Source organism: Curtobacterium sp. L3-7, from assembly GCF_048756585.1.
In the GTDB taxonomy this organism is placed as follows: domain Bacteria; phylum Actinomycetota; class Actinomycetes; order Actinomycetales; family Microbacteriaceae; genus Curtobacterium.
This window is the reverse complement of sequence record NZ_CP151474.1, coordinates 343,960-399,330: the sequence shown is the minus strand read 5'-3', so window position 1 is coordinate 399,330 and position 55,371 is coordinate 343,960. Positions and strand designations below refer to the sequence as shown.

The window sequence follows — 55,371 nt, the reverse complement described above, 5'->3', positions numbered from 1 at the left end:
GGCCGACGCACCTTCGACTTCGACCGCCGCATCGCGGTGATGGCGATCGTCAACCGCACGCCGGACTCCTTCCACGACCGCGGCGCCACGTTCGAGCTCGACCGCGCCGTGGCCGCAGCGGTCCGCGCCGCCGAACAGGGCGCCGACTGGGTCGACATCGGCGGCGTGAAGTTCGCTCCGGGCCCCGAGCTCCCCGCCGCCGACGAGATCGACCGCGTGGTCCCCGTCGTCGCGCAGCTCGTCCAGCAGTCGGACGTCACGATCAGCGTGGACACCTTCCGCCCGGAGGTCGCGCAGGCCGCGATCGCCGCCGGCGCGAGCGTCGTCAACGACACGACGGGGCTGTCGGACCCGCGGATGGCGTCCGTCGTCGCCGACTCCGAGGCCACGATCGTCATCACGCACTCGCTCGCGGCACCACGGACCGCGCTGGCGTCCCCGCCCCGGTACGCCGACGTCGCCGGGGAGGTGGTCGCGTTCCTCCGGGAACGGGTCGACCGGGCGCTCGCCGCCGGCATCCCGGAGTCGCGGATCATCGTCGACCCAGGGCACGACCTCAACAAGAACACCGTCCAAACGCTCGAGCTCACCCGTCGGCTGCCCGAGGTGGTCGCGCTCGGCTACCCGGTGCTCGCCGCGGTCTCGAACAAGGACTTCGTCGGCGAGTCCCTCGGCCGTCCCCGGGGCGAGCGGCTGTCCGGATCGCTCGCGGTCGCGACGGTGAGCGCGATGCTCGGCGCCCGGATCGTCCGGATGCACGACGTCCAGGAGTCCGTCGACGCGATGCGCATGGTGGAGGCGACGCTCGGCTGGCGCGAGCCGGTGGAAGCGCGGCACAACACGTGAGCGGGCTGCCGCCGGCGGTGCTCCCGCCGTCGATCGCGGACCTGTCGGACGAGCAGGTGGTCGCCCTGTACGGACTGGAGGCTCGGCCTGCGTCCGGTACGTCGGCCGTCGGGTGGCTTCGGGTCAACTTCGTGACCACCCTGGACGGGTCGGCATCGGCCGGCGGTGTGACGGCGGGCATCGGCGGCCCGGACGACCTGCGGGTGTTCGACCTGTTGCGCCGGGTCACCGACGTGGTGCTCGTCGCCGCAGGGACCGTCCGCGACGAGGGCTACGGCTCGATGCGGGTGCGGGACGCCGACGTCGCCTGGCGTCGTGCGCACGGGATGCCCGACCACCCGGTGTTCGCGATCGTGTCCGGGTCGCTGTCGCTGGATCCGTCGTCGCCGGTGTTCACGGAAGCGCCGGTGCGTCCGATCGTGCTGACCTCGTCGTCGGCGCCCGCCGACCGCCGCGAGGCGCTGGCAGCCGTGGCGGACGTCGTGTCCTGCGGGGAGGACTCCGTCGACGTCGGGCTCGTGCGGGAAGCCCTGGTGTCGCGCGGCCTCGGACGGATCCACTGCGAGGGCGGACCGTCGTTCCTCGGCTCCTTGATCGCGGCGGGCCTCGTCGACGAGCTCTGCCTGACGATCGACCCGTCCCTCGAGGGCGGCGCCGGGCCCAGGATCGCCCGGGGGTCTTCGCCCGACCTGCGTCGGATGCGGCTCGCGCACGTGCTCCGCGGCGAGGGCGGCGTGCTGCTGACGCGGTACGTCCGGCAGGTAGGGTCGGGCTCGTGATCGACATCGTGGCGTCCGGGGTCCTCTTCGACATGGACGGGACCCTGGTGGACTCGACCGCGATCGTCGAAGGGGCGTGGGGACGGTTCGGCGCGCAGCACGACATCGCGCCGTCGACCATCCTGGCGTTCTCGCACGGGCGGCAGACGATCGACACCGTCCGGCACTTCCTGCCGGACCTCGACCCCACCGAGCAGCGCCGGCTGGCCGACGAGCTCGTCGCGGACGAGGTCGAGAACACCCACGGCATCATCGAGATCCCCGGGGCGGCGGCGTTCGTCCGGCGGCTCGTCGAGGCTGGTGTGCCCGTCGCGCTCGTCACGAGTGCTCCGCGTGACCTCGCCCTGAACCGGATGCGGGCCGCCGGGGTGGACGTGCCCGAGGCGGTCGTCACCTCGGAGGACGTCGAGCACGGCAAGCCCCACCCGGACGGCTACGTCCGCGGGGCGGCGCTGCTCGGGCTGCGCGCAGAGGAGTGCGTCGCGTTCGAGGACGCCCCAGCCGGTCTCCAGGCGGCCGTGGATTCGGGAGCGACGACGGTGGTCGTCGGCGAGCTCGAGGACGACGTCACGATCGGCCTCGCCCGCGTGCACGGCTTCGACGGCATCGAGGTCTCGGCCGAGGACGGGACGTTCCGCCTGCGCGGCTGAGTCGGCTTCCAGCGCGACCGAGCACGGTGGGTGGCGCGGTCGGAGACCCCGACCCGCGGAAGGAGCGACCCATGGCAGCCCTCGACGGAACCACCGTCCTCGTCATCACCACGAACTACGGCGTGGAGCAGGACGAGATCATCGTCCCCACCGAGGAACTCCGGAAGCGCGGCGCCTCGGTGACGATCGCCGCGAAGTCGACGGACACCGTGCAGACCCTCGTCGGCGACAAGGACCCGGGCAAGTCCCTGGACCCCGACACCACGTTCGACTCGGTCTCTGCCGGCGACTTCGACGCCCTCGTCGTCCCGGGCGGCACGATCAACGCGGACACCATCCGCGGCGAGACGACGGCGGTCGACCTGGTCAAGGCCTTCGTCGAGCAGGGCAAGCCCGTCGCGGCGATCTGCCACGGGCCGTGGACCCTCGTCGAAGCAGGCGTCCTGCCGGGGCGCACGATCACCTCGTACCCGTCGCTGCAGACCGACGTGCGGAACGCCGGCGCCGAGTGGGTCGACCGCGAGGTCCAGGTCGACGAGACGAACGGCACCGTGATCACGTCCCGGAACCCGGACGACCTGCCCGCGTTCGTCGACGCGATCCAGGCGGCGCTGGTCCCCGCCTCCGCCTAGCGGTCTCCGGGGCGGGCGCTACGTGAGCGGGACGGGGACGGCCGTGCGGAGCACCGCCGCGCCGAGGGTCAGCACGCCGTCGGACTCCGGGTCGCACCGCACCCCGCCCCGCCCGCGCATCGCCCGGAACGCCCCAGGAGCGAGCTCGTGGTCCATCCAGGCGCACGGGTTCGCCGGGCGGTACCCGCGGAACAGCACGGGGCCGTCGCCGGTGTCGAGCGAGAACGGCTCCCCGCGCAACGCCTCGACGTCGACCCCGCGCAGGTACACGTTCCGCCGGGTCTTCGCGGGGTCGAGGGTGGTGCCGAGGGAGCGACCGACGTCTTCGAGCGCCTCGAGTCCGATCACGGTGACCGACGCGTGCACGTGCGCCCGCGACGCGAAGTACCGGTCGCCGACGATGCCGAGCCCCGCGCGAAGCGAGATCCGGTCGCGGAGTTCCTCCTCGTCCGCGGGCAGCGCGCCGTCGGCGGGACGCCCTTCGTAGCGGTGCCGTCCGGACACGAGGAGCATGGCGACCTCGACCTGCGCGACGTGACCCAGGGCACTGGACGCGCGCGCGTCGACACCGGAAGCCATGCGGACGACGCTAGCCGTGCCTCCAGTCCGACGGTGACCGCCCGGCCGCTGCCGCGTCCGATTTCCGCCAGTCGATGACGGTGGTGCGTGTCAGGCTGGGCACATGACCGCCACAGGACCCGACCCGCTGCACGACGAGCGGTACCGCATCGCGGCGTCGCGCGACGCCCGGTTCGACGGGCAGTTCGTGACGGCCGTGCACTCCACGGGCATCTACTGCCGGCCGAGCTGCCCCGCTCGGACACCGCGCTCGACGGGCGTCACGTTCTACCGGACCAGTGCCGCCGCCCACCTCGCCGGCTTCCGGGCGTGCAAGCGGTGCCTGCCGGAGGCCACACCTGGGAGCCCGGAGTGGGACCTGCGCGAGGACGTCGCCGGCCGCGCGATGCGGCTGGTCCTCGACGGCGTCGTCGAGCGGGAGGGCGTCCCCGGTCTCGCTGCCCGCGTGGGGTACTCGGAGCGGCACCTCGGCCGGATCATGACCGAGGAGCTCGGTGCCGGACCGAAGGCCCTGAGCCGTGCCCACCGTGCGCAGACCGCGCGGACGCTGCTCACCTCGTCGGACCTGCCGATCGCTGACGTGGCGTTCGCGGCCGGGTTCGCGAGCGTCCGCCAGTTCAACGACACCGTGCGCGAGGTCTTCGCCGTCACCCCGTCGGAGCTCCGTGCCCGACGCCGGGTCCGTCCGGTCGCCGACGGCGGCCTGCACGTGCACCTGCCGGCACGGGCGCCCTTCGACGGGCAGGGACTCCTCGACTGGCACGCCCTGCACGCGCTCCCCGGGTTGGAGCACGTGGTCCGGTCCGCCGACGGCACCGTCACCTCCTACGGCCGCCTGGTCGCCCTGCCTGGAGGCCCAGGCTGGTTCAGCGCGTCGGCCGCGGTCCCTGATGCGGCCGGCCGGGGCACCGGTGTCGACCTGGTCGTCCGGGTCACGGACCTCAGCGACCTGCCCACGCTGGTCGCGCGGGTGCGGGCGCTGTTCGACCTCGATGCCGACCCGGTCGCGGTCGACTCGGTCCTCGCGTCGGTGCCGACGCTCGTGCCGGCGATCGAACGGGTCCCGGGGATCCGGCTGCCCGGCGCGGTCGACGCGCACGAGGTCGTGTTCCGCACCCTCATCGGCCAGCAGGTCTCGGTGGCGGCGGCCCGCACCGCGCAGGGCCGACTCGTGGCCGCGCTCGGGACGCCGGTGCCGACGGCGATCGCATCGGACGGCCTGCTCTTCCCCTCCGCAGCGGACATCGCGTCGCGTGGCGGCGCGGTCCTGCGGGGGCCGGGTGCCCGGATCCAGACGATCCTGCGGGTCGCCGAGGCGCTGGCGGACGGCTCGCTCGTCGTCGACGGCGGGCAGTCGCTCGACGACCTCCGGAACGGGCTCCTCGCGGTGCGTGGCATCGGGCCGTGGACGGCGGACTACGTCGCGCTGCGGGTCCGGCACCATCCGGACTTGTTCCTCCACACCGACCTCGCCGTGCGCAACGGTGCACAGGAACTCGGGTTGCCCGGTTCGGCGCGCGAGCTGTCCCTATGGTCGGAGCAGGTCGCCCCCTGGCGGAGCTACCTCACGATGCACTGCTGGCGGCCGATCGTCGACCGCGCGGCCCTCGCCGCCCGTGCAGCTCACCAGAACCCTCGGAAGGACACCCCATGACCGACGCAGTGATCGCCACGCTCGACACCCCCGACGGCCCGTTCACGGTGCTCGAAGACGATGACGGCCGGGTGCTCGCATCCGGCTGGACGGACTCCGCGGAGCGCATCGTCGCCCGCGTCGTCGCCCGACACCGACCGGCACTCGTGCGCGCCGGCAGCGTCTCCTCGGCCGATGCCGTCGACGCGTTCTACGCCGGCGAGATCGAGCACGCCATGCAGGTCCCCGTCCGGCAGTTCGGCACCGAGCTCTTCGCAGAGGGCTGGCGGCAGCTCCGGCAGATCCCCGCTGGATCGACCTTCACGTACACCGAGCTCGCCGCGGCGATGGGGCGTCCCGAGGCCGTCCGGGCGGCTGCGAGCGTGTGTGCACGGAACGCTCCGGCGCTGTTCGTGCCGTGCCATCGGGTGCTCCGCTCGGACGGCTCGCTCGGCGGGTTCGCGTGGGGCGTCGACGTCAAGCGGTCGTTGCTCGAGCGGGAGTCCGTGGGCACCACGGCGCTCGTCTGACCTGTTTGACTTGTACAAAACGCTCTAGAATGTACGAGTGAGCGAAGTGTCGATCTCCGAAGCACGCACCCGCCTGGCGTCGATCATCGATGACGCCCGACATGAACCCGTGTACCTGACGCGGCGCAACAAGCGGGTCGCCGCTGTCGTCGACGCGAACATCCTCGACCGGTTGCTCGAAGCCGCCGAAGACCTCGACGACATCGTGGCCTACGACGCCGCGATGGCCGAGAACGCGCGCATCGGCGGCGAGAACGTGAAGTGGGACGACCTCAAGCGAGAACTCGGACTCGGGTGACGTACACGGTCGAGGTGATGCCGGCCGCGCGACGTGTCATCAGGAAACTCCCGCCCGATGGACGTCGTCGGATCGAGGCGCTCCTCGCGATCCTGGCTGAGCACCCGCGCCCGCCTGCCGCACGCAAGTCGACCAACCGGCTGGGGTGGCGGGTACGTGCCGGCGACTACCGGTTGATCTACCAGATCGACGACGGTCGACTGGTCGTCGTCGTGGTGGACGCCGGGCACCGACGCGAGGTCTACCGGGACCGCTGAGACGCCCCGGTTCCGTTCCGGGTCGGAACTGTCTGCCCCCGGAAGGTGGGATGTTGCAACGGTCACCATTGCTGCGACACTGCAGACAACCGACTCGCACGGTCCACCCGAGGACCCGACGCAGCGCCGTCGACACACCTCCGAGGACTCCATGCACGCATCAGTCGACCGCACGGTCGTCTCCACCGACGGCACCCGCATCGCGGTGTCCGACGCCGGCTCCGGTCCGGCGGTGGTGGTCGTGGGGGGAGCCTTCGGCCACCGCGGTACCCCCTTCGTGGAAGAGGTCGTGCAGGGACTCGCGGTCGACCGCCGTGTGGTCACCTACGACCGGCGCGGTCGAGGCGACAGCGGCGACACCGACCCGTGGTCGATCGAGCGCGAGGTCGACGACCTCCGTGCCGTCGTCGACTCGGTGGAGGGGCCTGTCACCGTCGTCGCCGTGTGCGTCGGCGCCGGTGTCGTCCTGCACGCCCTCGCCACCGGGGTGCCGGTGGAGGCCGCCGTGCTCTGGGAGCCGCCGTACCGCGCGACCGTCGACCCGCACGCGGACGACGTCGTCTTCGCCGACAGCCTGGACGAGCACGTCGCGGCCGGCCGTCGAGCAGCTGCTGTCCGGGCGTTCCTCGCGCAGGTGCTCGGGCTCCCGATGGGGCAGGTCAGCGCCTACCGCCTGCGACCGGCGCTCTGGCGCACCTTCCTCGCCGACGCGCACGTGCTCGCCCGCGACGTCCGGATGCTGAACGGCCTCGCGATCCCGGAACGGACGCTGTCCGCCGTCGGGGTCCCGGTCGTCGTCGGATCCGGTACCGACAGCGCCGGCTGGCTCGGCCTCGCCGCCAGGGCCACCGCCGACGCCATCCCGGGATCGGAACTCGTCGTGGTTCCCGGGCAGGACCACTCGCCGGACGCCGCCACGCTCCAGGGGCTCCTCACCCGGGTCGGGGCACTGCAGCGCTGAACGTGGGGGAGGATGGTCGGGTGAGCGCACCACGACTCGGACTCCTGCTGGACGTCGACGGCCCCATCGCCAGTCCCGTCTCCCGCACCATCGCGATCCCCAGCATCGTCGACGACCTGATCGCGCTCGCCGCAGCGGGCATCCCCGTGGTGTTCAACACCGGCCGCAGCGATGCCTTCATCCGTGAGCAGGTCGTGAAGCCCCTGCTCGCCGGCGGCCTCGCACCGGGCGGTCGGGTGCACGCGGTGTGCGAGAAGGGTGCCGTGTGGTGCTCGATCGGCCCGCAGTTCGAGCACGGCATGGGTGACATCACGGTCGCCGAGGACCTCGCGCTGCCCCGCGACTACGCGGACGAGATGCGCGAGCTCGTCAGGAGCGACTACGCCGACCTGGTCTTCTTCGACGAGACGAAGCGGGCGATGGTGTCCATCGAGCAGCGCGTCGAGGTCCCGAACGCCACGTACCTCGCCCGACAGCCGGAGTTCGACGAGCGGGCGATGGCCGCACTCCAGCGCCGTGGACTCGGGGTCCGCCGACTCGACGACGTCCGTCCGGCGGCCGACGGCTCCGTGCAGTGGCGCATCGACCCGACGATCATCTCCACCGACGTCGAGGCCGACCGCAGCGGCAAGGACATGGGAGCCGAGCGTTCCCTCGAGCTCCTGGCCGAGGACGGCGACCTGCCGCTCGCGTGGCGCACGATGGGCGACTCGCGCAGCGACTACGCGATGGCGGACTGGCTGCACGCGAACGGCCACGCGGTGGCGCACGTCGACGTCCGTCCGTCCGACGGTGTCCCCGCGACGCCGTACCCCGTGCTCACCGCACCCGACGGCGTGATCCACGACGAGGCGGGAGCCCGCTACCTGTCGGACTGGCGTCGCGCGGCGGACTGACACCGAGCCTCCAGGCCGGACAGGCCGACGCACGCTTTGCGTGCCGGGGTGGTACACCAGTACCCTTCCGGGGTCCACCGCCAGCCGATGACGGGATCCACCCATGGCAACGAAGCTCCGCACGAAGTCGATCGAGGCCTCCCTCGCCGACTCCGAAGAACAGGGGCGGTCGCTCAAGCGATCGTTGAAGACCTTCGACATCGCGGCCATGGGCATCGCGGTCGCGGTCGGTGCCGGGATCTTCTCCGTCGGCGCGAACGCCGCGGCGAACTTCGCCGGACCCGGCGTCATCATCTCGTTCCTCCTCGCCGCCGTCACGTGTGGCCTGGCGATCATGTGCTACGCCGAGTTCGCCTCGACGATCCCCGTCGCCGGTTCCGCGTACACGTTCACCTACGCCACGATGGGCGAGCTCCTGGCGTGGATCGTCGGCTGGGACCTGATCCTCGAGACGCTGACCGCCAGCGCCGTGATCGCGAAGTACTGGGGCATCTACCTGAGCCAGGCGTTCGAGGTGTTCGGCGTCAACCTGCCGAGCACGATCGCCCTCGGGCCGATCGGCTTCACGTGGGGGCCGGTCCTGATCGTCGGCATCTTCACCGTGCTGCTCGCGTTCGGCACCCGGCTGTCCTCGCGCGTCTCGGCCGTCATCACGATCATCAAGGTCGCGATCGTCGTGTTCGTCATCGTCGTCGGTGCGTTCTTCGTCAAGGCGGCCAACTTCACCCCGTTCATCCCACCGGCCCAGCCGACGAAGGGCCAGGAGGGCAGCGTCTGGACCCAGTCGCTCGTCTCGTGGTTCACCGGCTCCGAGCCCGCGCAGTACGGCGTCTTCGGGCTGCTCGCCGCGGCGTCGCTGGTGTTCTTCGCGTTCATCGGCTTCGACGTCGTCGCCACCAGCGCCGAGGAGACCGAGAACCCGCAGAAGACCCTGCCGCGCGGCATCTTCATCGGGCTCGGCATCGTGACGCTGCTGTACGTCGGCGTCAGCGTCGTGATCACGGGCATGGTGTCGTACAAGCAGCTCGCATCGGCCGACTCGCCGTCGCTCGTCACCGCGTTCGACCTCGTCGGGCTCCCGTGGGCCGCCGGCATCATCGCGATCGGGTCGCTCATCGGCCTCACCACGGTGGTCATGGTGCTGCTCCTCGGCCTGTCGCGCATCGTGTTCTCGATGAGCCGCGACGGGCTCCTGCCCCGCTGGTTCTCGGTCACGAACCCGAAGACGCAGACCCCGGTCCGGGTGCAGGTCGTCGCGGGCGTCGTCGTCGCGGTGCTCGCCGGGTTCACGGCGGTGGACAAGCTCGAGGGCATGATCAACATCGGCACGCTGTCCGCGTTCGTGCTCGTGTCGATCGGTATCGTCGTGCTGCGTCGCTCGCGGCCGGATGCACCGCGATCCTTCCGCGTGCCGTGGTCGCCCGTGCTGCCGATCCTGTCCGCGGTGCTGTGCTTCTGGCTGATGCTCAACCTCGAGGTCGAGACCTGGCTGCGCTTCGTGATCTGGCTCGCGATCGGGTTCATCGTCTACTTCGGGTACAGCCGTCGGCACAGCCGGGTGGGCCGCGGGCTGCAGTAGTCGCGAACGGCCAGCGGGCCCGGCGTGCGTCAGGCGCCGACGAGCAGCGCGACCCCGAAGGTCAGCATCACGAGGGCGACCACCGCGTCGAACACGCGCCAGGTGATCGGCTTCGCGAAGAGCGGGCGCAGCAGCCGCCCGCCGAACCCGAGCGCCCCGAACCACAGGCAGCTCGCGGCGACCGCGCCGATCGTCCACCACCAGCGGTCGTCCACACCCTGCTGGTTCGCGACGGACCCGAGGAACACGAGCGTGTCGAGGTAGACGTGCGGGTTCGCCCACGTGAAGACGAGCATGGTCAGGACCGCGGCACGCAGGGTGGGTGCTGTCCGTCCGGCTCGGCCGGCTTGGTCCGCTCCGTCCGTTCCGTCCGCGGCCGCATCGCGCCCCGCCACGACCGTCGCGCCCGCACGTGCCGGGGCGCGATGTCCATCAGCGGGCGCCATCACGGCGGACCCCGACCCCGACGCCACCGGGATCCCGTCGTCCGAGGCTCCGACCCGGATCGCATCTCCGGACGGCCGCACCGCCCGACGCGCGGCCAGCACGCCGTAGGTCAGCAGGAACGCCGCACCCACGAACCGGATCACGACGAGCGCCACCGGGAACCGCTCGACCACCGCGCCCACGCCGAGCACCCCCGCGAGGATGAGCACCGCGTCGGACACCGCACACACGACGACCGCTGCCGTCACCACCCGGAGTCGCGCACTCACGGCGAGCCGGAGCAGGTACGTGTTCTGCACGCCGATCGCCACGATGAGCGCGAGCCCGGTACCGAGGCCGGAGAGAGCGGGGAGGAGTGCGGTCACACGTCGACCGTACGGACGCGGAGTCGTGTAGTACAGCTCACGTTCCTGATGCACCGTAAGCTCTGCTCATGCTGCGCCTCCACCGCGACCACCTCGAGACGCTGCTCGCCGCGGTCGACCTCGGGACCTTCGACGCTGCCGCCCGGGCGCTGGCGATCACGCCCTCCGCGGTGTCGCAGCGGATCAAGGCGATGGAGCAGCTCGTCGGCCGGGTGCTGGTGCAGCGCACGACGCCGATCGTCCCGACCGCCGACGGCGCCGTGGTGCTCCGCCATGCGAGACAGGTGCGGCTCCTCGACGAGGAGACCGCCCGCTCCCTCGGCGCCGGCGGCGGTGCCGACGCGAGCGGGATCCCGTCGATCCCGCTCGCGGTCAACGCCGACTCCCTCGGCACGTGGTTCCTCGACGCTCTCGCCCTGGTCCGGGCGGACACCGAGGTCGTGTTCGACCTGCACCGCGAGGACCAGGACCGCACGGCCGAACTGCTGCGAGCCGGGACGGTGATGGCCGCGGTCACGGCAGAGGCCGAGCCCGTCCAGGGGTGCTCGTCGGTCCTGCTCGGGATCGATCGGTACCGCGCCGTGGCATCGCCGGACTTCGTCACGAGGTACCTCGACGGCGCGGACACCGAACGGCGGATGCTGCAGCGGCTCGATCGTGTCCCGCTCGTCGACTACGACCACGACGACGACCTGCAGCAGGGCTTCCTGCGCCGTGTCGTCGGCCACGCGCCCCGGGCGCCGCGACACTTCGTGCCGACCTCGGCGGACTTCGCACGGGCCGTGACGCTCGGCTTCGGGTGGGGGCTGTTGCCGGAGGCTCAGTGTCTCGAGGCCCTCGCGCAGGGGTCGCTCGTGGAACTCACCCCGGGGCGTCGGGCGGACGTCGCGCTGTGGTGGCAGCGCTGGAACCTGGCCTCGCCCCTGCTGGACCGGGTCACCGACGCCGTGCGCTCGACCGCCGCGTCACGCCTGCACCCGGGGCGCTGAGGCCTCAGACGGTCGCGCGGTAGCGCAGTCCGTCCACCAGGAGTCCGACCATCAGCTGGCTCTGCTCCGGTGTCGGTGCGCCGTGGCAGAGGTTCGCGACGGCGTGCAGGAGCTGGCGTGCGTCGACGTCGGCGCGGATCGTGCCGGCTGCCGCGGCGGCGTCGAGCAGCCCGGTGAGCGCGTCGCCGAGTCGCCCGAGGAAGTAGTCCGGCAGGGCCTCGAAGGCAGGATCCCCGGAGTGGAGCGCCGAGGCGAGCCCGCGCTTCGTCGCGACGAACTCGGTGAACCGCTGGAGCCACCGGGCGAGTGCCTCGTCCGGTGCGTACTCGGCCGCGAGCGTCGGGGCGGCGTCCGCGCAGGCGTCGACCGCGCGCTGGAACACGGCGACGACCAGGTCAGAACGCTGGGGGAAGTGCCGGTAGAGCGTGCCGACGCCGACTCCAGCGCGGTCCGCGATCACCTTCGCGGGTGCGTCGACCCCGTCCGTCGCGAAGACGGCCTTCGCGGCGTCGGTCAACGCGTCGAGGTTGCGTCGGGCATCGGCGCGCACAGAGTTCTCCTGACAGCTTGCATAAACGGAAAGCCATTCCGTATAGTTCCGGAAGAGCGTTCCAGTTCGGTCCACGATACGGCACGGACGCACGGGGCGCCATCGACAGGAGGAACCATGCAGTACCGCACCCTCGGCAAGACCGGGATCCAGGTCAGCCCCTTCGCACTCGGCGCGATGATGCTCGGCACCGACGGCCGGATCGGCAACGGCGACGAGCAGGACTCCATCCGCATCGTCCACCGTGCGCTCGACGCCGGTATCAACATCATCGACACGGCCGACCGCTACTCACAGGGCGGCTCCGAGGAACTCGTCGGCAAGGCGCTCAAGGGCCGTCGCGACGACGTCGTCCTCGCCACGAAGTTCCACGGTCCGATGGGCGACGACCCGAACCGCCGCGGCAACTCCCGCCGGTGGATCATGCGCGCCGTCGAGGACTCGCTCCGCCGTCTGCAGACCGACCACATCGACCTCTACCAGGCGCACCGCCCGGACGACACGGTCGACATCGAGGAGACGCTGTCCGCCCTGACCGACCTGGTCCGGAGCGGCAAGGTCCGCGCGATCGGCAGTTCCGACTTCCCCGCGTCGATGCAGGTCGAGGCGCAGTGGACGTCCGAGCGTCGCGGCCTCGAGCGCTTCCGTACGGAGCAGCCGACCTACTCGATCCTCAACCGCGGCATCGAGCGCGAAGTCCTCCCCACCGCCCAGCGCTACGGCATGGGCACCCTGGTGTGGAGTCCGCTCGCCGGGGGCATGCTCACCGGCCGTTTCCGGAAGGGCCAGGAGAGCGACCTCGCGCGCGTCGGGATGTTCCGGCACAACCAGGACGAACGACGCATCGACGCCGTCGAGCAGGTCGTCGCCCTGTCCGAGGAGACCGGCATCCCGATGACCCACCTCGCGATGGCGTTCGCGATCGCGCACCCTGGTGTGACGAGCGCGCTCATCGGACCGCGATCGATCGAACAGCTCGACGACCTGCTCGCCGGTGCCGACGTGGCGCTCTCGGACGAGGTCCTCGACCGCATCGACGCGATCGTCCCGCCGGGCACCGACGTCGGTCGCCTCGACCAGCAGTACAACCCGCCGGCCGTCCTGCAGCCGACGCTCCGTCGTCGCTCGCTCCGGGATCGCTCCGCGTCCGCTTGACGCGCGTCCGCAACGAGCGACGGCGTCGCTGTCGTACGACAGCGAGCCTGTCGCAAGGAGGCGCGTGCAACCGTTGCGTCCGCAAGCAACGACAGGACCGTCGTCGTACGACAGGGACTCTGTCGTTCTGGGTCGGGTCGGGCGGGCGGGCTCGCGTCTGCCGGACGGGAGGCTCGGCTCGTGTCCGGCACCGAGCCTCCCGTCCGGCGCGGGGCGCGACCAATGCCCGGTGCGCGTCGTTCGGACCGTTGCGTCCGCAACGAACGACAGCGTCGCTGTCGTGCGACAGCGATCCTGTCGCAAGGAGGCGCGTGCAACCGTTGCGTCCGCAAGCAACGACAGCGTCGCTGTCGTACGACAACGAGCCTGTCGTTCCGAGTCGGCCCCCGCGACTCAGTTTCGGCGGCCCCTGCTCAGGTCTGGCAGCGCGGGCACCAGTACGTGTCGCGCAGGGTGAGCTCGGAATCGCCGAGCTCCCCGGCGCGGATCGGCGTCCGGCACCGCAGACAGGGCTTGCCGCGGCGGTTGTACACCCAGAACCGCGACCCCGGCCGATCGACGCCGGTCGTCACCCGCGCGCTGCGATCACGGTTCATCACGATGAGCCGGCGTGCCAGGTCGATCATCCGCGCCGTGTCGTGCACCTCGCCGACGGGACGCGTCGGCAGCACCCCGCGGAGGAAGCAGAGCTCGTTCCGGTAGACGTTGCCGAGCCCCGCGAGCACGCGCTGGTCGAGCAGCGCGAGTCCGACCGGGCGTGCCGGATCGGCGGTGAGGTTCTCCTCCGCGAGCCCGGCGTCCCAGTCGGGCCCGAGCAGGTCGGGTCCGAGGTACCCGACGATCTCGGACTCCTGGTCGCGTGGGACGACCTCGAGGACACCGAGCGCGAAGCCGACCGTCGACACGTCGTCCGCGTCGAGGACCGCCCGGGCCTGGTGCGCCGGTCGACGCCAGCGGTCGCCGGGGGCGTAGACGTCCCACCGCCCCTCCATCTTGAGGTGCGAGTGCACGGTCAGGTCACCGATGCGGTGCAGGATGTGCTTCCCGCGCGGGACCACCTCGTCGACGGTGCGCCCGACGAGGTCGAGCGTGGCGAACGCCGGCACCCGGAAGTCACTGCGCGTCAGGACCTTGCCGGCGAGCGCGGCGTGCAGTCGACCGGCGGCACGGAAGACGGTGTCACCCTCAGGCACGGAGCCGGACCCCCTGCGGTGTCGCCGTGAACCCTGCGGCGCGGAGTGCCTCGCCGAGCGGGGCCTCGAGCACGAAGACGCCGTCGACCCGCTCGACGGAGAGCTTGCCGAGACCGCTCCGCACCGCGCCCGCGACGGCGGTGGCAGCTGCGGCGAGGTCGGCCGGGTCCTCGGTGAAGGTCAGCACGGACTTGCCGCCGCGCTCGACGTAGACCGCGAGTTCGCCGTCGATGAGCACCACGAGCGCACCCGCCTTGCGACCGGGGCGGTGCCCGCGGGACCTCGGCTCGGCCGTCGTCGCGACGGGTCCGTCGTCGGGATCCGCTTCGGTCGGCCACGGCAGCGCCGCCCCGTACGGGTTCGCGGGGTCGGTCGCTGCCAGCACCAGGGCCGTCCGTGCGCGGTCCGGGTTCGCGCGTTCGTCGTCGTCGAGGTCCCTGGCGAACGTGCGGAGCCGGTCGACCGTCGGGCTCGTCGCGAACTGCGCTGCCCCGAGCCCCTCGATGAAGTACCCGCGCCGTGCACGACCCGACTCCTCGAAGCGCGAGAGCACCCGGTACACGCCGGCGAACCCGCCGCGGACGCCCTCGACCTGCACGGCGCCGCGGGTCACGACGCCGTACCGTTCGAGCAGCTGCTCCGCGGTCGCCGCTGCCCGCACGGTCGCGTCCGCCTCGGCCAGGGGCAGGAGCGACCACCGGCCGCCGACACTGGGCGGCCCGGACTGCGACGGCATCGTCGGACGGCGACGCCCGCGGTACGCCCTGGTCCGCGGCGCAGCACTCGACCGCGCCTTGCCGCCGAGCATCGCGCGGAGCGGGGCGAACGTGTCGTTCGTGATCTGCCCGGCCCACACGAGGTCCCACAGCGCGGTCGTGAGCGCCTGGTCGTCGGTGCTGCCGACGGCCTGCCCGAGCTGCCGGAAGAAGTACGCGCCACCGCCGGCGAGGGCGCCGAGCACGTCGCGCTGCAGTTCGGTCGTCTCGTCGCCAGCCGGCTCGGCGAGGGTGGTCGGAGCCGTGTCGGCGAGGTGGAGGCGGATCCAGCCGTCGTTCCCGGGCAGGGTGCCGCCACCGGACCACAGGACCTCTCCCGTGGCGGTGAGCTCGTCGAGCATGCTCGGGGCGTAGTCGGAGACCCGAGCGGGCAGCACCAGGGCCTCCCAGGCACTGGCGGGCAGGGCGACCCCGGCGAGCTGGTCGACGACCTGCAGCACGCCGTCGATCCCGCGCAGGCCCCCGCGGACGCCTGGTGCCTGGACGTGCTGCCACGCGGGCAGGAACCGGCCGAGGGTGTCCGGGGAGACCGGTTCGACCTCGTGCCGGAGCGCTGCGAGCGACCGTGTGCGGATGCGCCGCAGGACCTCGGCATCGCACCACTCGGCGCCCCGACGGTCCGGGCGGAACTCGCCCTCTACCAGACGCCGGTCCGCGACGAGCCGACGCAGGGTGTCCTGGACGACGGCGACGCCGAGCCCGAGGCGCGTCGCGGCGTCCTGTGCGGCGAAGGGGCCGTGCGACCGGGCGTACCGGCCGACGAGGTCACCGAGGGGATCGGCCACCGGCTCGATGAAGGCGGTGGGGACGCCGATGGGCAGCGGGACGCCGAGGGCGTCGCGGAGCCGGGCGGCGTCCTCGATGACGGCCCAACGTGTGGACCCCGCGTGCGAGAACGACAGCACGCGGCGATCGCGTTCGAGCGATTCGAGGGTCGTCCGGACGGTCGCCCGAGCCGCGTCGCGGTCGTCCGAGGAAGCCACCCAGCTGCGGTCGACGGCCTCGTCGAGGTCGAGCGCGCCCACGAGTCGGAGCACGTCGACCAGCCCCTCGGCGTCGCGTGCTCGACGGTCGGGGGAGAGCCGCTGCAGGTCCTGCTCGGTGGAGGCGATGACGGCCGGGTCGAGGAGCTCGCGGAGCTCGGCCCGCCCGAGCAGCTCCCCGAGCAGTGTCGAGTCGAGCGACAGGGCCGCCGCGCGACGCTCGGCGAGCGGGGTGTCGCCCTCGTACATGAAGGCAGCGACGTACCCGAACAGCAGCGAGCGGGCGAAGGGCGACGGCTGCTCGGTCTCGCTCTCGACCAGGCGGATCTTCCGGCGGGCGATCTCGTCCGCGATGCCGAGCAGGGACGGCACGTCGTAGACGTCCTGCAGGACTTCGCGCACGGTCTCGAGCACGATCGGGAACGACGGGTACTTCTGTGCGACCTCGAGCAGCTGCGATGCCCGCTGCCGTTGCTGCCACAGCGGCGAACGCTGGCCCGGGTTGCGGCGCGGGAGCAGCAGCGCACGAGCGGCACACTCGCGGAATCGCGCGGCGAACAGTGCAGAGCCGCCGACCTCGTCGGTGACGAGCGCTTCGAGGTCGTCCCGCTCGAAGATGAACAGGTCCGCGCCCGGCGGCTCGGCGTCCGTCTCGGGGATCCGCACGACGATGCCGTCGTCCGCCGCCATCGCGTCGCCGTCGATGCCGTGGCGTTCGCGGAGGCGTGCTGCGACGGCGAGGGCCCACGGGGCGTGCACCTGCATGCCGTACGGCGAGTGCAGGATGAGCCGCCAGTCGCCGAGTTCGTCACGGAACCGCTCGACGACGAGCGTGGTGTCGTTCGGGACGTGGCCGGTGGTCTCGCGCTGTTCGCGGAGGAACGTCAGCAGGTTGGTGATCGCGCGCTCGTCGAGCCCACCGGCGGCGACGCGGGCGCGGGCGTCGGCGTCGGAGGCGCCCTCGACCTCTCGGATGAAGGCGCCGGTGGCACGTCCGAGCTCGGCTGGCCGGCCGATGCCGTCGCCCTTCCAGAACGGGACCCGCCCCGGCTGCCCGAACGCCGGACTGACGATCACCCGGTCGTGGGTGATCTCCTCGATGCGCCAGCTCGTGGCCCCGAGCGCGAAGACGTCCCCGACACGGGACTCGTAGACCATCTCCTCGTCGAGCTCGCCGACGCGGGACGCCCGCTCCCCGACCATGAACACGCCGAACATGCCGCGGTCCGGGATGGTGCCGCCGCTCGTCACCGCGAGTCGCTGGGCACCTGGCCGACCGGTCAGCGTGCCGTGCACCCGGTCCCAGACCAGGCGTGGGCGGAGCTCGGCGAACTCGTCACTCGGGTACCGGCCGGTGATGAGGTCGAGCGTGGCTTCGAACGCCGAGCGCGGCAGGCCGCTGAACGGCGCGCTCCGCCTGATGAGCTCGAACCAGTGCTCGACGTCGAGGGTGTCGACGGACCCGGCGGCGACGGTGTGCTGCGCGAGGACGTCGAGCGGGTTCGCGGGCACGGAGATCGACTCGATCTGCCCCGACACCATGCGCTCGACCGTGACCGCGCTGTGCACGAGGTCCGCCCGGTGCTTCGGGAACAGCACCCCTCGGGAGATCTCGCCCACCTGGTGGCCGGCTCGACCGACGCGCTGCAGTCCGCTGGCGACCGACGGCGGTGCCTCGACCTGGACGACGAGGTCGACCTCGCCCATGTCGATGCCGAGTTCGAGTGAGCTGGTGGCGACCACGCACCGGAGTCGTCCGGACTTCAGGTCGTCCTCGATGATGGCGCGCTGGTCCTTGGACACGGAGCCGTGGTGCGCGCGTGCCAGGACGGGCACCGACGGGTCGGATCCGCCGCCGTCGGTCTGCCCGGACTGACCGATCACCTGGGCGGGCGGACGCTTCGGCTGGGCGACCGGCGCGTGCGCCGAAGCTCGGGCCGGTGACTGCGGCCGGGAAGCCCCCGCAGCCACGAGCGCAGCGTCGTCGGCAGATGCACCGAGCACCCGTTCCTCGTGGATCTCGTTGAGCCGCGCGGTCAACCGCTCGGCGAGCCGCCGGGAGTTCGCGAACACGATCGTCGACCGGTGTTCCTCGATCAGGTCGACCACACGTTCTTCGACGTGCGGCCAGATCGACCCGTTCGTCGGGGCGTCCGACGCGTCGGCTCCGACCGGGGGCGCCCCGAGCTCGGACATGTCGTCGACGGGCACGACCACCCGCAGGTCGAACGTCTTCTGCGCGGGCGGCGCGATGATCTCCACCGGAGCGCGTCCGCCGAGGAACCGCGCGACCTCTTCGGCCGGGCGCACCGTGGCCGACAGGCCGATCCGCTGCACCGGCTTGTCGAGCAGGTCGTCGAGCCGTTCGAGGGACACCGCGAGGTGCGCCCCGCGCTTGGTGGAGGCGACGGCGTGGACCTCGTCGACGATGACGGTGTCGACGTTCACCAGGGTCTCGCGCGCCTGCGACGTCAGCATCAGGTACAGCGACTCCGGCGTCGTGATGAGGATGTCCGGCGGCTGCCGCAGGAGCTTCTGCCGGTCGGACGACGGCGTGTCCCCGCTCCGGACGCCCACCGTGACGTCCGGTGGTTCGAGCCCGAGGCGACGAGCGGTCTGCGTGATGCCGACGAGCGGACTGCGGAGGTTCCGCTCGACGTCGACACCCAGGGCCTTCAGCGGGGAGACGTAGAGCACTCGCGTGCGCTGCTTGGCCGGCGGGTGCTCCGTCGAGCTGATCAGTCGGTCGATCGACCAGAGGAACGACGCCAGCGTCTTGCCGGACCCGGTCGGCGCCACCACCAGCGCGTGCCGGCCGGTCGAGATCGCGTCCCACGCGCCGGACTGCGCCGCGGTGGGGGCGGAGAACGCGCCACGGAACCACTCCGCGGTCGCGGGGGAGAAGCGCTCGAGCACGTCCGTCATGGTCCGTCCCATCCTGCCCGCGACCCCCGACAACCGACCCAACGAGAAGAAGTGCTTGACAGGGCGAAAGTTACCGATCTATCGTTAACACATCGCGATACGAACGGAACAGTTCGGAAGCGCGAGCCAACTTCGAACACGAACGCAGGAAGGAGTCACTCATGCGCACCATGGATGACTACGACAACAACGACAACGGCCGCCAGCAGCGCGGCTTCGGACCGCGCGGCCCCCGCTTCGGCGGCGCGCGGCAGCACCACGGCGCCGGCTTCCCCGGCCGCGACCGCGGTGACCACGGTGGACGCGGCGGCTTCGGCCGTGGCGGGTTCGGTCCCGGCATGGGCTTCGGCCCGGGCATGGGTCCCGGGATGGGCTTCGGCGGCCCGGGCTTCGGCCGTGAGCGTCGCCGCCGCGGTGACGTCCGCCTCGCGATCCTCGGCCTGCTGGCCGAGGGCCCGCAGAACGGCTACGCGATCATCAAGACGATCGCCGAGCGCACCGGCGGCGCCTGGAAGCCGAGCCCTGGCTCGGTCTACCCGACGCTCCAGCAGCTCGTCGACGAGGACCTCGTCGTCTCGACGGGTGACGGCCGCAAGACGCTCTTCGAGCTCACGGACGCCGGCAAGGCCGAGGCAGAGGCGAAGGCCGACGAGATCGCCGCGGCGTGGGACTCCACGCCCGGTGTCCCGGACGCGCAGCGCGAGTTCTTCGAGTCGCTCCGCAAGACGATGGGCGTGCTGCACATGTACCGCACCAGCGCGACTGAGGAGCAGACCAAGGCGGCAGCCGCCAAGGTCGACCAGCTCCGCAAGGACCTCCTGCAGATCCTCGCCGACTAGCGACGCGACACCACAGGGACGGGAGGCCCGGTGCCAGCTGGCACCGGGCCTCCCGTCCGTGCGCGGGTCAGGAACCGATGAAGGCGGCCACGTCCGCCAGTTCCGCCGCCGACACCGCGTGTGGCAGGCCCTCGTAGGTTCGGTCGGTCACGTCGGTGTGCGCCGCTGCCCAGGCCGCCGTGCGCGCGGTGGCCTCGCCGGGGATGACCGGATCGAGGTCGCCGTGCCCGAGGAAGACCCGCGGGCGCACCGCCGCGACGGCCTCGTCACGGGAGTCGGTGCCACCGGGAACCACGAACCCGGACAACGACACGGCGAACGCGAAGCCCGCCGGCCGTGCGCGCAGGAGCTGCAGCGCCATCGACCCGCCCTGCGAGAACCCGAGCAGCCCGATCCGCGGGTGGTCGGCCGCGACGGCGTCGATCCAGTCGAGGACGCCGTCCACCGCGGCGTCGACGGGCTCGAGCGCGGGCGACCCAGGCGTGCCGAGCGGGTACCAGCTGTAGCCGGGCCCCCATGCCGTCGGCGCCCGCAGCGACGCGATCGTCCACGCCGGCGGCAGCGCGGGCGCGAGCCCGAGGAGGTCCCGCTCGTTCGACCCCACCCCGTGCAGCAGGACGAGCAGGGGTGTACCGGCGCGTTCGCCGGCCGGACGGGTCCACTGGACGGCGCTCTGGTCGATCATGCTGCCGACAATAGTTGACGCATCAACCATCCCCAACCCCGTGGTCTTGCACGTGCTTCGCCCCGGTCCCTGGTAGACACGGTGCATGGCCTCGTTGCGCACCCCCGACCCCGACTCCGGCTGGCTGTCCGACGAGGAGCTCGCGATGGTCCGCCGTCGCCTGCCGATCTGCTACGTCGAGGCGATCCCCGTCCGCACCGACGGCCTCGGCGTCGTGACCGAGGTCGGCGTGCTGCTCCGCGTCGCCCCGAGCGGCTCCATCGCCCGCACCCTGGTGTCCGGACGCGTGATGTTCGGCGAGTCGATCCGCACCGCGCTGTTCCGGCACCTCGAGAAGGACCTCGGGCCGATGGCCTTCCCGCAGCTGCCGTCGAACCCGGCGCCGTTCACGGTGGCGGAGTACTTCCCGCTGCCCGGCGCCTCGGTGTACACCGACGAGCGCCAGCACGCGATCTCCCTGGCGTACGTCGTCCCCGTCACCGGCACGTGCGAGCCGCGTCAGGACGCGCTCGAGCTGACGTGGATGAGCCCGATGGAAGCGGCGTCGGCCGCGGTCTCCGACGAGATGGAAGGCGGCCGTGGTGCACTCATGCGCGCCGGTCTCGCCTCCGTCGGTGCGCTGCTGTAACGACCCCCGGACACGACGAAGCCCCCGCGATCCGTATGGGATCGGGGGGCTTCGCAGTGCGGTCTGTGCGACCGACTTGGTCTTACTTGTTGTCCTTGAAGCTGTCGGCAACGCCGTGCGCGGCGTCCTTGACGTCGGTCGCGCCCTGCTTCGCCGAGGCCTTCGCCTGGTCGGTCTGGCCTTCGGCCTTGAGACGGTCGTTGTCCGTCACGTTCCCGACGGCTTCCTTGGCCTTGCCTGCTGCCTTCTCGGCAGCGTTCTTGATGTCATCGATGCCAGCCATAGGCGGCTCCTTCCGTCGGTGGACAGGTCAACCGGGTGACACTCGCGTGCCCTCCGGTGCCCCAGAAGCTACACCTGACGGGACATCCGCTCGCAGGGAGCGTTGAGGTTGTCCCCCTGGCGTCAGCGCGCGGAGCCGGCCGGACGCGAGGCCCGACGCGAACCGCCACGACGGTTGCCGCCGGACTCCGAACCCGAGCGACCGGCAGCGTAGCCACCGTCCGACGACCAGACCGGAGCCGAGCCACCGCGGACGGTGTCGCTCGACGCACGACGGCTCCCGCCGCCGCGGCGCTGCCCACCCGCCGACGCGGTGTCAGCGGAGCGACCGCCGCGACCAGCGGACGCGGCGTCCGCGGAACGGCCGCCACGACGTGCACCCGAGCTGCTGGAAGCCGAGCCGGACTGCGCGGCCGGGGCCGAGCCTCCCGTCCGCCCACCGCGACCACGGCCGCGACCGCGACCCTGACCTGCGGACTCGGACGAGGCGGACTGCTGGCGACGCGGCTGCTGCTGCTGGACCGGGGCCTCGGCCACGTGGCGGATCGGGGCGATCTCACCGACGAGCTCGGCAACCGGTGCGGAGTTCGCGCTGACCTGCTGCGGCTTGGCGGTGATCGCGGCCTTGCGCATCATCTGCGCGACGTCGCGACGCTCTGCCGGCATGACGACCGTGACGACGTCACCGGACGAACCGGCACGAGCGGTACGGCCCGAGCGGTGCAGGTACGCCTTGTGCTCGGTCGGCGGGTCGACGTGCACGACGAGCTCGACGTTGTCGACGTGCACACCGCGGGCGGCGACGTCGGTGGCGACGAGCACGAGGGCCTCGCCGGCGGAGAACTTCGCGAGGTTCCGCTCACGAGCACCCTGCGACAGGTTGCCCTGCAGGTCGACCGCGGGGATGCCCTGGGACGAGAGCTGCTTCGCGAGGCGCTTGGCGTGGTGCTTCGTGCGCATGAAGAGGATGCGGCGACCGGTGCCGGAGGCGAGGGTCCGGACGAGGTCCTTCTTCGCGTCGGCGTCGGCGACCTCGAACACGTGGTGGGTCATCGCCTCGACGGGGCTGGACTCGTCGTCGACGGAGTGCATGACCGGGTTGTGCAGGAACTTCTTGACGAGCTTGTCCACGCCGTTGTCGAGCGTGGCGGAGAACAGCAGGCGCTGTCCCTGCTCGGGCGTCGCCTGCATGATCTTCGTCACGCCGGGCAGGAAGCCCATGTCGGCCATGTGGTCGGCCTCGTCGAGGACGGTGACCTCGATCGCGTCGAGCGACACGTGGCCCTGCTGCATGAGGTCGGCGAGGCGACCGGGGCAGGCGACGACGACGTCGACGCCACCGCGGAGCGCGTCGACCTGACGGCCCTGCGAGACGCCGCCGAAGATCGTCGTCGTGTTCAGGCCCATCGCCTTGGCGAGCGGGGCGAGCGTCGCGTCGATCTGCGTCGCGAGCTCACGCGTCGGGGCGAGGACGAGGGCGCGGGGGCGGCCGGCGCGGCGCTTGCGCGGGTTGGCGGCGAGGCGTGCGGCGAGGGGGATCGCGAAGGCGATCGTCTTGCCGGAGCCGGTGCGGCCACGACCGAGCACGTCCTTGCCGTTGAGGGAGTCGGGGAGGGTGTCCACCTGGATCGGGAAGGCGGTCTCCTTGCCCTGGGCGACGAGCACGTCGACCATCGGGGTCGGGACGCCGAGATCGGCGAAGCGGACGTCAGCAGTGGGGTTGGTCATGGTGACCTTTCGGGCCGTTGCCGGCCGTGGTGCGCGCTCGGATCAGCGCGCGGGCGGGAGCATGTCCGCGTGCCGGCGCTCGCTCGGGAGCTGGTGCTCGGGAGTGGGCGCGGCGGTGCGGGCACTGTCGCCGCAGCAGAGAGCCTGGCACCGGTGTTCCGACCCGGACGGGTTCCGGGGGAGCGGTGGTGCGTGATACGCATCGGTCGAGTTCGACCGGGAGGTTTCGGGGGCGTCCGTACGACGCACGAGGCGATCGGCGCCTCGAGTACGACCCATCATAGCGGGTGGACCCGAAACCCGCTCGTGGGATGATCCGTGCATGCTGTCACGGACCCTGCTCATCGGTGCCGTCGTCGTGGGGACCCTGCTCGTGTCCGGTTGCGCGACCGTTTCGTCTCCGGCATCCGGGGGTCACGACTACACGAACCTGCCGACCTCGGGCGTCCCCGACTACCAGCTCGGTGGCGCGTACCGGCCGGCCGACGACGTGACGATCGTCGAGCGCGACAGCACCGCGCACCCCGCATCCGGCAAGTACAACGTCTGCTACGTCAACGGGTTCCAGACCCAGCCGGAGGACGCGTCGATGTGGAAGCGGTCGCACGCCGACGCCCTGCTGCGGGACGAGGACGGCGATCCGGTGTCCGACCCGGGGTGGCCGGACGAGATGCTCCTCGACACCAGGACGGCCGCCGCGCGCGACTCGATCGTGGCCGTGCTGACGAAGTCGATCGCCCGGTGCAGCGACCGCGGGTTCGACGCCGTCGAGTTCGACAACCTCGACTCGTGGACGCGGTCGCACGGTGCGCTCACCCGGTCGGGGAACCTCGCGCTGGCCTCGGCGCTCGTCGACGTCGCACATGCGCACGGGCTCGCCGCCGGGCAGAAGAACACCCCGCAGCTCGGGGCCTCCGGCAAGCGTGACACCGGGTTCGACTTCGTCGTCGCGGAGGAGTGCGTGAAGTACCGGGAGTGCGCCGCGTACACGAAGACCTACGGCGCGCGGGTCATCGACATCGAGTACTCGGACAACATCGGCCGGTCGTGGTCGTCGGTCTGCGACCTCGACGACCGCCCGGCGATGACGATCCTGCGTGACCGGGACCTGGTGCCCGTGTCGAAGCCGGCGTACGTGTTCGAGCGCTGCTGAGGGGCCGCCGCGCCTACGCGGGCCAGACGTCGCGGAGCGCCGCCGTCGCCTGGTCCGCCGACAACCCGGCCCCACGCGCGGCAGCCGCGAGCGCACGGGCCGCTGCGACGACGTCCTCCGGCACGGCCGCCGGTCGGATCACCCGGGTGCCTGCGCCCCGTGCGGTGTGCACGAGCCCGGTCTCCTCGAGCAGGGTGTAGGCCTTCGCGACCGTCCCCGGCGCCAGCCCGAGTTCGTCCGCGAGCGCCCGGACGCTCGGCAGCCGCTGCCCGTCCACCAGGTAGCCGGCCGTGATCTGGGCGGCGATCTGGGACCGCACCTGCTCGAACGGCGGGATCCGCCCTCCGGCGTCGATCGCCACGAGCCCGGTCGAAGACATCGCGCCCACCCTAGAAGTCGTACTGCTCGCCGACGGGGATCGCCACCGCGACCGTGTTGCCGGGAGGCGCGAGCGGGCACGCCCACGCCGGGTCGTACGCGCACGAGGGGTTGTACGCGAAGTTGAAGTCGAGCACGAGTTCGCCGTCGTCGCCGCCGAGGTCAGCGCCCTTGATCGTGTCGAGCAGGTAGCGTCCGCCGCCGTAGGTCCCGCGGGCCTTCCCGGCGCTGGCGTCCTTGACGGGGATGAACACCCCGCCCGCGTAGCCGCCGTGCGACCACACGTCGAGCGACCCGATGCCGGGCAGGGTCACGATGCCGAGCCGGTCGAAGTGCACGATGCCGTCCGTGCCGGTCTCGACGTCGAGCACCTGCGGCTCGGCCGACTCGACACGGGCCCGGAAGCGCCACTCCGGGTCGTACGGCGGGACCGGGAGCTCCTCGAAGTCGCGGGCGTCCTCGTCGAGCAGCGGGCTGGCCGGGTGCTCCGCGAACATCGCGTCGCGGGTCTCCCGCCACAGTGCGTGCGCCGTCTCGGGGTCGGGGGTGGCGCGCACGCGGCGGTACAGGTCGAACGTCATGCGCCGCCAGTCCACGGTCGCCAGCGTGCTGTGCACGCGGTCGTCGGTCGTCGGCTCCTGGGGGCGCGTCTGGCTCACGTGGTCGAGGCTACGCCCGCTCCGCGGCGGACGGGAGGCTCGGCTCGATTCCGTGCGGAGCGTTGCGTCAGGCAGGGGGCCAGGTCGGGGCCTGCTGCCGCATCCGCAGTGCACGCCACTGCCAGATCACCCACATGCCCGGCCACAGTGCGAGACCGAGCGCCCACGGGTGCATCCGGTAGTCGAGCCGGTCGACGAACAGCGTCGTCCCGTCCGGGAGCTCCGTCACGGCCATCCGGTGCCGCATGTCCATACGGGCGAACACGCCGCTCGTCCCGCCGCCGTTGTCGCGCTGCACGGGGACGCCGTCCACCGCGTACCGGTCGATGTCCACGTGGCTCGTCCCGCTCGGCAGCAGCCCGAAGGCGCTCGCGGCGATCGGGTGCGGTTGGCCCGGCGTCCACCGCGACGGGAACCCGTCGGGATCGAGCGAGCGGTAGACCAGGAACGGCTTGGTGACACCGACCATCACCTCCGGCGCCATGAGGGCATCACGGACGACGTCGACAGGGGCGTCGAGGACCAGGCGGAGACCCACGTGCATACGCGTGACCGTACCGAGGTGACCACTCAGCCGTTACAGATACTTGATATTCCAATATGTGAGTATGCACAGATTCCCTCGTTCCGCCCCGTCCCTCGTCGCCGTCCCCGCGGCGCTGCTCCTGCTCGCCGGGTGCTCGTCGTCCTCCCAACCCGATGTCGCCGATGCCCACGGCGGGGACCCCGGCTCGTCCTGGTCGTACACCGGTGACGAGGGGCCGTCGCACTGGGGTGCTCTGGCATCGGAGTACGGCACGTGCTCCTCCGGCGAGGGGCAGTCGCCGATCGACCTGCCCGCTCCGAAGCGCGGCGCGGCACTCGACCTCCAGGCGTCCGGCTCGGTCGAGGGCATCACGGCCGACAACGGGCACACCGTGCAGTTCACGGCCGCCGACGGCGCGCGCACCCGGATCGGCGGCGACGACCTGCACCTCGTGCAGCTGCACTTCCACGCCGGTTCCGAGCACACCGTCGAGGGTGAGGCCGCCGACGCCGAGTTCCACTTCGTCCACGCGGACGAGGGCGGGGCGCTCACGGTCGTCGGGGTCCTGGCCGATCGAGGTGCGCACAACCCCGCGTACGACAGCTTCGTCGCGGGGGCCACGGCGGGCGCTGGGCGGGAGAGCACGGTCGACCTCGACGCGATGCTGCCCGAGGCGCGGTCGCACTACCGGTACGACGGTTCCCTCACCACGCCGCCGTGCAGCGAGGGCGTCCGCTGGATCGTGCTCGAGGACCGGATCGAGCTCGGCGCCGACCAGCTCGCGGACCTCGAGGCCGCGCACGTCGAGAACGTCCGCCCCGTCCAGCCCCTCGGTGACCGGACGGTCGACCATTCGCTCGCCTGACGCCCGTGCCGAGCGATCCCGCGCCGCTGAGTCGAGACACAGGAAGGAGCTCAACGACCCGGCCGACCATCAGATATGCAACATGCAGAATGGCTCGATGACCCCAACACATCGGAGCCTCGCCGCGGCCGGGCTGACCCTCGCTGTCCTCGGCACGCTGACCGCGTGCAGTGCGGCGTCCACGACGACGGCGCACGGCACGCTCGGTCCCTCCGCCACCAGCAGCCCGGCGCACTGGGCCTACGACGGCACCGACGACCCGGCGCACTGGGCCTCCGTGTCCGACGACTACCGCACGTGCGCCGCCGGGAAGGCGCAGTCGCCCATCGACCTCCCGGCGCTCGGCCACGACGCCCCGCTCGACCTCGACGTGGAGAAGGGCGAGGTCACCGAGACCACCGCCGACAACGGCCACACCGTGCAGCTCACCGCCGGCTCAGGCGAGACGACCGTCATCGACGGCACCGCCTACCACCTGCAGCAGATGCACTTCCACGCTCCGTCCGAGCACACCGTCGAGGGCAAGCGGTACCCGGTCGAGTTGCACTTCGTCCACGCCGACGCGAAGGGCCACCTCGCGGTCGTCGCGGTCTTCGCCGAGGCGGGCGCGCACGACGCCGCGTTCGACCCCTACATCGCCGGAGCGGCCGATGGGGAGACCTCCGCCAGGGGCCACGTCGTCGACGTCGCGGCGATGCTGCCCACCAACCGCGCGTACTGGGCCTACGACGGGTCGCTCACGACGCCGCCCTGCACCGAAGGCGTGCACTGGGTGGTCCTCGCGACGCCGATCGAGCTCGGCCAGGACCAGATCGACGCACTCACGGCCGTCCACCACGACAACGACCGCCCCACGCAGCCGCTCGACGGCCGCACGGTACGCAGCAGCACTGAGTAGTTCAGGCGTGCCGGGCGGAACGGCGACGCGAGCCCTCTGCCCGGTCGTGGCGCCGGAGCCGCTCGGCCAGGGAGAGTCGTACCGTCGGCCATTCCGACGACGTGATGGAGAACACCACGGTGTCGCGGAGCGTGCCGTCCCGGCCGATCTGGTGGTTCCGGAGCACACCGTCCTGCTTGGCGCCGAGGCCCGCGATCGCCGCGCGGGACTGCATGTTGTGCCAGTGCGTCCGGAACTCCACCGCGATGCACTGCCACACGTCGAACGCGTGGGACAGCATCAGGAGCTTCGACTCGGTGTTGATCCCGGTGCGCTGCGAGGACTTCGCCAGGAACGTCGACCCGATCTCGACCCGGCGGTTCGCCGTGTCGACGTTCATGAACGTGGTCGACCCGACCACGCGTCCGGTCGGCCGGTCACGCACCGCGAACGGCACCATCCGGCCAGCAGCGTGTTCCGCGAGACGCCGGTCGATCTCGTCGTCGACCTGCGCCGGCGCCGGGATCGAGGAGTACCACGTGCGCCACAGATCGCCGTCGGCGACCGCCGCCCGGAGGTCGTCCGCGTGCTCGTGCGCGATGGGTTCGAGCGTGACGCGGTCGCCGGTCAGGGTGGGTGCGGGGGCGATCTCCATGGGACTCGATCGTACCGTCGGGCATCTTCGTGAACGGCTCCGAGTGGGCGCCCTGTGGAAAGGGACAGGCGCTCCACAGCCGTTATCGTGACGGGGTGCGTGAACGAGGCCAGCAGCAGTACCAGGTCCGATTCGGATGGGGCGTCTCGGGCGCCCACCGCGTCGCCGTGGGAGCGCACCTGATCGTCTGGGTGGACGTCCTCCCCGCCGGTCCGGGCACCGTCGGACCGGATCGTGCCGACCACCGGGCGGTGCGCCGCCTCCTGCCGGCGGGGCCCGAGGTGGTGGCCGGCCACCTCGGCAACGCGGCGGCGATCGCGGAACGGGTGACGAGCCTCCAGGCCGAGCGTGGTGACCGGTGCGTCGTCGCGGTGATCGCCGCCGGGCTGGACCACGCGCCGTCCGGTGGCGACGCCGCCGAAGCCGCAGGCGAGTCGGTCGACGTGCCCGATGCGCCGGACTTCGCCGTCGAGGACATGCTCGGCGCCGGCGCCGTGATCGACGCGCTGTCCGTCGTCGGGATCGACCACTCCTCGCCGGAGGCCGCTGCCGCGTGCGCCGCGTACACGGGGCTGCGGCGGGCCGTGAAGCACCTCGTCAGTGCCTCGGAAGCGGCTCGCGGCATCGGACCGGAGCAGGTGCACGCGGCGCTCGCCGCCGGGCCGGAGCTCGTGACGATCCGCCCGGGGGAACACAAGGCGCGCGCGTAGCGTTCCGGACGGGTGAGCACACCGCTCACCAACGAAGGAGCGCACCATGAAGGCAGTCGCCGGCGACACCGTCATCGCAGAGGCATCCGAGGACGACCTCATCAAGATCGAGGGCAACTGGTACTTCCCGCCGTCGAGCGTGAACACCGAGCTCTTCACCGAGAGCGACACGCAGTACCACTGCCCGTGGAAGGGCGACACGCAGTACTACACCGTGCACGCCGGGGACCAGACGCTGCCTGATGCCGCGTGGTCGTACCCGACGCCGATCCCCTCGTCGTTCGACCGGGTCGGCAAGGACTACAGCGGCTACGTGGCGTTCTGGAAGGGCGTCGAGGTCGTCGACTAGTCCGGCCGGCCGGCCCGGCCCGAGACTCGGGCTGGGCGACAGTTCTCGGGCGTGTGAGCGCGAGGACGGTCGCTCAGCCCGAGTCTCGCGCTCGCGCCGCACCGCGTGCGTCTCACCCGGCCAGCGTCAGTGCCACCAGCGCGACGTTGAGCGCGACGATCACCGCGGCGATCACCCACGCCACCACCCGCGTCCCGACGGCGTTGACGTCGGCGCCCATCACGCTCCGCCTGGACGTGTAGGCCACCAGCGGGACGATCGCGAACGCGATCCCGAAGCTCAGCACGACCTGGCTCACCACGAGCAGCATCGTCGCGTCGGCGTTCAACGCGAGCAGCACGATCGCCGGCACCAGCGTCACGATCCGCCGCACCAGGAGCGGCACCCGCACGTGCAGCAGTCCGTGCATGATCTCCGCGCCGGCCATGCAGCCAACCGACGTCGAGGCGAGCCCCGACGCCAGCAGCCCGACCGCGAACAGCACCCCCACGACCGGCCCCACGTGGGTCGCGATCGCCGCCTGCGCCCCCGGGATCGAGTCCGTCCCCGGCACGCCAGGCAACGTCGCCGCGGCCAGCACGAGCATGCAGATGTTCACCCCGCCGGCCACGACGAGCGCGAGCGCCACGTCCCACCGCGTCATCACGAGCACCCGTCGCCGTTCGGGCCCAGCCGGGGTGTCCCCGTGCCGGTCCCTTGCCAGCGCCGAGTGCAGGTACACCGCGTGCGGCATCACGGTCGCGCCGAGCATCGAGGCCGCGAGCATCACCGACTCCGAGCCCTCGAACCGCGGCACCAGCCCGGACACGAGCTCGCCGGGGGAGACCTGGGCGAACAGCAGCCCCGCGCAGAACCCGATCGTCAGGATCGCGAGCATCGCCGTGACGACGACCTCGAACGTGCGGGCGCCCCGCCGGTTCTGCAGCACGAGGATCGCCATCGACACCACGCCCGTGATCACCCCTCCCACGACGAGCGGCAGCCCGAACAGCAGGTGCAGGGCGAGCGCGCCGCCGATCACCTCGGCGACGTCGGTCGCCGCCGCGACGATCTCCGCCTGTGCCCAGAAGAGCAGCCGGGGTGTGCGCCGCATCCGCATCCCGAGGAGCTCCGGCAGCGACTTCCCCGTGACGACCCCGAGCTTCGCCGACAGGTACTGGACCACGACGGCGCTCGCGTTCGCCGCCACGAGGACCCAGAGCAGCAGGTAGCCGTACTTCGCCCCTGCCGTGAGGTTCGCGGCGACGTTGCCGGGGTCCACGTACGCGATGGCAGCGACGAAGGCGGGGCCGAGGAGCGTCAGGCTGGCAGCGCGCTTCCGTGGTGCGTCACCCGTGGCGGCTCGGCGTGCTGCGACGGTGTCGGTCATGGGGACCAGCATGCCAGAGAATTCGGGGCGCCGAATTAATGGATTCGGTACGTTGCGCGCGTGGCTGGACGAGCGTTGGACTGGAGGCTCGGTGCGCGTCAGGCGGGTCGGCCCGGGTGGTTGGATGGGGCGCGATGGACCCCTCGCTCGCGCACTTCGCACACGTGGCGGTACCCACGGCCTTCCGTCGCGATTACGTCGACCGGAGCCGGTCGCCCCTGTGCGACGAGTTGCTCCGGATCATGCCGCCGCTCGTTCCTGCCACGGAGTCCAGAGCTCGGCTTCGCGACGCAGGTGTGCTCCGTGCGCCGAACGCGAAGGACCGGTTCGGGATCGCCGCTGCACGGCGTGCGATGTCTGCCGACATCCCTGATCTCACGACGTTCGAGGTCGTCGATCGTCGTGCGCTCCGCAGAGCCCTCCCGGACGTGGTCGTTCCCGAACCCGCACGACTCGTGGACGCGTCGCCGCTCCGGGAATCCGATCTCCTCTCGTGGGGGTCCGAGCTGCTGAGCGCCGTGCTCGTCGCCGACGTTGAGCAGTTCCGGTCTGGCCGACCGGTGTTGTTCGACCACTACGGCTCGATCGACCACCTCACTCCCGTCGATTGGCGGGTGATGCCGGAGGACGCGGACTTCGGCGCGGCAGGTGTGTTCCACCGACTCCAGGACGGCGGTGCGCTGGTGCCGGTCGCGGACGAACGAGCAGCGGAGCGGGAGTGCGGGAAGCCCGGCGGCTCGTTCGACTTCTCGCGTGCGCGGTCGACCTCGCGAGGTCGGCGGCGGTACCAGCGTGTCGACCACGATCAGCTCGTCAGGATGGTGGGCGACCCGCGTCGGTTGCTCGGCGATCCCGACGACCCGCGGTGGACCCATCACTGGGGCGCATGGTCGCCGTGATCGTGATGCGAGCCCGGCGGGCCGGCCGACCACGGAAAGGGTGCCGCATACGGAGCGAACCCGATCGGCGTGGCCGTCGGTCCAACGGGGTCGGCGTCCACTCGGTCCAGATCCGTGAACCGGACGTTCACGGTGCCGTTTCGGCTGGCCCGCCACGGGTAGCCGTCCGGAGCAGACCCGGGGAGCGCCTCGGCCGGTAGCACGGTGACGAACGAACCCGTCCGCCACGGCGCCAGGGACGAGCGGAGCCGCACCGTTCGACCCGCCACCGAGCCGACGGCGGAAAACGTCCAGTGTCGCTCGACGTGCGTGAGCGGTATGACCGCGCCCTCGTCCGAGTGAACCGCTGAAGGGGGAGCCCACGGGAATTTGGGATCCAGCGCGATCGAATCGGTCCCGACGCTGTCGAAGGGAAACCAGAGTCCATCCACCATCGCCCAGGTGTCCGCTGCCACGAACGGCTGGCATGCCCCGAACCACGTTTCGGTGACCACGCTGCTCCCGTCACGCCGAGTCGAGTAGGCGGCGACCAAGGGGAGGCCTCCGAGTAAGGAAGCTCCGAGCTCTCCCAGCGCGGGGTCCTCCCCGTCGGCGTGTTCGACGGAGACGTGTGCGCAGAGGTTCTCGGCCCTGTCCGGTGTCTGAGACAGGTCGAGGACGAAGGCGCCTGACTGCAGGTCGATCGACGGCGCACCGAGTCGGGCGAGGTCTTGTGGGCGAGCAGAGCCGGTTGCGATGACGACACCGCTCTCGCGTTGGATCGTGACGTCAATGCCGAGGAATGTTCCCCAGACTGAGATCGTGGCGGTCGGTCCGGGATCCCCACCCGATGCTGTGGACCGATCCGTACGGGACCACGTCGGCGTGCGGGTTGCGTAGCCGGAATGCGGCGGGGCACCGTTCACCGCAGCAGCTCCCACCTGGCAACCGCGGCATCGTCCCGGCGGAACCGGCAACGGCTAAGTCGATTCCGTCGAACGCGCGCACCGTGCGTTCGACGCCGTCCGACAAACCGGGCGGGCGCGGAGTGCTTCGGCGCATCAGGCTCCCGGCCACCCGGGGCGCTGCGTCTGGCGGACCTCGGAGCCCGACAAGACGTCGAGCGGCAGCGTCGCCTCGTACCAATCGGCGTCGAGCTTGGTCAGCTCGAGCCCTTCGTTCAGGCGGTAGTCGTGCTGGAGCGACGTCGCAGCGAGTCCGATCTCACCCGGACCGGTCGGCACCTCGTCGGAGACACGGAGGTCGAGGCCGTTCCAGCGGATCCTGATGTCCAGTTCGCAGAACTCGGAGACGTCGTCGATGGGGACGACCTTGCCCCACGCGCCAGGGCTCGTCTGGACGAAGCCGTCCTGCTCGGCAGCCGGGTCGGGCCGGACGATCGCAACGTGGGTCTCTTCGAGGATGTCGCCGATGTAGCGCTCGCCGTCGACCGTCGCGATGCCCCCGCTGTACCGCGAGATCAGCCGGCCTCGGAGGGTGCGTCGGGCTTGCAGGTCGTCTCGGTAGACCCACCCGATGTGGACGCCGGCATACCGGGCGACGAACGTCGACGGGCCGCTGCCGTCGTAGCGCCAGATCTCGGCGCCGTACGGGATGCGGTGGGACGGCATCCACGAGAGCGGCACCGTCCGGTCGAGGTCGTTCGGGACGAACCCTGTACCGGTGAAGGGTTCGTGGTCGACCCACGTCGCGCCGAGCAAGGCTGCGGTGCGTTCGTCGGTTCCGCCCATCGCCGGTGTGATGAAGAGCTCGGGAGCCGCCTCGAAGCGCAGGACGTCGAGGTACGGCATGTCCGCGGAGAACGGCGTCGCCGGGAACTCGAGGCCGTGCACGGCGATGAGGTCAGGGATCCGCTGCAGCCCCGCCGCTGCGTCGAGCGGGATCACGTACCCGGCCACCCGTTCGATCCAGCCGTTGAAGTACCCGTCGCTCAGCTGCGGCGTGATGGCCTTCTGCATGATCGTGGCGCTCAAGTACTTCCCCCTGCGGTCGTCAGTGTTGTTGCTGCACCCATCCTAGGAACTCACTCGGACGATGCGATGACCTCGCTCGTCAGGTTGTGGAGATCGGACGGGCGGACGAAAGCGGTCACGCCCTGCTCGCGCTTCCGGAAACGGATCGGATGACCGTCGTGCGCGAACACGGTGCCCGGCTCCGGGTCCTCGGCGCGGACCTCGACGGCCTGTTGCAGGAGACCACTCCAGGGCGCGTCGATCACGACTCGTCGTCCTTCCACTTCAGCTGTCGTCCGGATCTGCGTCGACTCCTGGACCTCGTCCCGCCGAATCCGTCGTCGTGCGGTTCCGTTCGCGAGCACGAACGACGGCGCTGGCGACGAGAGCGGTGTGCTGAGCAAGTACGTGTCATCCGCGTCGGACTCGCCGCGGTACCAGCCGTCTTCGGTCCTGAGGTAGGTCCCGGCCAGGATCGTTGACGGCGCCGGGAGGGCTTCCCATCGTCGCGTGACATCAGCAGTCGGCAAGAATTCACCTGTCCTGTACCAGCCGAGCTGCACCTCATCACCGATCCAGACCCCGGTGTCGGCAACCGCTGCGCCGTCGAGGTGGTCGTCTTCGAGCACCGTCGTGAGCGCCAGTTCTTCGCTGATGTTGAGCTGCTCGGCGGTGGCTTCCCGGAACTCGCCGAGCCTGAACTGCCATCGCAGGTCCGATCCGGGGTCGACGCGGTTCCCAGCCGCATCCACCATGCCCGCCACGAGTGGCTGCTCGAACGTGAGCGGTACCGGATCGAGCCCGCGCAGTCGCTTCGTCGCTGAGACGAGGCCGATCGCGAAGTCGGCGAAGCTCCGGTCGAACGAGAGTTCATCGGTGATGATCCGCAGTTCGGAGAGCGACTCGCCCTCGATGTGGTGTGCTTGGAAGCGGCCCCGCTCTCCCACCGCCTCGGCCGGGAGCGGCGGATCATCGTCGGATCTCGAGCCGAACACGGAGAGCGCGCCGTCCGTGGTCTCCACGACCTCGACGGAGAAGCCGTTCCACCAGGCAGTGGTCCGACGCCGAACGAGGCGCACGCCAGCGCGGGGCACGCGCACCTCCACGGCGTCGTGGATGATCACATGCTCGCCGTTCGGGCTGAGTCGGCCCATCCGACCGCTCGCGAGTACTTCGTCGCCGGAGTACGCGGTCGTCATGGAGCCGCGGAGTCTCATGTCGTGAGCCTCCTCGGGCGGGCGGTGCACACCGGGCGCCTGACTGGCGAGGTCAGGAGACGATCTCGGAGACGACGTCCACGAGGTCGATGGGGCGGACCGTCGTGACCCATGACTCGTCGCGGCGCTCGAATCGAATTCGACGACCGTCCCGAGCGATGACTTCCGGCTCTCGCTGGGCGTCGACGACGACGCCGATCGCAGCATCGGTGAAGGCATTCCAAGGTCGGGAGATGCGGACCGGGACCCCGTGGAGCACAGCGGTGGTGCGGAACGTCGTGGAGGTCCGCACCTCGTCGGAAGAGACGTGGGCAATCGATCGATCGCCTGGGATCAGGTCGAACGCTCCAGACGGAGCGGGAGTCGACCAGCCATGAAGCGCAACTGCACCGTCAGCGATCGACGCGGAGAACCAACCGCGCGCGGTCTCCGCATAGGTCCCGCTCAGGATCATCGCCGACCCGTCGAGATCGTCCCACTTGCGCGTGACGTTCGCGGTCCACGTGAAGTCAGCTGCGTCGAAACGGCCGAGGCGGGTACCCTCGCCGATCCAGTATTGCGCCTCCGAGCGAACGGACCCGGGAACGCGTCTCCGTCCAGCGATCGAGGTCAGCACCTGGTGGTCTGTGACCTGGAGCTGCTCGGCGGCCGCGTCGAACTGGCGACCGATGCGACGGTGCCATCGCACGTCGGCCGGGTCCGCCGGACGTCCGTCGAGATCGGCGAGCACAGCCTTCGGGGTTTGGGCCCGGACGTCGGGGATCCCGTCGAAACCACGCACCTGGGAACCGCCTGCTGCGACGACCGCGGGTGTTGACCGGACATCGTCCGGATCGAAGGAGAGCTCATCGACGTACGTCCGAACACCCGTGAGATCGCCGGGGTCGATGTCGAACGCCACGAACGATCCGCGGTCGTCTTCCGTTCCTGTGGGCAGGGGCGGCGCGTCTCGGTCGAGCGTCCCGGACACGGAGAGGCCACCGCCACCCTGGGTGCTGACCGTCACGGCGAATCCGTTCCACCAGCCGGATGTCCTCCGCTGGAGGACGGTCGTTCCGGCCCGCTCGACCCGGATGGGGACCTCGTCGGTGATGACGAGATCCGAAGCGCCCGGGTCGAGCGCACCGAGTTGCCCGCGGGCGACGACCTCGTCACCGCTGAGCACCGTGGCTCCGGTTCCCCGGATCAGCTTCACGTGAGCCACTTCTTCGCAAGGGCGTCCCACTTCGCGACGAGTTCCTGGCTGCCGTCTGGGTCATAGCGCCACAACTCCGCACCGTCGGTCAAGCCGATGTTGTCGCGCAGCTCCACCTCCGGGGTGTAGTGCTCGTAGTGGCCGGCCCAACCGTTCCCGCGGAACGGGTTGAAGTTGCCCAAGAACGACTTCGACGAGTTCGGCTGCAGCGCCGCCAACGTCTTCGTCTGGAGGTCGATCTGCTCCGGCGTGCCCGCGGGCATGCGGTTCGCGAGATCGATCAGACGGGAGTGGCGGTCAGCGTTCGAGAGCCCGCTCCACTCGCGCCGATCGATGACTCCGTCGTCGAACCACTCCTGGATGCGCCGCAGGGGGTCCATACGATCGTGGACGTTGGATCCAGTCGACCCGCTACCGTCGAAACCGGGGCCGACCCGCATGCGGATGCCGTGCAGGGGCTGGCTTCCGTCAGGTCGGAACGAGTGGTCGTCGTAGCCGAGGCCGAGCTTCTGGAAGATCCGCTGCGGGTTGATGTCGCCGTGGTTGGAGACACCGGTGAGATGCGCGAACTTCGCGATGAAACCACCGATCCCGTGGCCCCCGAACCAACCCGTCTCTCCGTCGGCGATGGCCTGGAGCAGCTGACCGGCTCGGTCCGGTGGGATGATCTTCTGGACGACGTCCCCGCTCTGCACCGAGTCGACAGAGTCACGGATGTCGATGAGCGTGTCGACCTCCTCGGGCGAGAGGCGGTGGATCGGTTTGCTCACGAGTCGACGGAACTCACGACGGCTGAGACCGTGGTCGTGCAGGGCCGCGTCGAGCGATCCACGGTAACTCCGCGACTCAGCCGCGACGGCCTGCTCCGGGAACTCCGGTCGGAGTGGTGGGCGTCCGCCTTCGTTCGGCTCACCAGACACGGGCTGGGAACTGCCCTCCCCGGAACCAGTCGGAACGGTCTCCGACCCGCTACCGCTCGCGCCGGACGCTCGAGCGGTGCCAGCGAGGTGCGCGGATCCGGGGTGGGTGGCAACCGCGGTGGCAGCCGCAGCGGTCCCGGCCGTCGCGGTGGGCGTGTCCATCCCCACGTGAACGGTCCCCTGCCCGTCGGCGGTCCCGGGCTCGTCTCCATGGTGCGGAGAAGCACCGTCACTGCCGTTGGAGGGCGCGGGAACGTGTCCGGGGTCGGCCGACGGATCGGTGCCGGAGGACGGGGCGTGCGTGACGTGCGACTCGGTCGCTGCGATGTCGACCTGCGACGGGGTCCCGGGATCGCTGAGGTCGGAGCGGATCGTCGACGCGTCGACGTGGTCGACGCTCCCGGTGTGCTGCGTCGAGTCGACCGTCGTGGCGTGGGCCTCGGCGCTTCCGTGCGGGGCGCCGTTCGTGGACGCAGCAGCATGGTCGACGGACGTGACGTGGCTCGGCACCGGGTCGGGCCCGGCCGCGGTGGCGGCGTCATGCTTGACCGCGGTTTCGGACGATGGCGCGACGTCGCTCGCTGGGTCAGCGTGGGAGGGCGTGGCGTCGTGCGAAGGCGTTCCTGTCTGGGTCGAGGTGACCTCGTGATGCCCCGATTCGGCAGCATGTGCAGGAGCGTCCGCGTGGTCGACGGGCGCGTCCACGTGGTCGATCGCCACGTGGCTCCCACCGCCGTCCGTGGTCGACCCGGCGTGCGCTGCCTCGTTGACCACGGGCGTCTGCGACCCGTCGATGTGCGGCCGCTCACCCGCGCCGTGCGCCGAGGTGCTCGCCTGCGCGGACTCGTTCACGACTGGCGTCTGCGACCCGTCGATGTGCGGGCGATCGCCGCCACCGGCATGACTGGGCGCTGCGGCGGCGTTCCCACCGGCGACGGGTGCACTCTGCTCGATGCTCGGAGCGTGCGACCCCGTGTCGGCTGCGGGAGCCGCGGGGGCGCTCGACGAGGAACTCGTGTCCACGTTCGTCGACGCGTCGACGCGCGTTACGTCGACGTCGACCGTCCCGCCGCCGCCCGCGGAGTGTCCGCCACCGGTGACGTGGTGCCACCCGGTGGAGACGGCGTGACTTCCGGCACCGATCGTGGCACCGCCGACGGTCCCGAGCACCGTGCCGCCGGCGAGCGACTGCAGGACGTTGAAGTGGTGGTTCTCCGGGTCCATGACCGCAGCGAGGCCGTCCTGGGTGACGCCGCCGGCAGCTCCGCCGACCGCACCGGTCGCGGCGCTCTTGGCACCTTCGACCGCGGTGGCCTTCCAGAACGTCGGCGCGACGGTGCCGGCTGCTTCGCTCGCAGCGCCCCGACCGACCCGACTGAGCGCGGCGCCGCCGAGACCACCGAACGCGCCGCCGACGACGGAGCCGGCTGCGGTCGCGATGATGTCGTTCATCGACGTGCCCTTGCCGTGCAGGGCGTTGACGATGATGGGGGCAGCGGTGCCGCTGATCGTGCCCTTGACGGTCTCGTAGGTGAACCGCGTCACGAAGGAGCCGTGCTCGAGCTTGCGCAGCATGTTCGCGGCCTTGAGGAACTGCTCCGCGTGGATCTTGTTGAGCAGTGCGAGCTTCCGGATGACGCCGGCGATGCGGTTCGCCCAGGTGATGACGAGTCGGGCGCCGTTCGCGGCGCCGGCGAGCGCGCCGAGGCCGAACGTCACGAAGGACAGCGCGATGCTGATGCCGACGTCGACGGCGAGTTCGGCGAGGAGCTGCTCGATCATCGAGCGGATCTCCTCGGCGGCCTGGTCGTAGTTGGCCTTGATCTGCTTCAGCGATGCGGCGGCACCCGTCGCGGCGTCGGCGGCGGTGCCGATGTGCCCGGACATCGTCTGTTTCGCAGCGAGGATCGTGGCCTTCTGCGGGATGTCTGCGGCGTTGACCTGCGCGAGCCCCCCGCTGAGGCGGTTCGAGGCGGTCCGCAGGGACGATTCGTACGAGTTCCACGACTCCGCGGCGGAGGAGAGCTTGTCGGGGTCGCCCTGGGGGAGCTGCACGCCGATCGCCCGGAGCGCGTCCTGCAGGACGTCTTCGACCTTGCCCCAGCCGCCCGGCCAGCCGGCCCCGAGCGAAGACGGGAGATCGGTGGCGACCGCGAAGTCGCTCGACGGGATGGCGATCCCGGAACCGCCCTGCTGCCCTGCGCTCGCGATCTCGGCGTCCTTGTACGCCGAGCCGGTGCCGGCGAGGAGTGTCTCGAACGCGGCGAGCATCCCGACGAGGTTCTTCGCAGACGTCGCAGCGCTCTTCGCCTGGCTGTCGTAGACGTGGGCGAACTCTTCGGCGCTCTCATCGTCGCCGGCCATGCCTGCGGTGCCGTGGAGCGCCGAGTGGAGCGTGCTCCACGCGGTCGAGATGTCGTGTGCGACGCCAGAGACGTCGTCGCCGTCGGCCGCGAGGCCGAAGGCGTTGAGCCGGACCATCGTCATCCGCTGATCTCCCCCTGGAACTTGGACCACGACTGGTCGAGTGCGTCGATGGTGGCCTGGTACGTGGCCTCGATCGCGTGGGCGCGCTCGTGCAGGTCACCAGCTGACGACGTCAGCGCCCCGGCGCCGGCGTTCCACTGCTCGAAGCTGGCGATGAACGCGCTCATCGCCGGGCCCTGCCACTCGTTCGGCAGGATGTACGCGAAGGTGGTCGCACCCTGCTGGAGCAGCGCGCAGTAGTCGTGCAGGCGCTGCATGCTGTCGACGAGGTGGCGGAGGCTCTCCATGTCCGCCTGCTGGTCGCTCACGTGCGGTCCTCCTCGAGGTCGGTCCAGACCGCTTCGGCACGCTGTTCGTCGGCCGTGACCCGGTCGGACAGGCCGGCCTTGTCGCGGGCCGTCTGCGGGGTGAGCTGGCTCCGGGTGTCGGCGAAGGCGCCACCGAGCGAGGTCTCGTTGCCGTGGTACGCCGTCTCCGCGCTCATGAGACGGACGGCGAGGCTCTCCAGGACACCCCGGAGCACTGCCGAACTCGCCTGGAACTCGCCCCAGGTGCTCTGGAAGGCGGTCGCGTCCTCGCCCTTCCAGGCGGTGTCGACCACGTTCCGCACCGCGGCGTCCGTCTCGGAGATGTGTCCGTCGAACGTCGCGACCACGGAGCGGAGCATCTGGGCGACTTCGCCGAGGCTCTCCGGTCGGACCCGGTACTGCACCATTTCGTTCCCCCTGCTGGAGCGGCGAGCCGTTCCCGGGGGAACGGCTCGCCGTCAGTGGTCGTCGATCAGCGGAAGGTGCCCGAGATCGAGTTCTCCGACTCCTCGTACGACAGCGCCGCGCGGGAGAGCAGCTGGCTGATGCCGGCGAGGGACTCCTTCAGCTGGACTGCCGACTGGTCCCACTGCTGGTAGAGGTCCTGGAACGAGCCGGACGCGGCACCCGACCAGTCGCCACCGACGAGGCCGTCGACGAGCGACTTGAGGTTCTGCAGCTGCGACTCGATCGACTGCGAGCCCGACTGGAGCTGGTTCGAGACGCCTGAGAGCGACTCCGAAGTGACGCGGATGTCCGCCATGGTTCCTCCAAGAAACACACGTGTGTCCTGGGGCGATCGAACGACCTACCCCCCGATTGGTCCTGACCCTCTTCCGAGGGGCAGACGGCAGCAGCCTAGCGGATGCTGCGCTCTGCAACGGAGCGTACGCCGTGCGGTGAGGATCCGTCGACCATCAATGCGGATGCATCGACGACTACCGGGTGACGAAGGGGTTCCCCGTGACGCCTTCCGGCTTGGGCGGGACGACCCCGTCCACGGTGACACCGCTCAGCATGCTCGCGTACTCAGCGAAGTCCGACGCGCCGAGCGACTCCACGGCGTGGATGCCACGTGCCTGTGCCTGGACGAGCACCGCAGCCATGATCTTCCTGGTGTCGTCGTGCGACAGCACGGTGTCGAGGTCGAGGATGTACTGCGCGAACGCCGGACCGTTCACGTTCGTGAAGGTCTCGAAACCCTTCGCCCAGCGCTGGTCGACCACCTGCGACCGCAGGGCGGGTGCGTCCTCGAGCAGGAACCAGAGGTGCCTGGTCGCCTTGCCGTTGCCGGCCGCCCACACCTCCGCGGCGCCCGCGGCGTTGCGCTGGCCACGCTTCTGCGCGAGCCGCGCGGACTCGTCGACCGCGAAAACCGCCCGCACGCTGGTCCAGTCGATGAGCGGGACGAGCGGGGTGTGCAGCCCGAGGTTCGAGACCCCGAGCAGGAGCCCGGGAGCGCCCCCGGCCGGGCGGAGCAGCGCGAGTCGACGCCGCAACAGGACGATCGCGAGGATCCCGCCGACGACGAAGAGGAGCATGCCGAGGATGACCGGACCGAGTCGCCCCCAGAGCAGCACGAGCACGAGCACCACGACGATCAACGCGATGAGTACGATGGCGTCTCGGAGGTTCCTGCTCGCGATCTTCCGGAAGCGTTCTGCATCGTAGTGGACGTCGAACCGTCCGTCCTGCGCGAAGAATGCCTGCCAGCTCTGTCTCGTGGCGTCGTCCACTGTCGTCCTCTCGTTACCAGCCGGGCTGTCCGGTGCACGCGGCGGCCAGCGCGTTCATCCCGCGTTCCGGGTCCGAGAACGCCGCCCACACGCGTTCGCGATCGCGGTGCTCGGCACCGTCGATGATCTCGTCGAGCACGACGGGCGCGGTCGCGACCCATCGCGTGTACGCGGGGTCATCGATCCCCTCGGCGCCGCGCGCGACGATCCGCTGGATCTCCCTCGCGCGCTCGATGACCTCGACGAATCGGATCGCGTTGACCTGGCTCCCCATCACGGCCTGCATCAGGCCGATCACCGGCCCACCCAGCATCGTGCAGCGTTCGGCGAGTGCGTCAGCCACGTCGTCGTCCCCTCGGTTCCCCGGATCGAGTGCGCGGTCCCGTCGCGCGCCGATCAGCCTAGCGCTCGTGTTCTCCGACGAACGGGTTCCCGACCGACCTCGGCGGCACTGCCGGACGTTCGAGGCCGTCGAACACCCCCGACAGACGCCCCATGTACTCGGTGTAGTCGGCGGAACCTCGTGACCAGGTCGTCGCGATCCCGCGGCGACTCGCCTGCACCGACGCGGCGGTGCCGAGGCGCTCGACGTCCTGGTCTGCGAGCACCGGATCGAGATCGAGCCAGATCGTGCCGAACGACGGCTCAGTCCCGCCCGGCCAGGTCTTCACGATGCCTCGCGAGCGGCGGTCAACGCGCCGTCGGAGCGCGGTGCCGTCCTCGACGACGAAGACGAGGTGCTTCGTCGCTCGCCCGTTGTGGGCCGACCATCGGGCAGCCAGCCCCGGGATACCCGGCCGCCTCCGGGACCTTGCGACGGCCTCGGTCTCGTCCACCTGGAAGACTCCGCGGATGGACGACCACGACAGGTGGACGAACGGCAGACCGACCCCGTCGTTCCCGACGGAGTAGCTCGCGGCCGGTCGCCCCGCCTGCTGTCGGAGGAGCGCTGGTGCCTTGCGGAGCACGACCACGACGAACACGATCCTGGCGACGATCATCATCGACGCCAGGACGATCGCGACCGGACGCCCGGTCCAGAACGCCAGCCCAGCGAGGACACCGCCGGCGATGACGGCGGCGAGGACCGACAGGGTCGTGTTCCGCCGGATCCGTGCGTACGCCACGGCGTCTGACGTCACCTCGAACCGGCGGTCCTCTGCGAAGAACTGCGCCCAGGCTCGGTCGGCTTCCGTCACCGGACCCGCGCCCCCACCGACCCGAACCACAGTTCGTCCCCCGGGACGAGCTCCACGGGCAGCCCCTCCGGGCACCGGTCCTCCCGGTCTCCACGCCGGAGCACGGTGCCGTTGCCCGACCCACGATCGACCACGCGCAACCCCGACGCCCCGAACACCACCGCTGCGTGCACCCGCGACATCGACCGGTCCGGGTCGTCCAGCGCGAACGCGGCAGCGCCTTCAGCAGCCGCGATGTCCTCCGGCCGCCGGCCGAGCAGCACGGTGCCATCCCGCACCACGAGGGTCTGTCCGGTGGTGAAGACCAGCTGCGGCAGACCGGGTGCGGCGACCGGCGGGGCGGCCGGGATCCGGTCCTCCCGTTCGTCGACAGCACCGACCGACGGACGGGACGGAGCAGCGGGTGGCGGCGGGACGGACGCGGACGGCTGCGGCGGCACCTCGGACGTGTCGCTCACCGGGGCGGGCGTCGAGCGCCGTCCACCGGCGGCGAGCTGGCCGCACGACAGGCAGAACATGCTGTTCGGCCGGAGCTCGGCTCCGCAGTACGAGCAGCGTGCAGCCATCCGTCGTCATCCCCCGTCTCGCGCTTCCAGCGTCACAGCCTACGGGAGGCTCCGATCACCCGGCACGGGCAGCCCCCGCCCGTCAGGCGGCCGGGTCGGGCACCTGCACCTGCGTCCACTCGCCGCGACGGTGGATCGCGCCGCCTCCGGCGGGCTGGCGCCCGACCATCCACTTCGGCACCTTCTGCCCGAACAGCTGGGTCCCCTGCAGCGCGCTGGACGGCGAGAGGATCATGCCCTCCTGGGTGCGCCGGACTTCGCCGTAGGGGCCGCTGAAGGTCTTCGCGGCGGCGTCCGGGTTGGTCGCGACGACGAACACGAAGCGCGCGCGGTCGCCCATCAGGGAGTTCTCGAGCGGGGTGTTCGACACGAGTTCGGCGTCGTCGATGAGCACGGTGATGAGTTCGGCGGGGTCCTCGTAGCGGCCGATCGCCGGCCCGAGGTCCATGAACCCCATCGGGTCGGTGAGGAGCGGGACGTCCGCCTCCTGCGCCCAGGTCTGGAAGACGGAGGGCTTCGTCGCGACGGCGATGACGGGGCGTCCTGCCCAGACCAGCTGGTGCGCGAGCGACGTGAGCGCGGTGGACCGGCCGGTGCCGCGCTCGCCGACGACCTGGAACCCGCCGGCGGCCGGCCAGTCCAGGGTGATGCGGGCGAGTTCGTCGCCGCCGACGCCTGCGGTGGGGCCGTCTGCGGGGTGGCCGGTCGCGACGGGGAGGTCCTGCGCCTCGGCGAGGGACACCCGGGACGGCAGGGCGTCGACGCGGAACGGGTCCTGCCCGGCCGTGTCCGTCCACCGTTCGACGGCGGCGGAGACCGTGCCGCGGAGGGCTGCCGCCTGGGCCTCGGCGGAGGCGTCCTGGCCGAGGACGGCGAGCTGGGCCTCGCGGACGGTCGCGCCGAAGAACACGCGCCCGGCCGGGACGGTCTCGGGGAGCTCCCGCACCATCACCCCGGCGCCGCGGTAGTCGTTCACGTCGCGCATCGGGAGCACGTACTGGTCGCTGATGAACCCGGCGATCCGGTCCGCGGCGACGGTCTTGTCGCCGGTGACGACGACGCGGATGCCGGCTGCGGGTCCTTCGCGCAGGACCCGGGTCATCTGCTCGCGGATCGGCAGCAGGTCCTCCGGCTGCATCGAGCTCGTGGCGCGGTCCCACCCGTCGACGGCGACGACGATGTACGGCAGCGCATCCGTGGGGTGCGCCCGGCGCTGCTCGACGATGGTGCCGACGGCCGCGCGGGAGAGCACGCCCTGGCGGCGGGCGAGCTCCTCGATCAGCCGGTCCATCAGACGCGGGAGCCGTGCGGGTTCGAGCGGAGTGACGACGGCGCCGGTGTGCGGGGCCTGCGCGAGGGGCAGCATCCCGCCGTTGCCGTGGTCGATCACGTACAGGTGCAGGTCGTCCGGGCTCATCCGCTCGACCGCCTGGGCGAGGACGGTCCGGAGCGCGGTGGTCCGGCCGGACAGCGCCCCGCCGAGGAACATCAGGTGCGTCCCCGCCTCGAGGTCCCACGTCAGCGGGCGCTGGGTCTGCTGGCCGGGGACGTCCTCGATGCCGAGCGTGATGGTCGTCGGGGCACCCGCGCCGCCCGCGACCTGCGACAGGGGCAGGAGCGACGGCAGCGGCATCAGCCACGGCGAGGAGTTCTTCGGGATGCCGAGCGACTCGGTCGCCCTGGTGACGACGTCGACGAGCGCGCGGAGGTCGGTGTCGTCGTGGTCGACGGGCGCTGCCGCGTGCCGCCGGACGGGGAAGCGCGGGGCGTACCCGACGCCCTCCCAGTCCACGGGGGCGATCTTCGGCAGCTGCCGTTGGACCCGCTGCACGCCCTGGCGGATGCCGGCGACGCGGGCGGTCTGGAACCCGCTGGGCATGGCCCCGAGACCGGCCCGCACGAAGCCGCGGCCGGGAGTGGCCTGGCTGATGAGCGCCGCCTCGGGGGAGCCGAGCACGTCGGTGGAGTCGGCGCGGTCGGTCACGCGGAGCGCCACGCGGAGGTTGATGTTCGACTGCATCTCGGGCGTGATCACCCCGGACGGACGCTGCGTCGCGAGGACGAGGTGCACGCCGAGGGACCGGCCGACGCGGGCGATGCGCACGAGGCCGTCGATGAAGTCCGGGTGTTCGGTCTTCAGCTCGGCGAACTCGTCGATGACGATCATCAGCCGCGCGAGTCCGTTGCGGGCGGCGGCGTCCGGGTCCTTCGACCACGCGGCGTCGACGTCCTTCACGCCGAGCTCCGGCAGGCGCAGCACCGTCTCGCGGCGCTTCAGCTCGGCGTCGAGCGAGGTCAGGGCGCGCTCGGTCTCACGGGCGTCGAGGTTCGTCACCATGCCGACGGTGTGCGGCAGGCGGGAGCAGTCCGCGAACGCCGAGGCGCCCTTGTAGTCGACGAGCACGAAGTTGAGCGCGTCCGGGCGGTTCGCCATCGCGAGCGAGACCACGAGCGCCTGCAGGAACTCCGACTTGCCGGAGCCCGTCGTGCCGGCGACGAGGGCGTGCGGGCCGTCCGCGGCGATGTCGATCGCGAACTCGCCGTCCGCTCCTGCTCCGACGACGACGTGCGTCCGACGCGGCGAGCGCTGCCACCTGGCGACGATCGGCGCCGGGTCGTCGAGGTCGACGCCGAGCAGGTCCACGTAGCGGACGCTCGTCGGCAGCATGCCCTCGTCGCCGACGCCGGAGACGTGGCGGATCGAGCACAGGCTGCGGGCGATGCGCTCGGCGGTGGGCACCGACAGCCCGTCGAGGAGCACGGACGCGTGGTACTCGGCGTCCGATTCCAGCCGGGCGAGCGAGCGGTCGTCGGGGTCGACGGCCACGACGGTGCGGGACTCCTCGGGCAGGCGTGCACGGTCGCTGTCGAGCGCGACGACGTGCACGCCGACGAGTGCGCCCTGCTCGAGCACCTGCACCATGCCGGGGAGCGTGCGGTACTCGCGGGCGCCGTCGACGACGAGCACCACGTCGGTGTCGAAGTCCCGCGCGCTGACGGCGGAACCCGCGCGCGAGCGGGTCTGCACGAGCGCGGCGAGCTCGCGGATGCGCTCCCGTCTGGCGTCGTCGGTGTTGCCGATGAGCGCGAAGGCGCCGTCCTCGGCCTGCTGCGTGTGGGGGAGCCACTGGGTCCACTCCCACCTGCTGGCGTCCTCGTCCCCGCAGACCACGACGATGCGGGTGTCACGGGGGGAGTGGAGGGTGGCGACGGCGGCGAGCATCGATCGGACGAGCGCTCGGGTCACGTCGCCAGGCCCCGCGATGCCGACGACCCCTGCTGACAGGTCGACGTCCACCGGAGCCGGCGCGACGCCGACGTGGTGCGGCGAGGCGTTCTTCGCCTTGCCGCCCTGGAAGTTCGCCTGCAGCGGGACCTCGGCGACGCCGACGCGCACGTGCAGGGCGTCCGCGTCGCGCTTCCGGCGCTCCCACAGGCGCGCGAGCGGCCGGGTGGCGATGTCGCGGATCACCACGGGGTCGACGCTCCGGTACCAGGAGTCGAGGCGCTGTTCGCGGACGAGCTGCGCGATGCGGACCCGGGTGTCAGCGATGTCCTGCCGCCACTCCTCGAACGTCTTCACGCCCTTCTTCTTCGCCCGCGAGCGCTGGGTCAGGAACGTGCCGACGACCATCACGGGCGAGGCCGCCGCCATCATGAGCATGATCGGCCGCGCGAACACGAACGCCATCGTGACGCCGAGCACCACCGGGATCACGGCGGACAGCCACGGCATCGGGGTCTTGTCGACGTCGTCGGGCTGGTCACCGGGCAGCACGACGGTCGGCGGGGTCGCCGGTGGCATGATCCGCGAGCTCCGGTTGAAGCCGCGCATGCCGACCTCGTCGGGGGCCAGGTCAGCGTCGACGTACGGTTCGATGCCGATGCGGAACACCGAGCTGCCGATCTGCACGACGTCGGCGGGGACGATGTCCGCGGTCCCCGTGACGGCCCGGCCGTTCACGACGACGCCGTCGGCTCCGTCCATGACGCTGAGCACGGCGCGCAGCGGACCGGGCATCGCGGGCGTGGGGGTGCTCTCCGGCGAACCGTGGTCGAGCGCGATGGTCGCGTGGTGCGGCCGCAGGAACGGGTCGGCGACGCAGAGCTCCATGGCGCCGGAGCTGCCGATGCGCAGCGGTCCGTCGAGGGGCAGCGGCACGGTCTCGCCGGAGAACGGTCCACCGACGACCTCGAGCCGCGGTCGCCCAGGGGGCAGTTCGCTCGGTGCCCGGGTGGGGAGCGTCGACCCGTTCAGGATCCCGGCGTCGGCCAGCGACGTCTCCGGAGCGGCACCAGGCGCGATGGTGGCCGGGTCGACCCCGAGTCCGGCCGCCACCTCGGCGACGCTCGTGACGTCGGTCGCGTCGACCACGAAGGTCGCGTCCTGCAGGCTGAGCCGGAGCGTCATCGGTTTCCGTTCGTGATGCGGTCGAGTGGTGCCGTGAGCGGGGTGAGGAGTCCGGTGGACCCGCCGCCTGCGGTGGTGTCGTCCTCGGACGGCAGGGTGCGGACGACGCTGTGCGCGGTCGTCGCCCCGGTGTCGGACTGGAGGCCCGTGGCCGGGTACCGTACGCCGCGGTCGTCGTCCGTCGCCACCGTCCCGGACGCGGTGGCGGCCGTCCGCGTGCCCTCGCGTGGGAGCACGGTCACGGTACCGGTCGCCTGGTCGCCGGAGGCGGTGCGGACGTGGAAGGAGAACTGGTCGGCGGCGCGCATCGTCCCGTCCGGACGATACGTGGCGGTGCCGTCGTCGGCGCAGGTGACGGTGCCCGCGACCGGGGTGCCGCACCCGTCGATCGTCACGGTGCCCTGCTGCGCGTCGGCCAGGTCGTGCAGGTCGATCGTCACGGAGCCGTCGGCACCGAGTCGGCGCACGACGTCGTCAGCGGCGATGCCGGACTCCCCCTGGTCCACGAACACCGCCTTCACCTTCGCGGTGCCGGAGTGTCCCTGGTCGTCGGTCGCACGGAGCCGCACGGTCGCGGTGCCCGTCCGGTCCTCGGGCCCGCGGACCAGCAGACCGGTGCTCGTCACCGTGGCGACGAACCCGGCGGGCTTCGTGGACACGACGGTCATCCGGGGCCCTGCCGCGCAGCCGTCGCAGCGGACGCCGAGGTCCGACCACGGGATCGACGCGGTGGTCCCCGCGGCGAAGGGGTAGTCGTAGGTCTGCCCGTCCAGGGTCGGAGGGGTCGGCGGTGCCAGCGACACGAGGTACGTGACGTCGAGGTCGAACGACGCGGAACGCAGCGGCACGGTCATGAGCACCGTCCCGAAGTCCGTCCGGTAGCCCTTCGACGTGAGCGAGAGCGAGTCGCCTGAGCACGCCATCGCGACGCCCGTCGGCACGTTCACGCGCCCGCAGTCGGCGACCGTCCACCCGTCGCCGAGCGGCACGTCGGCCTTGCCGGTGTACGGGACGGCGACCCGCACGGGGTCCGACGCTGCTCCCGCCCCGCCGGTCGAGCCGGTCGAGCCGGTCGAGTCGGCCGCCGCTGTGTCGACCTGCGCTGTGCCGACCCGCGCTGTGTCCAGCCGCTGTGGGCCGTTCGCCGCCTGCGCGGCCGGAGCCGGGCCTCCCGTCAGTGCGACGAGGCCGACCGCAGCGAGCGCGACGGACGCGAGCACGGCACCCAGCCGCCCTCGTCCAGCCGTCGTCGCACGCCCCCGGAGCACGACCTCATGATAGGCGGCACGTACCTCCCCGACAGGTGCCGCCCAGACGGGGGCTTCCGGGGACCTCCGCCCGACCGCTTGGATCGGAGGGTCCGAACGGGTGCGCACCGGCTCCCGAGGGGGAGACGGCCGGGGGTACCGGCCCCAGGAGGAGACACCACCGATGGAGCCAGCACCGATGGAGCCCGTACTGCCGGACGGGGCCGTTGACCGTGTGCCCGTCATGTCCGACGACGCGGGAGCGATGCCGCGCTTCGGCTGGACCCGTGTGGCCATGGCGCTCCGGCCGATGTGGGACGCGCAGGACGACGTGCTGCGCGTCGAGATCGCCGGACACGAGCCACTGCTCATCGACGTCACCGCGAACGCCTACTGGTGGTCCACCGACCTCGCCGACATGCCGATCGAGCCGCTCGAGCTCCGGGTCGGCCGCGAGTCCCGCGAACAGGACTCCGCCGTCACGACGACGCCGGGCAACGAGCTCCAGTCGCTCCTCTGGCACATCGGCCTCAACTCCTTCCCCGGTGAGCTCGCCTGGTGGCTGCAGCGCGACGACACCTACCGGCTGCAGCGCTGGCCGAACTTCACCACGCTCGCGCACACCCCCGACCACGTGCGGATGACGTCCATGCTCGGGTACGCGTCGCTCACGGTCGACGAGCTCGCCGAGCAGGCGAACGTCGCGCCCGCCGAGGCCCGTCGCGTGGTCAACGCCTTCAGCCTGATGCGGATCCTCCGGTCGACGGCCCCCGACGTCGCGATGGCCCGTCCGGCGTTCGACCGCCCGGTCGTCACCGCCACGGCCACCGCCGCACCCGCCCGCGGCGGGCTGTTCCGCCGTCTGCTCGACCGGCTGGCACGCTGATGGCCGAGCACGTCATCCTGTTCGCCGGCCCGATGGGCGCCGGCAAGACCACCGCGATCGAGGCGCTCAGCGAGGTCCCCGTCGTCCGGACCGAGGCCGCGAACACCGACCGCGAGACGGCGGACAAGGCGACCACGACGGTGGCGCTCGACTACGGCGAGATCACCGTCGGCGACGTCGACAAGGTGCGGCTGTACGGCATCCCGGGACAGCGCCGGTTCGACTTCATGTGGCAGATCCTGAAGGACCGCGCGCGCGGGCTCGTCGTGCTCGTGAACGCCGATGCGCCCGACCCCGTCGCGAGCATGCTCGAGTTCATCGAGGAGTTCCGCGACCTGCACGACCGCGGCGGTGTCGTGGTCGGGGTGACCCGTGCGGACGTGGTCGGCGGGACCTCCACCGCCGCGTTCTCCGACGCCCTGTCCGCGGCGCACCCCGAGATGCTCGTGCCCGTCTTCACCGTCGACCCCCGCGAGCCGGAGCAGATGACCACCGTCCTGCTGACGCTCGTCGCCAACATCGAGATGCGCGCGGCCATGGCGCCAGTGGCTCCCGCTCCCGCTGCCGCTCCCGCGCAGGAAGTGCACTGATGTCACTCGCCCCCCACCAGGACCCCGTCGTCATCGACCTCGGTCGCGTCGAGCTCACCGCGATGCGCGACATGACCACGTCGCTGATCACCGCGTCGCTCCTCAGCGACGACGGCTTCGAGATCGTCCGCCTGTCCGACAGCGCCTCCGCACCGACCGACGGGGCCCGGTTCGCCAGCATGGCGAGCTCAATCCAGGCGCTCAGCGAGGCCGTCGCCCGCGAGCTCACGATGGGCACCAGCGAGTACGTCATCATCGCCGCCGAGCGCGGGCACGTGGTGCAGATGCGCATCCCGGGGCAGACGATCGTGCTCGCCGCCCTGTTCGACACCGACGAGATGCTCGGCAAGGCGCTGACCGTGTCCCGCCGCTGTGCCTCCCGCATCGCCGAGGCGCTCGCGGTCCCCGCTCCCGTCCCCGCCGGCTCCTGATCCGAGCCCGGCACCGAAGCTCCTCGCCACCGCGGCGGGGCCCGGCGCGTCCCTGCGCGTCGGTACCGAACGACAAGGAAACCCGAATGGCCACCATCACCGACTCCCTCAACGAACTCGTCTCCGTCGACGGCGCCATGGCCGCGGCCGTGGTCGACAGCGGCTCCGGCATGCTGCTCGGCGGCGCCGGCAGCGGCATCGACCTGGAGCTCGCTGCCGCCGGCAACACCGAGGTCGTCCGCGCGAAGCTCAAGACCGCGAAGTCCCTCGGTCTCGCCGACTCGATCGACGACATCCTCATCACGCTGTCCTCGCAGTTCCACATCATCCGCCCGCTGGCGAGCCACCCCGAGGTCTTCATCTACTTCGTGCTGGACCGCGCGAAGGCGAACCTCGCGCTGGCCCGCATGAAGGCCAAGGACATCGAGGGCTCGCTCACCTTCTGATCCGTCCCGACGGCCCCCGCGCGTGCTCGCGGGGGCCGTCGTCGTCCGTATGCTTGCCGTGCGATCCGCACCGTGGGGTCAGCATCACCGTCTTGGGGAGGAACCGGTCCGTTGAGCGAGTCACCACCCGTCGTCCCGCCGATCCCCTCCGTCCCGGTGCCGTCCGCTCCGTCACCGTCGACCTCGGCCGCGCCGTCCCAGCAGCGACAGGGCACCCGGCTCGGCTGGGACCCGGGGCAGCCGGCGCTCTACGAGCAGTGGGGCGTCCAGAGCCAGACCCCGAAGCGCGCGATGGGGTCGGACATCGGCGTCCTGCCCGAGCTCGAGCGCACCGAGACCACCCGCCGCCCGCTCTGGCGGCACCCGGCGTTCCTCGTCTCCGCGGCCCTCGCCCTGATCGCCGTCGTGATCGGTGCCGTGCTCGTCGTCCGCGCCGTCACCGCAGAGGGACCGCCGTCGCCGTCCGGCCTCGCGGTGCAGTCCGGCTCCGGGAACGTCCGGGTGTCCTGGAAGGGCGACGACGTCGCGTGGTCGGTGTTCGTCGTCGAACCCGGCACGAAGCCCGTCGACGTCAGCCGGCTCGTCCGCGGCACCGAGGTCTGGATCCCGAAGTCGTCCGGCCTGTACGACGCCGACTCGTGCTTCGTCGTCCGCGCGACCGCCGACAACCAAGGCAAGAGCGTGCCGACGGACGCCGCTGCGCTGTCCGACCAGGGCGCGAAGCAGGTCTGCGTCGGCGATGCGGGCTGACGCACGCGTGCGCCGCTGGTCGGTCGCAGCCGGGGTCGTCGCGACGGCGCTCGTGCTGACCGCGTGCTCCGGGCAGGCTCCGACGGACATCGCGGTCACCCCGACCGCCACCGGGTTCGGCGGGCAGGCCCCGGTGGACGGTACGAGGAACGGCATCGAGACCGTCGACGGGACGACCGCGCTGCAGGACGTCCTCGCGGCGATGCGCTCCGAGCCCGTCGTCGCGGAGGGCACCGTCACCGAACTCGTGCCGGACCCCGCCGCCGCGAAGGGGTCCGGTGACACCGTGCTCGGCCGGACCGTGCGGATCGACTACCGCGGCACGACCGAGGACTCCGCGCTGCGACTGTCCGTCGGTGACGTGTCCCTCGATGCCCGTCGCCGAGCCGACGACGTGTGGGTGTCCGGCAACGCCGCGTTCGCCGCGCAGTCCGGTCTCGCGAAGGTGACCAGCGGCCGGGTGTGCGTGCCAGCGACCTCCGCCACCGTGCGGGACCTGGCACCGTTCACCGAGCCCGACGACCTGCTGCGGAGCATGCTCGGCACCGGGTCCGACGTCACGCTGCACCCGGGGGCGGTCACCGGCACCGGCGACGACGCCCGCGTGCAGATCGTCGTCGCGAACGGGTCCTCCCCGATCGGGTCGCTCGTGGTCTCCGCCGTGGGGGAGCCCGTGCCGTACTCGTTCCGGGCATCGGACACCACCGGTACCGTCGAGCTCTCCTTCGCCGACTGGGGGAAGTCCCAGGACCTCGGCGATCCCGACCACGTCGTCACCGACTGCTGACGGCGCCTGTCCCGACCCGCGCCGGACGCGAGGTTGATTCGACGACGTGCCCCGAGCCTCCCGGGTCCGTACCGTGGCGACCATGCAGGGGACCAGACGACGACTGACCACGGCGAGCGTGCTCGCCATCGCCGCCGCCGCGATGCTCAGCGGGTGCGCGCAGGGCGGCCACGACATGGGTGACTCCGTGACGACGAAGCTCAACGGCTCCGCGTTCCACGGGCAGCTCGACATCCGCGCCACGAAGGTCGAGCGGGTCACCGCGGCCGCGATGGACCAGTTCGGGTTGAACCCGAAGGGCGACGACGCGTACCTCGCGCACTTCACCGTCAAGCGGGTGTCCGGTGCGTTCGACCCGGACGCGGTCGGAGACCTGACGAACGACGCATGGGGACTCCGCGCGGCCGACGAGCTGCAGGCCGGGCCGGAGCTCGCCGCGAGCGACCGGAACGACGTCCTGCAGGAGGCGTGCCCGTTCGACCGGAAGGCGATCACGTCGGCGCTGACGGGCACCGGCACCGCGGACGTCTGCGCCGTGCTGCTGGCGCCGAAGGACTCCACCGTCGACGCGGTGAGCTACATGCGGGCAGCGCCCGTGGACGAGGCCCCCGAGGGCGACTCGACGATCACCTGGCGCGCGGAGTAGGCGCGCGCTTGCGTGCGCGTCCGGTTGTCGACGCCGGTTCCGGTTGTCGACTCGGAACGACAGAGTCGCTGTCGTACGACAACGGCCGTGTCGCTCCCACGCGGCCGCAACAGTTGCACGCGCGGGATTGCGACAGCATCGCTGTCGTACGACAACGGTTCTGTCGTTCGGGGTCGGTGACGTTCGACGCGCTCGCCGACCCGCAGGTCAGGCGGCTGCGCGCCGAGCGCGGTGCGCGCGCACCTTCGCGCGGTTCCCGCAGCGCTGCATCGCGCACCACCGGCGCGTGCCGCCGCGGGACGAGTCGTAGAACACGAGCCCGCAGTCCGGCGCCGAGCAGCGGCTGAGGCGGGTCGGTCGGCCGTCGGCCTCCACGTCGTCGAACCCGACCTCGGTGAACAGGGCGACGGCGTCGCGAGCGACGCTCGAGAGCGCCTGTGCGAGCCGCACACGGTTCGCTCCGGCCCGGCGACGGCCACCCGGGAGGCTCGGGGGCACGTCCGGCAGGGCGGCGAACAGGTTGACGGTGTCGATGTCGTCTGGCGCGGGGCGCGTGCGGCCGGTCCCGGCACGCAGGCCGGCTGCGACCGCGGCGCGCTCGGCAGCCGTGGACGCCGGCGCGGGCGCCGCCGCGACCGCGAGACGGCCGATGGCGGCGCGGAGTTCACGGGCGTCCTGCAGCTCGCGGGCGCTCGCGCCGACGTCGATCGGTTCGGTGTGGTCGCTCAACCACTCGTCGAGGTCGGCCGGCGTGACGAGGAGTTCACCGAGCTGGGCGCGGGGGCGTCGGCCGTCGGGGTCGTCGGCGAACCCGCCGGTGTGCGCGAAGTCGAGGGCGATCCGTCCGGCGTCGAAGAACCACGACGACCCCGAGTCCGTGCGGATGTGCTGCCCCGTCTGCATCCGCCCAGGCTAACGGGTTACCGGCGCGCCTCGGTGCCGAGTTCGGAACGCGCGGGCTCCGTCCGGGCGACGTCCGCCCGGCGGGTCCACGTGATGAGGTGGCGCTCGTCGAACCGGCGGGAGCACTTCGCGCACGCCAGCGGTCTGGTCGGCGTGCGGTAGCGGAAGTGCTCGTGTCCCGCCGGGCACTCGCCGACCCACGGGGCCAGTTCGCTGGCGATCGGGCCGTCGTGCAGGCGGGACCCGGTGTACCCGATCGAGGCAGCCGTGCGCCGCCACTTCGGCCCGTGCCCGGCGCGGGCTCCGCTCAGGGCGTGCGCGACCTCGTGCAGCAGGACCTGCTCGACGTCGTCGTCCGAGAACCGGACGGCGAGGTGCTTGCTCACCGTGATCCGGCGCTTGGCGAAGTCGCACTGGCCCGCACGGGTCTTGGCGTTGTCGAAGCCGAACGACCACGAGCCGGCGCCCAGGTGCGCCGCGATGAGCTCCGCGGCGCGGGAGCGGACCTGGTCGAGCGACGTCACCGGTCGGCTGGGCCCTGCCGCTGGGTGCGGTCGGTGCGGTCGGCACGATCGGAGAGCTTGCCCCAGAGGCTGTCCGCCTCGGTGCGGGCGGCGTCCGGTGCCCCGAGGACCCGGCGGCGGACCGGCGGGACCTCCTTCACGGGCTCGGCGACGCGCGTGGCCGGGTCGGTCTCGCGACGGACCGCTGCCTCTCGTGCGGTGCGGGGACGGTCTGCGGTCGGGCGCTCGGGCGCAGCCGCCGGCTGGGCGATGGACGCGCGCATGGCTGCCTCGACGGCCGAGCGGAGGGCGTCGGTGCGTTCGGACGGGGCCCCGGCGGCGCGGAACGCCTCGTACGAGCGACCGAGGACCTCGCGCGCCTCCTCGAAGCGGTTCAGCTCGAACAGCGACCAGCCCTCGAGCTCGGCGGCAGCGCCCTCGAGCTCGGGCCATTCCTCGGTCGCCGCCGTGTCGCGGGCGAGGGCGGACTCGGTCGCGGCCCGCTCGTACCGGCCGAGGTCGTGCAGGACGTGCGCACGCCGGATCCGTGCGGCGACCTTGTCGGC

58 protein-coding genes (2 of these 58 cut by a window edge) are annotated in these 55,371 nt (G+C 71.6%); 28 read left to right on the top strand and 30 right to left on the bottom strand.

The features are described from left to right. The 4 genes from folP to AAEP80_RS01905 all read left to right on the top strand — a co-directional run. Window positions 1-846 carry the 3' portion of a dihydropteroate synthase gene (folP, locus tag AAEP80_RS01920; RefSeq protein WP_420365736.1) on the top strand. The gene continues 90 nt to the left of window position 1, outside the view, so only the last 846 of its 936 coding nucleotides appear in the window; its start codon lies beyond the left edge, outside the window; it ends in the stop codon at window positions 844-846. Further along, the gene (locus AAEP80_RS01915) at window positions 843-1,625 is read left to right on the top strand and encodes a pyrimidine reductase family protein (RefSeq protein WP_420365735.1); all 783 of its coding nucleotides are present in this window, start codon (window positions 843-845) and stop codon (window positions 1,623-1,625) included. Before folP ends, AAEP80_RS01915 begins: the two co-directional genes overlap by 4 nt. Continuing rightward, window positions 1,622-2,275 carry an HAD-IA family hydrolase gene (locus tag AAEP80_RS01910; protein WP_420365734.1) on the top strand — a complete coding sequence of 218 codons (654 nt, stop codon included), beginning with the start codon at window positions 1,622-1,624 and terminating at the stop codon, window positions 2,273-2,275. The genes AAEP80_RS01915 and AAEP80_RS01910 overlap by 4 nt, the downstream gene beginning before the upstream one ends. 71 nt (window positions 2,276-2,346) lie before the next feature. Beyond that, window positions 2,347-2,907 carry a type 1 glutamine amidotransferase domain-containing protein gene (locus AAEP80_RS01905; protein WP_420365733.1) on the top strand — a complete coding sequence of 187 codons (561 nt, stop codon included), beginning with the start codon at window positions 2,347-2,349 and terminating at the stop codon, window positions 2,905-2,907. A gap of 18 nt (window positions 2,908-2,925) precedes the next feature. On the opposite strand, the gene AAEP80_RS01900 is transcribed toward AAEP80_RS01905, so the two are convergent. Then, window positions 2,926-3,486: a molybdenum cofactor biosysynthesis protein gene (locus AAEP80_RS01900; RefSeq protein WP_420365732.1), complete on the bottom strand. Its 561-nt coding sequence runs from the start codon at window positions 3,484-3,486 to the stop codon at window positions 2,926-2,928. 103 nt (window positions 3,487-3,589) lie between these two features. Here AAEP80_RS01900 and AAEP80_RS01895 point away from each other — a divergent pair, with 103 nt between their 5' ends. The 7 genes from AAEP80_RS01895 to AAEP80_RS01865 all read left to right on the top strand — a co-directional run bounded on the left by AAEP80_RS01895 (window position 3,590) and on the right by AAEP80_RS01865 (window position 9,640). Then, complete coding sequence (locus tag AAEP80_RS01895; protein WP_420365731.1) at window positions 3,590-5,140, top strand: DNA-3-methyladenine glycosylase 2 family protein; 1,551 nt, start codon at window positions 3,590-3,592, stop codon at window positions 5,138-5,140. Then, window positions 5,137-5,649 carry a methylated-DNA--[protein]-cysteine S-methyltransferase gene (locus AAEP80_RS01890; RefSeq protein ID WP_413600650.1) on the top strand — a complete coding sequence of 171 codons (513 nt, stop codon included), beginning with the start codon at window positions 5,137-5,139 and terminating at the stop codon, window positions 5,647-5,649. Before AAEP80_RS01895 ends, AAEP80_RS01890 begins: the two co-directional genes overlap by 4 nt. Window positions 5,650-5,686: 37 nt before the next feature. Next, complete coding sequence (locus tag AAEP80_RS01885) at window positions 5,687-5,947, top strand: type II toxin-antitoxin system Phd/YefM family antitoxin (RefSeq protein WP_413600651.1); 261 nt, start codon at window positions 5,687-5,689, stop codon at window positions 5,945-5,947. 17 nt (window positions 5,948-5,964) lie between these two features. Continuing rightward, window positions 5,965-6,204, top strand: coding sequence for a type II toxin-antitoxin system RelE family toxin (locus AAEP80_RS01880; RefSeq protein WP_420365730.1), 240 nt, complete (start codon window positions 5,965-5,967; stop codon window positions 6,202-6,204). 151 nt (window positions 6,205-6,355) lie between these two features. Continuing rightward, on the top strand, window positions 6,356-7,165 hold the full coding sequence (locus AAEP80_RS01875; RefSeq protein ID WP_420365729.1) for an alpha/beta fold hydrolase: 810 nt from the start codon (window positions 6,356-6,358) through the stop codon (window positions 7,163-7,165). A 20-nt stretch (window positions 7,166-7,185) separates the two neighbouring features. Then, window positions 7,186-8,061 (top strand): hypothetical protein, encoded by an 876-nt coding sequence (locus tag AAEP80_RS01870; protein ID WP_420365728.1) that lies wholly within the window; start codon window positions 7,186-7,188, stop codon window positions 8,059-8,061. A gap of 103 nt (window positions 8,062-8,164) precedes the next feature. Further along, window positions 8,165-9,640 (top strand): APC family permease, encoded by a 1,476-nt coding sequence (locus AAEP80_RS01865; RefSeq protein ID WP_413600655.1) that lies wholly within the window; start codon window positions 8,165-8,167, stop codon window positions 9,638-9,640. 29 nt (window positions 9,641-9,669) lie between these two features. Here the strand turns inward: AAEP80_RS01865 and AAEP80_RS01860 are convergent, their stop codons facing one another. Then, complete coding sequence (locus AAEP80_RS01860) at window positions 9,670-10,452, bottom strand: LysE/ArgO family amino acid transporter (RefSeq protein ID WP_420365727.1); 783 nt, start codon at window positions 10,450-10,452, stop codon at window positions 9,670-9,672. Between the two features lie 68 nt (window positions 10,453-10,520). Here AAEP80_RS01860 and AAEP80_RS01855 point away from each other — a divergent pair, with 68 nt between their 5' ends. Continuing rightward, window positions 10,521-11,441 carry a LysR family transcriptional regulator ArgP gene (locus AAEP80_RS01855; RefSeq protein WP_420365726.1) on the top strand — a complete coding sequence of 307 codons (921 nt, stop codon included), beginning with the start codon at window positions 10,521-10,523 and terminating at the stop codon, window positions 11,439-11,441. Between the two features lie 4 nt (window positions 11,442-11,445). Here the strand turns inward: AAEP80_RS01855 and AAEP80_RS01850 are convergent, their stop codons facing one another. After that, a complete protein-coding gene (locus AAEP80_RS01850) occupies window positions 11,446-11,991 on the bottom strand; it encodes a TetR/AcrR family transcriptional regulator (protein ID WP_281266081.1) in 546 nt (181 codons plus the stop codon). Between the two features lie 117 nt (window positions 11,992-12,108). Between AAEP80_RS01850 and AAEP80_RS01845 the strand changes: the two genes are divergently transcribed. After that, window positions 12,109-13,146, top strand: coding sequence for an aldo/keto reductase (locus tag AAEP80_RS01845; RefSeq protein WP_420365725.1), 1,038 nt, complete (start codon window positions 12,109-12,111; stop codon window positions 13,144-13,146). Window positions 13,147-13,559: 413 nt separating this feature from the next. Here AAEP80_RS01845 and AAEP80_RS01840 read toward each other — a convergent pair whose 3' ends face one another. Both AAEP80_RS01840 and AAEP80_RS01835 read right to left on the bottom strand, forming a co-directional pair. Next, window positions 13,560-14,339, bottom strand: a complete 780-nt coding sequence (locus tag AAEP80_RS01840; RefSeq protein ID WP_420365724.1) for a DNA-formamidopyrimidine glycosylase family protein — start codon at window positions 14,337-14,339, stop codon at window positions 13,560-13,562. After that, window positions 14,332-19,023 (bottom strand): ATP-dependent helicase, encoded by a 4,692-nt coding sequence (locus AAEP80_RS01835; protein WP_420365723.1) that lies wholly within the window; start codon window positions 19,021-19,023, stop codon window positions 14,332-14,334. The genes AAEP80_RS01840 and AAEP80_RS01835 overlap by 8 nt, the downstream gene beginning before the upstream one ends. A 170-nt stretch (window positions 19,024-19,193) precedes the next feature. Between AAEP80_RS01835 and AAEP80_RS01830 the strand changes: the two genes are divergently transcribed. Beyond that, window positions 19,194-19,862, top strand: a complete 669-nt coding sequence (locus AAEP80_RS01830; RefSeq protein WP_420366836.1) for a PadR family transcriptional regulator — start codon at window positions 19,194-19,196, stop codon at window positions 19,860-19,862. Between the two features lie 67 nt (window positions 19,863-19,929). Here the strand turns inward: AAEP80_RS01830 and AAEP80_RS01825 are convergent, their stop codons facing one another. After that, a complete protein-coding gene (locus AAEP80_RS01825) occupies window positions 19,930-20,547 on the bottom strand; it encodes an alpha/beta hydrolase (protein WP_420365722.1) in 618 nt (205 codons plus the stop codon). Between the two features lie 85 nt (window positions 20,548-20,632). Between AAEP80_RS01825 and AAEP80_RS01820 the strand changes: the two genes are divergently transcribed. Then, complete coding sequence (locus AAEP80_RS01820; RefSeq protein ID WP_402727306.1) at window positions 20,633-21,175, top strand: NUDIX hydrolase family protein; 543 nt, start codon at window positions 20,633-20,635, stop codon at window positions 21,173-21,175. Between the two features lie 82 nt (window positions 21,176-21,257). On the opposite strand, the gene AAEP80_RS01815 is transcribed toward AAEP80_RS01820, so the two are convergent. Together AAEP80_RS01815 and AAEP80_RS01810 are read right to left on the bottom strand one after the other, a co-directional pair. Next, window positions 21,258-21,458, bottom strand: coding sequence for a CsbD family protein (locus AAEP80_RS01815; protein WP_111105972.1), 201 nt, complete (start codon window positions 21,456-21,458; stop codon window positions 21,258-21,260). Window positions 21,459-21,580: 122 nt separating this feature from the next. Further along, window positions 21,581-23,185, bottom strand: a complete 1,605-nt coding sequence (locus tag AAEP80_RS01810) for a DEAD/DEAH box helicase (protein WP_420365721.1) — start codon at window positions 23,183-23,185, stop codon at window positions 21,581-21,583. A gap of 322 nt (window positions 23,186-23,507) precedes the next feature. Between AAEP80_RS01810 and AAEP80_RS01805 the strand changes: the two genes are divergently transcribed. Then, on the top strand, window positions 23,508-24,338 hold the full coding sequence (locus AAEP80_RS01805) for an endo alpha-1,4 polygalactosaminidase (protein ID WP_420365720.1): 831 nt from the start codon (window positions 23,508-23,510) through the stop codon (window positions 24,336-24,338). A gap of 13 nt (window positions 24,339-24,351) precedes the next feature. On the opposite strand, the gene AAEP80_RS01800 is transcribed toward AAEP80_RS01805, so the two are convergent. The 3 genes from AAEP80_RS01800 to AAEP80_RS01790 all read right to left on the bottom strand — a co-directional run bounded on the left by AAEP80_RS01800 (window position 24,352) and on the right by AAEP80_RS01790 (window position 25,919). Further along, complete coding sequence (locus tag AAEP80_RS01800; RefSeq protein WP_281266072.1) at window positions 24,352-24,717, bottom strand: GntR family transcriptional regulator; 366 nt, start codon at window positions 24,715-24,717, stop codon at window positions 24,352-24,354. Window positions 24,718-24,727: 10 nt separating this feature from the next. Continuing rightward, on the bottom strand, window positions 24,728-25,297 hold the full coding sequence (locus AAEP80_RS01795) for a DUF1684 domain-containing protein (protein ID WP_420366835.1): 570 nt from the start codon (window positions 25,295-25,297) through the stop codon (window positions 24,728-24,730). Between the two features lie 145 nt (window positions 25,298-25,442). After that, on the bottom strand, window positions 25,443-25,919 hold the full coding sequence (locus AAEP80_RS01790; protein WP_420365719.1) for a hypothetical protein: 477 nt from the start codon (window positions 25,917-25,919) through the stop codon (window positions 25,443-25,445). Window positions 25,920-25,983: 64 nt separating this feature from the next. Between AAEP80_RS01790 and AAEP80_RS01785 the strand changes: the two genes are divergently transcribed. Both AAEP80_RS01785 and AAEP80_RS01780 read left to right on the top strand, forming a co-directional pair. After that, window positions 25,984-26,766, top strand: coding sequence for a carbonic anhydrase (locus AAEP80_RS01785; protein WP_420365718.1), 783 nt, complete (start codon window positions 25,984-25,986; stop codon window positions 26,764-26,766). A gap of 97 nt (window positions 26,767-26,863) precedes the next feature. Beyond that, window positions 26,864-27,664: a carbonic anhydrase gene (locus AAEP80_RS01780; protein WP_420365717.1), complete on the top strand. Its 801-nt coding sequence runs from the start codon at window positions 26,864-26,866 to the stop codon at window positions 27,662-27,664. Between the two features lies 1 nt (window position 27,665). Here AAEP80_RS01780 and AAEP80_RS01775 read toward each other — a convergent pair whose 3' ends face one another. Beyond that, window positions 27,666-28,298 carry a GNAT family N-acetyltransferase gene (locus AAEP80_RS01775; protein ID WP_281266068.1) on the bottom strand — a complete coding sequence of 211 codons (633 nt, stop codon included), beginning with the start codon at window positions 28,296-28,298 and terminating at the stop codon, window positions 27,666-27,668. A 95-nt stretch (window positions 28,299-28,393) separates the two neighbouring features. Here AAEP80_RS01775 and AAEP80_RS01770 point away from each other — a divergent pair, with 95 nt between their 5' ends. Together AAEP80_RS01770 and AAEP80_RS01765 are read left to right on the top strand one after the other, a co-directional pair. Continuing rightward, the gene (locus tag AAEP80_RS01770) at window positions 28,394-29,008 is read left to right on the top strand and encodes a hypothetical protein (protein ID WP_420365716.1); all 615 of its coding nucleotides are present in this window, start codon (window positions 28,394-28,396) and stop codon (window positions 29,006-29,008) included. Window positions 29,009-29,054: 46 nt separating this feature from the next. Next, window positions 29,055-29,357 (top strand): DUF427 domain-containing protein, encoded by a 303-nt coding sequence (locus AAEP80_RS01765; RefSeq protein ID WP_420365715.1) that lies wholly within the window; start codon window positions 29,055-29,057, stop codon window positions 29,355-29,357. A gap of 112 nt (window positions 29,358-29,469) precedes the next feature. Here AAEP80_RS01765 and AAEP80_RS01760 read toward each other — a convergent pair whose 3' ends face one another. Next, the gene (locus AAEP80_RS01760; protein WP_420365714.1) at window positions 29,470-30,726 is read right to left on the bottom strand and encodes an Nramp family divalent metal transporter; all 1,257 of its coding nucleotides are present in this window, start codon (window positions 30,724-30,726) and stop codon (window positions 29,470-29,472) included. A gap of 134 nt (window positions 30,727-30,860) precedes the next feature. Between AAEP80_RS01760 and AAEP80_RS01755 the strand changes: the two genes are divergently transcribed. Further along, a complete protein-coding gene (locus AAEP80_RS01755) occupies window positions 30,861-31,625 on the top strand; it encodes a hypothetical protein (RefSeq protein WP_420365713.1) in 765 nt (254 codons plus the stop codon). Here the strand turns inward: AAEP80_RS01755 and AAEP80_RS01750 are convergent. The 14 genes from AAEP80_RS01750 to AAEP80_RS01685 all read right to left on the bottom strand — a co-directional run bounded on the left by AAEP80_RS01750 (window position 31,601) and on the right by AAEP80_RS01685 (window position 48,884). Beyond that, window positions 31,601-32,119 carry a hypothetical protein gene (locus tag AAEP80_RS01750; protein ID WP_420365712.1) on the bottom strand — a complete coding sequence of 173 codons (519 nt, stop codon included), beginning with the start codon at window positions 32,117-32,119 and terminating at the stop codon, window positions 31,601-31,603. The genes AAEP80_RS01755 and AAEP80_RS01750 overlap by 25 nt on opposite strands. A gap of 546 nt (window positions 32,120-32,665) precedes the next feature. Further along, a complete protein-coding gene (locus AAEP80_RS01745) occupies window positions 32,666-33,598 on the bottom strand; it encodes a hypothetical protein (protein WP_420365711.1) in 933 nt (310 codons plus the stop codon). Window positions 33,599-33,648: 50 nt separating this feature from the next. Continuing rightward, a complete protein-coding gene (locus AAEP80_RS01740) occupies window positions 33,649-34,824 on the bottom strand; it encodes a hypothetical protein (protein ID WP_420365710.1) in 1,176 nt (391 codons plus the stop codon). A gap of 22 nt (window positions 34,825-34,846) precedes the next feature. Then, window positions 34,847-35,989 (bottom strand): hypothetical protein, encoded by a 1,143-nt coding sequence (locus tag AAEP80_RS01735; protein WP_420365709.1) that lies wholly within the window; start codon window positions 35,987-35,989, stop codon window positions 34,847-34,849. Further along, the gene (locus AAEP80_RS01730; RefSeq protein WP_420365708.1) at window positions 35,986-39,396 is read right to left on the bottom strand and encodes a hypothetical protein; all 3,411 of its coding nucleotides are present in this window, start codon (window positions 39,394-39,396) and stop codon (window positions 35,986-35,988) included. Before AAEP80_RS01730 ends, AAEP80_RS01735 begins: the two co-directional genes overlap by 4 nt. Continuing rightward, window positions 39,393-39,704: a WXG100 family type VII secretion target gene (locus tag AAEP80_RS01725; RefSeq protein WP_420365707.1), complete on the bottom strand. Its 312-nt coding sequence runs from the start codon at window positions 39,702-39,704 to the stop codon at window positions 39,393-39,395. The genes AAEP80_RS01730 and AAEP80_RS01725 overlap by 4 nt, the downstream gene beginning before the upstream one ends. Then, window positions 39,701-40,111 (bottom strand): WXG100 family type VII secretion target, encoded by a 411-nt coding sequence (locus AAEP80_RS01720; protein ID WP_281266058.1) that lies wholly within the window; start codon window positions 40,109-40,111, stop codon window positions 39,701-39,703. The genes AAEP80_RS01725 and AAEP80_RS01720 overlap by 4 nt, the downstream gene beginning before the upstream one ends. Before the next feature lie 65 nt (window positions 40,112-40,176). After that, window positions 40,177-40,467 (bottom strand): WXG100 family type VII secretion target, encoded by a 291-nt coding sequence (locus AAEP80_RS01715; protein WP_071299535.1) that lies wholly within the window; start codon window positions 40,465-40,467, stop codon window positions 40,177-40,179. Window positions 40,468-40,642: 175 nt separating this feature from the next. After that, window positions 40,643-41,440: a hypothetical protein gene (locus AAEP80_RS01710; RefSeq protein ID WP_420365706.1), complete on the bottom strand. Its 798-nt coding sequence runs from the start codon at window positions 41,438-41,440 to the stop codon at window positions 40,643-40,645. Between the two features lie 13 nt (window positions 41,441-41,453). Beyond that, on the bottom strand, window positions 41,454-41,783 hold the full coding sequence (locus AAEP80_RS01705; RefSeq protein ID WP_420365705.1) for a hypothetical protein: 330 nt from the start codon (window positions 41,781-41,783) through the stop codon (window positions 41,454-41,456). Between the two features lie 58 nt (window positions 41,784-41,841). Continuing rightward, complete coding sequence (locus tag AAEP80_RS01700; RefSeq protein ID WP_420365704.1) at window positions 41,842-42,639, bottom strand: hypothetical protein; 798 nt, start codon at window positions 42,637-42,639, stop codon at window positions 41,842-41,844. Further along, window positions 42,636-43,205, bottom strand: coding sequence for an FHA domain-containing protein (locus AAEP80_RS01695; RefSeq protein WP_420365703.1), 570 nt, complete (start codon window positions 43,203-43,205; stop codon window positions 42,636-42,638). Before AAEP80_RS01695 ends, AAEP80_RS01700 begins: the two co-directional genes overlap by 4 nt. A gap of 82 nt (window positions 43,206-43,287) precedes the next feature. After that, a complete protein-coding gene (locus AAEP80_RS01690; RefSeq protein WP_420365702.1) occupies window positions 43,288-47,616 on the bottom strand; it encodes an FtsK/SpoIIIE domain-containing protein in 4,329 nt (1,442 codons plus the stop codon). After that, window positions 47,613-48,884: an Ig-like domain-containing protein gene (locus tag AAEP80_RS01685; protein ID WP_420365701.1), complete on the bottom strand. Its 1,272-nt coding sequence runs from the start codon at window positions 48,882-48,884 to the stop codon at window positions 47,613-47,615. The genes AAEP80_RS01690 and AAEP80_RS01685 overlap by 4 nt, the downstream gene beginning before the upstream one ends. Window positions 48,885-49,107: 223 nt before the next feature. Here AAEP80_RS01685 and AAEP80_RS01680 point away from each other — a divergent pair, with 223 nt between their 5' ends. The 7 genes from AAEP80_RS01680 to AAEP80_RS01650 all read left to right on the top strand — a co-directional run bounded on the left by AAEP80_RS01680 (window position 49,108) and on the right by AAEP80_RS01650 (window position 53,399). After that, window positions 49,108-49,749, top strand: a complete 642-nt coding sequence (locus AAEP80_RS01680; RefSeq protein WP_420365700.1) for a hypothetical protein — start codon at window positions 49,108-49,110, stop codon at window positions 49,747-49,749. Beyond that, complete coding sequence (locus AAEP80_RS01675; protein ID WP_402727284.1) at window positions 49,749-50,339, top strand: GTP-binding protein; 591 nt, start codon at window positions 49,749-49,751, stop codon at window positions 50,337-50,339. The genes AAEP80_RS01680 and AAEP80_RS01675 overlap by 1 nt, the downstream gene beginning before the upstream one ends. Continuing rightward, window positions 50,339-50,770, top strand: coding sequence for a roadblock/LC7 domain-containing protein (locus AAEP80_RS01670; protein ID WP_402727283.1), 432 nt, complete (start codon window positions 50,339-50,341; stop codon window positions 50,768-50,770). The genes AAEP80_RS01675 and AAEP80_RS01670 overlap by 1 nt, the downstream gene beginning before the upstream one ends. Before the next feature lie 86 nt (window positions 50,771-50,856). Next, a complete protein-coding gene (locus AAEP80_RS01665) occupies window positions 50,857-51,216 on the top strand; it encodes a hypothetical protein (RefSeq protein WP_281266048.1) in 360 nt (119 codons plus the stop codon). A 111-nt stretch (window positions 51,217-51,327) separates the two neighbouring features. Next, entirely contained in the window at window positions 51,328-51,966 is a 639-nt protein-coding gene (locus tag AAEP80_RS01660) for a hypothetical protein (protein ID WP_420365699.1), read from the top strand. Further along, the gene (locus AAEP80_RS01655) at window positions 51,956-52,753 is read left to right on the top strand and encodes a hypothetical protein (RefSeq protein WP_420365698.1); all 798 of its coding nucleotides are present in this window, start codon (window positions 51,956-51,958) and stop codon (window positions 52,751-52,753) included. Before AAEP80_RS01660 ends, AAEP80_RS01655 begins: the two co-directional genes overlap by 11 nt. Window positions 52,754-52,835: 82 nt before the next feature. Next, window positions 52,836-53,399 carry a hypothetical protein gene (locus AAEP80_RS01650; RefSeq protein WP_420365697.1) on the top strand — a complete coding sequence of 188 codons (564 nt, stop codon included), beginning with the start codon at window positions 52,836-52,838 and terminating at the stop codon, window positions 53,397-53,399. 207 nt (window positions 53,400-53,606) lie between these two features. Here AAEP80_RS01650 and AAEP80_RS01645 read toward each other — a convergent pair whose 3' ends face one another. The 3 genes in view from AAEP80_RS01645 to AAEP80_RS01635 are tightly spaced (at most 17 nt apart) and all read right to left on the bottom strand, a layout consistent with a single transcriptional unit that may run on beyond the window. After that, a complete protein-coding gene (locus AAEP80_RS01645; RefSeq protein ID WP_413600685.1) occupies window positions 53,607-54,302 on the bottom strand; it encodes a CGNR zinc finger domain-containing protein in 696 nt (231 codons plus the stop codon). A 17-nt stretch (window positions 54,303-54,319) separates the two neighbouring features. Further along, complete coding sequence (locus AAEP80_RS01640; RefSeq protein ID WP_413600686.1) at window positions 54,320-54,826, bottom strand: SprT-like domain-containing protein; 507 nt, start codon at window positions 54,824-54,826, stop codon at window positions 54,320-54,322. Further along, on the bottom strand, window positions 54,823-55,371 hold the 3' portion of the coding sequence (locus AAEP80_RS01635) for a hypothetical protein (protein ID WP_420365696.1). Its footprint extends 294 nt past the window's final position; only the last 549 of its 843 coding nucleotides appear in the window; its start codon lies off the right edge, out of view; the stop codon is at window positions 54,823-54,825. The genes AAEP80_RS01640 and AAEP80_RS01635 overlap by 4 nt, the downstream gene beginning before the upstream one ends.

Bases quoted from the DNA above. Each gene is read 5' to 3' on its own strand.
- AAEP80_RS01820 (WP_402727306.1), top strand. From the start codon at position 20,633: ATGGCCTCGTTGCGCACCCCCGACCCCGACTCCGGCTGGCTGTCCGAC.
- AAEP80_RS01695 (WP_420365703.1), bottom strand. From the start codon at position 43,205: ATGGCTGCACGCTGCTCGTACTGCGGAGCCGAGCTCCGGCCGAACAGC.
- AAEP80_RS01720 (WP_281266058.1), bottom strand. From the start codon at position 40,111: ATGGTGCAGTACCGGGTCCGACCGGAGAGCCTCGGCGAAGTCGCCCAG.
- AAEP80_RS01715 (WP_071299535.1), bottom strand. From the start codon at position 40,467: ATGGCGGACATCCGCGTCACTTCGGAGTCGCTCTCAGGCGTCTCGAAC.
- AAEP80_RS01755 (WP_420365713.1), top strand. From the start codon at position 30,861: ATGGACCCCTCGCTCGCGCACTTCGCACACGTGGCGGTACCCACGGCC.
- AAEP80_RS01790 (WP_420365719.1), bottom strand. From the start codon at position 25,919: ATGCACGTGGGTCTCCGCCTGGTCCTCGACGCCCCTGTCGACGTCGTC.
- AAEP80_RS01810 (WP_420365721.1), bottom strand. From the start codon at position 23,185: ATGACCAACCCCACTGCTGACGTCCGCTTCGCCGATCTCGGCGTCCCG.
- AAEP80_RS01730 (WP_420365708.1), bottom strand. From the start codon at position 39,396: ATGACGATGGTCCGGCTCAACGCCTTCGGCCTCGCGGCCGACGGCGAC.
- AAEP80_RS01785 (WP_420365718.1), top strand. From the start codon at position 25,984: ATGCACAGATTCCCTCGTTCCGCCCCGTCCCTCGTCGCCGTCCCCGCG.
- AAEP80_RS01800 (WP_281266072.1), bottom strand. From the start codon at position 24,717: ATGTCTTCGACCGGGCTCGTGGCGATCGACGCCGGAGGGCGGATCCCG.
- AAEP80_RS01900 (WP_420365732.1), bottom strand. From the start codon at position 3,486: ATGGCTTCCGGTGTCGACGCGCGCGCGTCCAGTGCCCTGGGTCACGTC.
- AAEP80_RS01675 (WP_402727284.1), top strand. From the start codon at position 49,749: ATGGCCGAGCACGTCATCCTGTTCGCCGGCCCGATGGGCGCCGGCAAG.
- AAEP80_RS01835 (WP_420365723.1), bottom strand. From the start codon at position 19,023: ATGACGGACGTGCTCGAGCGCTTCTCCCCCGCGACCGCGGAGTGGTTC.
- AAEP80_RS01680 (WP_420365700.1), top strand. From the start codon at position 49,108: ATGTCCGACGACGCGGGAGCGATGCCGCGCTTCGGCTGGACCCGTGTG.
- AAEP80_RS01880 (WP_420365730.1), top strand. From the start codon at position 5,965: ATGCCGGCCGCGCGACGTGTCATCAGGAAACTCCCGCCCGATGGACGT.
- AAEP80_RS01760 (WP_420365714.1), bottom strand. From the start codon at position 30,726: ATGACCGACACCGTCGCAGCACGCCGAGCCGCCACGGGTGACGCACCA.
- AAEP80_RS01815 (WP_111105972.1), bottom strand. From the start codon at position 21,458: ATGGCTGGCATCGATGACATCAAGAACGCTGCCGAGAAGGCAGCAGGC.
- AAEP80_RS01855 (WP_420365726.1), top strand. From the start codon at position 10,521: ATGCTGCGCCTCCACCGCGACCACCTCGAGACGCTGCTCGCCGCGGTC.
- AAEP80_RS01765 (WP_420365715.1), top strand. From the start codon at position 29,055: ATGAAGGCAGTCGCCGGCGACACCGTCATCGCAGAGGCATCCGAGGAC.
- AAEP80_RS01845 (WP_420365725.1), top strand. From the start codon at position 12,109: ATGCAGTACCGCACCCTCGGCAAGACCGGGATCCAGGTCAGCCCCTTC.
- AAEP80_RS01865 (WP_413600655.1), top strand. From the start codon at position 8,165: ATGGCAACGAAGCTCCGCACGAAGTCGATCGAGGCCTCCCTCGCCGAC.
- AAEP80_RS01775 (WP_281266068.1), bottom strand. From the start codon at position 28,298: ATGGAGATCGCCCCCGCACCCACCCTGACCGGCGACCGCGTCACGCTC.
- AAEP80_RS01645 (WP_413600685.1), bottom strand. From the start codon at position 54,302: ATGCAGACGGGGCAGCACATCCGCACGGACTCGGGGTCGTCGTGGTTC.
- AAEP80_RS01780 (WP_420365717.1), top strand. From the start codon at position 26,864: ATGACCCCAACACATCGGAGCCTCGCCGCGGCCGGGCTGACCCTCGCT.
- AAEP80_RS01890 (WP_413600650.1), top strand. From the start codon at position 5,137: ATGACCGACGCAGTGATCGCCACGCTCGACACCCCCGACGGCCCGTTC.
- AAEP80_RS01830 (WP_420366836.1), top strand. From the start codon at position 19,194: ATGGATGACTACGACAACAACGACAACGGCCGCCAGCAGCGCGGCTTC.
- AAEP80_RS01650 (WP_420365697.1), top strand. From the start codon at position 52,836: ATGCAGGGGACCAGACGACGACTGACCACGGCGAGCGTGCTCGCCATC.
- AAEP80_RS01690 (WP_420365702.1), bottom strand. From the start codon at position 47,616: ATGACGCTCCGGCTCAGCCTGCAGGACGCGACCTTCGTGGTCGACGCG.
- AAEP80_RS01795 (WP_420366835.1), bottom strand. From the start codon at position 25,297: ATGACGTTCGACCTGTACCGCCGCGTGCGCGCCACCCCCGACCCCGAG.
- AAEP80_RS01895 (WP_420365731.1), top strand. From the start codon at position 3,590: ATGACCGCCACAGGACCCGACCCGCTGCACGACGAGCGGTACCGCATC.
- AAEP80_RS01905 (WP_420365733.1), top strand. From the start codon at position 2,347: ATGGCAGCCCTCGACGGAACCACCGTCCTCGTCATCACCACGAACTAC.
- AAEP80_RS01670 (WP_402727283.1), top strand. From the start codon at position 50,339: ATGTCACTCGCCCCCCACCAGGACCCCGTCGTCATCGACCTCGGTCGC.
- AAEP80_RS01805 (WP_420365720.1), top strand. From the start codon at position 23,508: ATGCTGTCACGGACCCTGCTCATCGGTGCCGTCGTCGTGGGGACCCTG.
- AAEP80_RS01655 (WP_420365698.1), top strand. From the start codon at position 51,956: ATGCGGGCTGACGCACGCGTGCGCCGCTGGTCGGTCGCAGCCGGGGTC.
- AAEP80_RS01665 (WP_281266048.1), top strand. From the start codon at position 50,857: ATGGCCACCATCACCGACTCCCTCAACGAACTCGTCTCCGTCGACGGC.
- AAEP80_RS01825 (WP_420365722.1), bottom strand. From the start codon at position 20,547: ATGATCGACCAGAGCGCCGTCCAGTGGACCCGTCCGGCCGGCGAACGC.
- AAEP80_RS01875 (WP_420365729.1), top strand. From the start codon at position 6,356: ATGCACGCATCAGTCGACCGCACGGTCGTCTCCACCGACGGCACCCGC.